Origin of the sequence: Leuconostoc sp. S50, from assembly GCF_016624925.1 — a bacterium.
Taxonomy (GTDB): domain Bacteria; phylum Bacillota; class Bacilli; order Lactobacillales; family Lactobacillaceae; genus Leuconostoc; species Leuconostoc pseudomesenteroides.
This window is the reverse complement of the sequence record NZ_JACVUE010000014.1, coordinates 1-47,956: the sequence shown is the minus strand read 5'-3', so window position 1 is coordinate 47,956 and position 47,956 is coordinate 1. Positions and strand designations below refer to the sequence as shown.

At 36.9% G+C, this 47,956-nt stretch carries 42 protein-coding genes, 1 pseudogene and 1 other annotated feature; of the genes and pseudogenes, 36 read left to right on the top strand and 7 right to left on the bottom strand.

Annotated elements, in window-relative coordinates; all coding sequences use genetic code 11:
- The 5 genes and pseudogenes from IAE53_RS10090 to IAE53_RS10070 form a co-directional block, all read left to right on the top strand.
- Positions 1-1,146: pseudogene (locus tag IAE53_RS10090) on the top strand (MSCRAMM family adhesin SdrC); the annotation flags it as partial.
- Positions 1,147-1,270: 124 nt separating this feature from the next.
- The gene (locus tag IAE53_RS10085; RefSeq protein WP_200136402.1) at positions 1,271-2,716 is read left to right on the top strand and encodes a glycosyltransferase; all 1,446 of its coding nucleotides are present in this window, start codon (positions 1,271-1,273) and stop codon (positions 2,714-2,716) included.
- Positions 2,713-3,546: a glycosyltransferase gene (locus IAE53_RS10080; protein ID WP_188353064.1), complete on the top strand. Its 834-nt coding sequence runs from the start codon at positions 2,713-2,715 to the stop codon at positions 3,544-3,546. Before IAE53_RS10085 ends, IAE53_RS10080 begins: the two co-directional genes overlap by 4 nt.
- 93 nt (positions 3,547-3,639) lie before the next feature.
- Positions 3,640-5,172 carry a helix-turn-helix domain-containing protein gene (locus IAE53_RS10075; protein ID WP_188353063.1) on the top strand — a complete coding sequence of 511 codons (1,533 nt, stop codon included), beginning with the start codon at positions 3,640-3,642 and terminating at the stop codon, positions 5,170-5,172.
- 78 nt (positions 5,173-5,250) lie between these two features.
- A complete protein-coding gene (locus IAE53_RS10070; protein WP_200136403.1) occupies positions 5,251-6,453 on the top strand; it encodes a helicase HerA domain-containing protein in 1,203 nt (400 codons plus the stop codon).
- Between the two features lie 77 nt (positions 6,454-6,530).
- On the opposite strand, the gene IAE53_RS10065 is transcribed toward IAE53_RS10070, so the two are convergent.
- Positions 6,531-7,211 (bottom strand): YjjG family noncanonical pyrimidine nucleotidase, encoded by a 681-nt coding sequence (locus tag IAE53_RS10065; RefSeq protein ID WP_188353061.1) that lies wholly within the window; start codon positions 7,209-7,211, stop codon positions 6,531-6,533.
- Between the two features lie 90 nt (positions 7,212-7,301).
- Between IAE53_RS10065 and IAE53_RS10060 the strand changes: the two genes are divergently transcribed.
- The 3 genes from IAE53_RS10060 (at position 7,302) to IAE53_RS10050 (ending at position 9,700) form a co-directional block, all read left to right on the top strand.
- Positions 7,302-7,976 (top strand): cyclic nucleotide-binding domain-containing protein, encoded by a 675-nt coding sequence (locus tag IAE53_RS10060; protein WP_168441490.1) that lies wholly within the window; start codon positions 7,302-7,304, stop codon positions 7,974-7,976.
- 29 nt (positions 7,977-8,005) lie between these two features.
- On the top strand, positions 8,006-8,548 hold the full coding sequence (locus tag IAE53_RS10055; RefSeq protein ID WP_168441489.1) for a GNAT family N-acetyltransferase: 543 nt from the start codon (positions 8,006-8,008) through the stop codon (positions 8,546-8,548).
- Between the two features lie 138 nt (positions 8,549-8,686).
- Positions 8,687-9,700 carry a zinc-binding dehydrogenase gene (locus IAE53_RS10050; protein WP_200136404.1) on the top strand — a complete coding sequence of 338 codons (1,014 nt, stop codon included), beginning with the start codon at positions 8,687-8,689 and terminating at the stop codon, positions 9,698-9,700.
- Positions 9,701-9,839: 139 nt separating this feature from the next.
- Here IAE53_RS10050 and IAE53_RS10045 read toward each other — a convergent pair whose 3' ends face one another.
- A complete protein-coding gene (locus tag IAE53_RS10045) occupies positions 9,840-11,174 on the bottom strand; it encodes an amino acid permease (RefSeq protein ID WP_200136405.1) in 1,335 nt (444 codons plus the stop codon).
- A 106-nt stretch (positions 11,175-11,280) separates the two neighbouring features.
- Here IAE53_RS10045 and IAE53_RS10040 point away from each other — a divergent pair, with 106 nt between their 5' ends.
- The 10 genes from IAE53_RS10040 to IAE53_RS09995 all read left to right on the top strand — a co-directional run bounded on the left by IAE53_RS10040 (position 11,281) and on the right by IAE53_RS09995 (position 22,427).
- On the top strand, positions 11,281-12,186 hold the full coding sequence (locus IAE53_RS10040; RefSeq protein WP_168441486.1) for a LysR family transcriptional regulator: 906 nt from the start codon (positions 11,281-11,283) through the stop codon (positions 12,184-12,186).
- A gap of 251 nt (positions 12,187-12,437) precedes the next feature.
- The gene (locus IAE53_RS10035) at positions 12,438-15,128 is read left to right on the top strand and encodes an HAD-IC family P-type ATPase (RefSeq protein ID WP_188353056.1); all 2,691 of its coding nucleotides are present in this window, start codon (positions 12,438-12,440) and stop codon (positions 15,126-15,128) included.
- A 401-nt stretch (positions 15,129-15,529) separates the two neighbouring features.
- The gene (gene trpB / locus IAE53_RS10030) at positions 15,530-16,717 is read left to right on the top strand and encodes a tryptophan synthase subunit beta (protein WP_168441485.1); all 1,188 of its coding nucleotides are present in this window, start codon (positions 15,530-15,532) and stop codon (positions 16,715-16,717) included.
- Positions 16,710-17,735, top strand: coding sequence for an anthranilate phosphoribosyltransferase (trpD, locus tag IAE53_RS10025; protein ID WP_168441484.1), 1,026 nt, complete (start codon positions 16,710-16,712; stop codon positions 17,733-17,735). The genes trpB and trpD overlap by 8 nt, the downstream gene beginning before the upstream one ends.
- Positions 17,732-18,520, top strand: a complete 789-nt coding sequence (gene trpC, locus IAE53_RS10020) for an indole-3-glycerol phosphate synthase TrpC (protein WP_168441483.1) — start codon at positions 17,732-17,734, stop codon at positions 18,518-18,520. Before trpD ends, trpC begins: the two co-directional genes overlap by 4 nt.
- Positions 18,517-19,092 (top strand): phosphoribosylanthranilate isomerase, encoded by a 576-nt coding sequence (locus IAE53_RS10015; RefSeq protein WP_200136406.1) that lies wholly within the window; start codon positions 18,517-18,519, stop codon positions 19,090-19,092. Before trpC ends, IAE53_RS10015 begins: the two co-directional genes overlap by 4 nt.
- Positions 19,089-19,874 carry a tryptophan synthase subunit alpha gene (gene trpA / locus IAE53_RS10010; RefSeq protein WP_168441481.1) on the top strand — a complete coding sequence of 262 codons (786 nt, stop codon included), beginning with the start codon at positions 19,089-19,091 and terminating at the stop codon, positions 19,872-19,874. Before IAE53_RS10015 ends, trpA begins: the two co-directional genes overlap by 4 nt.
- Complete coding sequence (gene trpE, locus IAE53_RS10005) at positions 19,852-21,216, top strand: anthranilate synthase component I (protein ID WP_168441480.1); 1,365 nt, start codon at positions 19,852-19,854, stop codon at positions 21,214-21,216. Before trpA ends, trpE begins: the two co-directional genes overlap by 23 nt.
- Positions 21,213-21,797, top strand: coding sequence for an aminodeoxychorismate/anthranilate synthase component II (locus IAE53_RS10000; protein WP_168441479.1), 585 nt, complete (start codon positions 21,213-21,215; stop codon positions 21,795-21,797). Before trpE ends, IAE53_RS10000 begins: the two co-directional genes overlap by 4 nt.
- Positions 21,798-21,890: 93 nt before the next feature.
- Positions 21,891-22,427, top strand: a complete 537-nt coding sequence (locus IAE53_RS09995) for a VOC family protein (RefSeq protein WP_233610738.1) — start codon at positions 21,891-21,893, stop codon at positions 22,425-22,427.
- A gap of 53 nt (positions 22,428-22,480) precedes the next feature.
- On the opposite strand, the gene IAE53_RS09990 is transcribed toward IAE53_RS09995, so the two are convergent.
- Positions 22,481-22,795 carry a SemiSWEET family transporter gene (locus tag IAE53_RS09990; protein ID WP_114667003.1) on the bottom strand — a complete coding sequence of 105 codons (315 nt, stop codon included), beginning with the start codon at positions 22,793-22,795 and terminating at the stop codon, positions 22,481-22,483.
- Between the two features lie 197 nt (positions 22,796-22,992).
- Positions 22,993-23,235: a binding site (T-box leader), on the top strand.
- A 207-nt stretch (positions 23,236-23,442) separates the two neighbouring features.
- On the opposite strand from IAE53_RS09990, the gene IAE53_RS09985 reads away from it, so the two are divergent.
- The 8 genes from IAE53_RS09985 to IAE53_RS09950 all read left to right on the top strand — a co-directional run bounded on the left by IAE53_RS09985 (position 23,443) and on the right by IAE53_RS09950 (position 34,014).
- Positions 23,443-24,342 (top strand): methylenetetrahydrofolate reductase, encoded by a 900-nt coding sequence (locus IAE53_RS09985; protein WP_168441477.1) that lies wholly within the window; start codon positions 23,443-23,445, stop codon positions 24,340-24,342.
- A 42-nt stretch (positions 24,343-24,384) separates the two neighbouring features.
- Positions 24,385-26,676: a 5-methyltetrahydropteroyltriglutamate--homocysteine S-methyltransferase gene (gene metE, locus IAE53_RS09980; RefSeq protein ID WP_168441476.1), complete on the top strand. Its 2,292-nt coding sequence runs from the start codon at positions 24,385-24,387 to the stop codon at positions 26,674-26,676.
- Positions 26,677-26,834: 158 nt separating this feature from the next.
- Positions 26,835-27,275, top strand: coding sequence for a MarR family winged helix-turn-helix transcriptional regulator (locus IAE53_RS09975; RefSeq protein WP_168441475.1), 441 nt, complete (start codon positions 26,835-26,837; stop codon positions 27,273-27,275).
- Positions 27,262-28,602: an MFS transporter gene (locus tag IAE53_RS09970; protein WP_368668233.1), complete on the top strand. Its 1,341-nt coding sequence runs from the start codon at positions 27,262-27,264 to the stop codon at positions 28,600-28,602. The genes IAE53_RS09975 and IAE53_RS09970 overlap by 14 nt, the downstream gene beginning before the upstream one ends.
- Before the next feature lie 343 nt (positions 28,603-28,945).
- Positions 28,946-29,377, top strand: coding sequence for a universal stress protein (locus IAE53_RS09965; RefSeq protein WP_200136407.1), 432 nt, complete (start codon positions 28,946-28,948; stop codon positions 29,375-29,377).
- Between the two features lie 181 nt (positions 29,378-29,558).
- Entirely contained in the window at positions 29,559-31,238 is a 1,680-nt protein-coding gene (gene dld, locus IAE53_RS09960; RefSeq protein ID WP_200136408.1) for a D-lactate dehydrogenase, read from the top strand.
- A gap of 399 nt (positions 31,239-31,637) precedes the next feature.
- On the top strand, positions 31,638-33,458 hold the full coding sequence (gene spxB, locus IAE53_RS09955) for a pyruvate oxidase (protein ID WP_200136409.1): 1,821 nt from the start codon (positions 31,638-31,640) through the stop codon (positions 33,456-33,458).
- 148 nt (positions 33,459-33,606) lie between these two features.
- Entirely contained in the window at positions 33,607-34,014 is a 408-nt protein-coding gene (locus IAE53_RS09950; RefSeq protein ID WP_200136410.1) for a GNAT family N-acetyltransferase, read from the top strand.
- Between the two features lie 62 nt (positions 34,015-34,076).
- On the opposite strand, the gene IAE53_RS09945 is transcribed toward IAE53_RS09950, so the two are convergent.
- Complete coding sequence (locus IAE53_RS09945) at positions 34,077-34,613, bottom strand: TetR/AcrR family transcriptional regulator (protein ID WP_200136411.1); 537 nt, start codon at positions 34,611-34,613, stop codon at positions 34,077-34,079.
- A 220-nt stretch (positions 34,614-34,833) separates the two neighbouring features.
- On the opposite strand from IAE53_RS09945, the gene IAE53_RS09940 reads away from it, so the two are divergent.
- Positions 34,834-38,436 carry an MMPL family transporter gene (locus IAE53_RS09940; RefSeq protein ID WP_368668234.1) on the top strand — a complete coding sequence of 1,201 codons (3,603 nt, stop codon included), beginning with the start codon at positions 34,834-34,836 and terminating at the stop codon, positions 38,434-38,436.
- 254 nt (positions 38,437-38,690) lie between these two features.
- On the opposite strand, the gene IAE53_RS09935 is transcribed toward IAE53_RS09940, so the two are convergent.
- Positions 38,691-39,062 carry a hypothetical protein gene (locus IAE53_RS09935; RefSeq protein ID WP_139968516.1) on the bottom strand — a complete coding sequence of 124 codons (372 nt, stop codon included), beginning with the start codon at positions 39,060-39,062 and terminating at the stop codon, positions 38,691-38,693.
- Positions 39,063-39,232: 170 nt separating this feature from the next.
- On the opposite strand from IAE53_RS09935, the gene IAE53_RS09930 reads away from it, so the two are divergent.
- From IAE53_RS09930 to IAE53_RS09890, 9 genes are all read left to right on the top strand, one after another.
- Positions 39,233-40,264 carry an acyltransferase gene (locus IAE53_RS09930; protein WP_148424338.1) on the top strand — a complete coding sequence of 344 codons (1,032 nt, stop codon included), beginning with the start codon at positions 39,233-39,235 and terminating at the stop codon, positions 40,262-40,264.
- Positions 40,265-40,268: 4 nt separating this feature from the next.
- Positions 40,269-41,489, top strand: a complete 1,221-nt coding sequence (locus tag IAE53_RS09925; RefSeq protein ID WP_187241114.1) for a glycosyltransferase family 2 protein — start codon at positions 40,269-40,271, stop codon at positions 41,487-41,489.
- Positions 41,490-41,783 (top strand): hypothetical protein, encoded by a 294-nt coding sequence (locus tag IAE53_RS09920; protein ID WP_147651591.1) that lies wholly within the window; start codon positions 41,490-41,492, stop codon positions 41,781-41,783.
- Between the two features lie 46 nt (positions 41,784-41,829).
- Positions 41,830-42,672 carry a polysaccharide deacetylase family protein gene (locus tag IAE53_RS09915; RefSeq protein ID WP_180922009.1) on the top strand — a complete coding sequence of 281 codons (843 nt, stop codon included), beginning with the start codon at positions 41,830-41,832 and terminating at the stop codon, positions 42,670-42,672.
- 399 nt (positions 42,673-43,071) lie between these two features.
- A complete protein-coding gene (locus tag IAE53_RS11645; protein WP_233610742.1) occupies positions 43,072-43,149 on the top strand; it encodes a putative holin-like toxin in 78 nt (25 codons plus the stop codon).
- Between the two features lie 222 nt (positions 43,150-43,371).
- Complete coding sequence (locus tag IAE53_RS09905) at positions 43,372-44,694, top strand: Y-family DNA polymerase (RefSeq protein ID WP_188353053.1); 1,323 nt, start codon at positions 43,372-43,374, stop codon at positions 44,692-44,694.
- A 72-nt stretch (positions 44,695-44,766) separates the two neighbouring features.
- Positions 44,767-45,384, top strand: coding sequence for an SAP domain-containing protein (locus IAE53_RS09900; RefSeq protein ID WP_188353154.1), 618 nt, complete (start codon positions 44,767-44,769; stop codon positions 45,382-45,384).
- 44 nt (positions 45,385-45,428) lie between these two features.
- Positions 45,429-45,797 carry a hypothetical protein gene (locus IAE53_RS09895; protein ID WP_139968599.1) on the top strand — a complete coding sequence of 123 codons (369 nt, stop codon included), beginning with the start codon at positions 45,429-45,431 and terminating at the stop codon, positions 45,795-45,797.
- Positions 45,794-46,048 carry a hypothetical protein gene (locus IAE53_RS09890; protein ID WP_147651586.1) on the top strand — a complete coding sequence of 85 codons (255 nt, stop codon included), beginning with the start codon at positions 45,794-45,796 and terminating at the stop codon, positions 46,046-46,048. Before IAE53_RS09895 ends, IAE53_RS09890 begins: the two co-directional genes overlap by 4 nt.
- A 392-nt stretch (positions 46,049-46,440) precedes the next feature.
- Here IAE53_RS09890 and IAE53_RS09885 read toward each other — a convergent pair whose 3' ends face one another.
- The gene (locus IAE53_RS09885; RefSeq protein WP_147651584.1) at positions 46,441-46,986 is read right to left on the bottom strand and encodes an alpha/beta hydrolase; all 546 of its coding nucleotides are present in this window, start codon (positions 46,984-46,986) and stop codon (positions 46,441-46,443) included.
- Between the two features lie 53 nt (positions 46,987-47,039).
- Positions 47,040-47,711 (bottom strand): type 1 glutamine amidotransferase, encoded by a 672-nt coding sequence (locus IAE53_RS09880; protein WP_147652042.1) that lies wholly within the window; start codon positions 47,709-47,711, stop codon positions 47,040-47,042.
- Positions 47,712-47,956 lie beyond the last annotated feature (245 nt).

Below are 47,956 nucleotides of genomic sequence, written 5' to 3'. Positions count from 1 at the left end.
AGCACATCAATTTCCGATAGTGATTCAACATCGAAGAGTGATTCTATCTCAACGAGTGCTGTAACATCAACGAGTGTTTCAGAATCCGACAGTGATTCATTATCGGACAGTCGTTCAATATCAACGATGAGTAGCACATCAATTTCCGATAGTGATTCATTATCGGACAGCCGTTCAACATCAGCGATGAGTAGTACGTCAATTTCCGATAGTGATTCAACATCGAAGAGTGACTCAGTTTCAACGAGTGCTGTAACATCAACTAGCGTATCCGAATCCGACAGTGATTCATTATCGGACAGCCGTTCAGCATCAGCGATGAGTAGCACATCAATTTCCGATAGTGAAGCAACCTCAACGAGTGACTCTGTCTCAAACAGCGAATCAACGTCAACGAGCATCTCCGAATCTGACAGTGATTCGTTGATTAAGAGTGAATCAATTTCGACACATGCGCCAACGTCAATTAGTGGTAGCTCCTTTACATCAACGAGTGTGTCTACTTCGACAAGTATTTCTGAGTCAATAAGTGTCTCGCAGAGAGCCAGCGAATCAGTGTCGGAAATCAGTTCAAGCTCTATGAGCGTATCAGTTTCTGATAGTCAGTCAATGGAATCCGTATCAAATAGTGATTCGACCGCCAACAGTGACTCAATATCAACGAGTGCCTCGGGTTACGCTAGTGAATCCATATCTGGCAGGATTAGTACCTCAATTTTCGAAAGTCGTTCGATTAGTGTAAGCACGTCAAATTCTGATCATTGGATACAGTCTGAAAGCCAGTCCGTTTCAGAAGTTTCTTCACAAGTTGCCAGTGAGTCAAACAGTATTTCAATTGCAAATAGCAATGCGGCATTTACATCAGGAAATACTTCTAACTCAGTTCAAGCACATCATCAACCGGAAAACAGTCGTTCAGAGTTGGCTCCACACAACAATCAGGTACCAAACTTAGACGTTAATGAAGCGAAAACAAAAGTGTCGGCCAATAATATTTCAGTAAAGCATCAGATAACGAGGGCAACTAGTTATCGTTTACTACCTGAAACTGCCATCACAAAAAATAGTGAGTTGTTAGCAATAATTTCAACGTTAGGGGCGTTAATCATTGCGATAGGAACAACAAAGAAAAATAGACGCAAGTAATTGATGCTATTTTTCACGGGGAAATGAAATTCTTCAAAAAAGGTAGAGAAATATCAAAATTTCTTTACCATACATAGTGAATTTATCAATATTTTGATTTAAGTAAAAAGAAAGCGTATACGGTATGAATTTATTTATTAATAAGGCAATTGGACACGGCAATAGTGGTGTTGAGCATGCACAATTTTACAGGGCAAGCTGTTTTAGAAAGTTAAATGTTCCATTTAAAATTGTTTTAACTGATTTATTGCCAGAGTTACATGTGCATATGCAAGAATGGCATTTGTCAGAAAATGAAGTCATTAGTTTGTATGACTATTTCTTGAGTGAAGATCCTAACAATTATTTGGAACATGGACAACATGTTTTAAATGACTATTCGGAAGATATTATTTCGGATTTTACACAAACACAACGGTACATTACTCGTCAGAGCACTGGTGAATTTCAAGAGCAAATTATTAAAACTAAAAAATATTCTGAATCCAGAAAACTATGGATTGTTGATGATGATCGAATTGTTTTATCGAATGGTGTACACAATATATCATGGCATTATGAATCTATTGGTTCACTCGGTACTGAGATGGTGTCTATTCACTTGAACAACTTTATGGGAAACAACTACTTTTTTGCCACATTTAGTGAATTATTGCTGTTTTTCTATCGACAATTGCAGAATCATTTTCATTCAAATTGTTATTTTCTAGATCGTGGGGTGGAAAATGAAGAGGTCTTATTCGAACTTAAGAGACAAGACTATGATTTGAAAATTGTTGAAATTGTTCATGCGGCCCATTTAGTCGAATATCAAGGTGTGCACCCACTTTGGAACAATTATTACCAATATATGTTTGATCATCTTGAATCAGTTGACATGATTATCACCGCAACGAAGTTACAGAGAGATGATATTCGGAAGCAAATTCCTAATCTAAATGCATTGCAAAAATCTCATATCGTCGCAATTCCTGTTGGGGGCGTGCCTTTTGTTTCTAAGGCCCGTCATTGGTCAGGAAAAACAGCTCGTTTTGTCACTGCATCTCGTTTACATGCTGAAAAACATATTGATCAAATTATTTTGGCTATTAAGCAATTGCGTGACAAGGGACTCAATGCAACGTTAGCTATTTATGGCGCAGGTGCGGAAGAAAGTAACCTTAAGCAATTGATTATAGAAAATCACCTGCAACGTTTTGTGACGATGGCAGGTTTGAGCCAAACAATGGTTAAGGATTTGGGAAAATATGATGCCTTTGTGTCAGCTTCCTATTCTGAAGGTTTTGGCTTGACTTATATTGAAGCTATTGCTAACGCATTACCTTGCGCGTCATATAATAATCTCTATGGTGCTCAAGAACTTATTAAAGACCAGTTTAACGGCTGTTTGGCAGATTTTGAGCGTTCAGATCAAGCAGTCAATCAAAATATTAACAAATTAGCTAACGCAATGCAGCAAGTATTTGATAATTATGACAAATTATCAAAAGGCGCGCAACACATCGCGGAGGAATATAAATTGCAAACTATTACCCAAAAGTGGGGTGGCTTGTTAGAGGAACTATCATGAAAATTGAAATTATTAATTCATTAAACTTTGCAAAGCTACCACGTGTTGCGCAACAAATTAATGATGTTAAAAAGGGAAAAAGCGATGAACTATGGCTTGCTACACCACACTCAGATGCCCACAAAATAATATCTGAGCTAGGGCTAAATCCAAGCCAAGTATTTGATATTTATACACAGTCATATTTCACACCAATAGATGAGACAAAAGGAATTTGGTGGACCGACTTAGATGTACCTGTTGGTGCACAGATTGTAGTCAATCAAAATTGGACCAAAAGTGTGACGTTGTTAGGACATGAAATTGCCAGAGTTAACTGGTATGAGGCATCACAACGCATAGTTTCCGACGTTGATTGGTTAGATAATAATCAACAGATTGATTATAAAGATGTTTATCGTCGTGATGGTTCACTTTTTTCACGACAATACTATAGTGAGAATAGCTTTTTACAGATAGATTTTTATAATAACAGCGGGTCTGATATTTGTGTGAGAGAGTGTTATTTTCAAGGAAAATGTAATTTTGTATTGGCAAACAATCAAAAATTTCAAAGTCCAGAATCCTATATTGCGGCTGTGGGCAATAGGCGTTCAGATACTGTATTTAATATTGCTGAAATGGGGCGAGAAATTCATTTTGCGCCTAAGCATACTCAGTTAAGCTTATTGGACTCAGTCTTAGATGATAATAGTCGGATATATGGCAATTTAGAAACGCTCTTAAAAAGTGATCAAGATAAAATTAGCAACGTTCTGGTATCAGCATCCAGCTATGAAATTTTGAAAAAAGCTGGGTTACCATTAAACAAGGTGTCGATTGCCAAATGAGACATAATGGTTATATTTTGTTATTATTATGATATAAAATGATATTATATACTATATTATTACCTAAAATGAGTAAATGATGAAAGATAACTTATGAGCATAAATAATTTTGAATGGCTATTGGATAGTATTGATGCGAAAGTAGTCCAATTAAATGATTTTTTAATATTTGAATTAGATGATAACCGCATTACTTTCAAGGACATATCACACCATTTTACGTGGTCAAAATATGTCACTAATCAAATAATCGAAAAGTTGTGCATTGATATCGAAAAAGTTTTTACACCATCAGAACGAGCACTTGTCATTGACGATGATCAGCAGGTTATCACTATTGATCGCAGTAAATATTTGGAGCCACATTATTTTAAATCAGTAATGATCGTAGAATCGCAAATGGCACAGTTTTTATTTGCGTTAATTTTAGGCAACTATCCGGGGAATAGTAAGTTTAAATGTCAATTCAATCTTGGTGATGGACAATTCAATGCGCTGGTAAGACGAACACGCTTGCAACTAGATAAGTATGATATTACAATCAAGAAAAATGCAACTTTAGACGGAAATGAAGCGAATATTCGATTACTTATGTTCGAATTTTTGCATCGTTATGAAAAATTTTTGAGGTTTGATGATCTAAAAAAATATCAAAAAGATGTGGATCTATTTTTAAATACACTTATTGGCTACTATCCAGATATTCGACCATACCAAACGCAGATGATTCTCAATGGCATTTATGTTGTGTTGATACGTTTACAAGATAATCATCACGTTGGAAACTGCTTGGACGATAGGTATCTCATTGATTTTAACAATTTGTTACCGTCCGCTAAAAAAATTTTTAAGGGGCTAAACGACATTTATCATCAATTGATGCCTGATCTCAGTTCAAAGCAAACGCGTGAAGAAGCCGCATACTATTGGGTCAATCTTGGTTTGCTCATCGGGGATTTTTCATCAATATCGAGATGGCAGGGGACATCACTGTATCATAAAATATTACCAACGAAAAAATTGTTAAGTCAACTCTACAATAGTAATTTTAATCAATCACTTTCGGACGAGGTGATAGACGAATTTTTTTCGATAATTTATCGCCCATCCGGCTTCTACCTACTCAATTCAGATGTTATTTTGAATGATGATGTTTCGGATGTCAATCAAAAATCATCCCAGGCGCACCAGTTTCCGATTGCCACTGCATTTGTACACAAACTCTTGCAAGAATTAGCGCATTACTTCGGTAAAGATGACAAGCAAGTCATATCAGTACTCTTCTCGGATTTTTTAGGAGCGTTCCTGTCAATTAGTAATGCAACTGTTTTGCCTCAAATTAACTTAGGCATTTCATTACCAGCACATCGTGGCATTGCAGTCGGATTGAAGTACGAGTTAGAGAATATTTTGCCACGCAATGTGTTTGTGCACAGAGGTATTTATAAAACAGATGATGTTGTGATTCAGCAAATCAATTATTCCAACTATCAAAATCAACTGGAAGTTGTCATAGATGGTGTGCCAAATAAAAATGAGATGATTTATATTCGGAGAATGGTTGAAAAATGTTATGTTGATAAGTTCATCAGCGATAATCCAACCAATAATTTATTTGAAGTATAGTTGATTCATGAAATAACATCCCCAAAAAATGGTATGATGATTATAATTTAGTTGTATCAATTTTCTGGGGGATAACAAGTGGAAACAAAATTTGAAACATTATTTTTTGATCGCGTTAATCAACAATATGAGCCGGTTAGATTGGACAGTTTGTTGGCGCAACATCTTTTGATTACTGGTGTAACCGGTAGTGGCAAGTCTACAACGGCACTAGCGATTATGATGGGCATGAAGACGTTTCACCAAAATCTAATCATTCTTGATCCAACGGGAGAATATCAATCAATTCCAGATTCAAGACGTGTTGTACTTGGAAGGGATAGTTTTTTGGATATTAATCATTTGAATGCCAATGAAATTGGCAAAATGTTAAATATCACTCATCCCCAATTATTGTCAAAATTACCACTTGCGATTGAAAGCTTGCAAATTTCACGTAATGTGTTAAAGTCGACGGCAGTTTATAAAAAAATTAATAGAACAAGGGACAGTCATCAATTTAATCTCAAACGTTTGAGCATTGCTAATAAGGACTTCGATCTCAATCTGATTGCTGATCAGTTAGTTGAAGAATTTGTCATCCCCAGAAATGATGATAAAGCCGATTTCACGTTGCTTGGGCAGCAATACGATCAAGACATGATACAGCGTGTTTGGTCTGACTTGGAGACATTACGTTTGGCGTTACGGGCAATGAAAGTAACCGAATTGCCGGAAGACAGTAATGATAATCATACTGTTCACTATGATGTCGGCTATTTAATTAATTTGTTTGTAATCCACCGAGCTTCAGAACAAAGCTTAATCATTGATTTATCTGAATACGCAAACGACATACATTTTAGCCAAACTTTAATAGATATTTTAACGCGTGAAGTGATGCTTAATCGACAGCGCTTTCCACAGCAATTTCCGGTTGTCATTTTTATTGATGAAGCACATCGGTATCTGCCCAAGGTAATCGCAGCGGACAATGGCATTTTTTCAATTTTACGTGAAGGCCGCAAAGTTGGTGTCGATTTGATGATGAGTACACAAAGTCCACTGGATTTATCCGCAAAACTAATCGGACAATTTGGGAGCCTAATTTGCCATCGTTTAGGTAGTCCAGAGGAAATTGACGCGCTGCCACCAGCAATACAGAATTCTCGCCTAGCGTTAATGGCATTGCCGGTTGGGGAAGCCTTTTTAAAAATTGCGAATTCATCTGATGTTAAGTTAGTTCAAATTAAACCGGCTAGTGTCGAGCATAATACAAAGAATATCTCATTTGACATTTAAAAACGGCTAGTGGTGGAACGCGCAAGACGTTCCGCTACTAGCTGTTTTTGATAGACGATAACTATTTTGGATTGCAATCACAATATTAAGTCTAAAATATCCTGATAGTCATTCGCGATGTAGGTGGGAGCTGATTTGCTGGTGGCTTGATTTTGATGCGGATTGTACCAGATACTTTTCATACCAACGGCATTAGCGCCAACAATATCGGCTGAAAGGCGATCACCAATCATCACAGTGTTGCTGATGTTTCGGTCAGGATTATTGTCTAAGATTGTTTCGAAAAATTGAGGCTCCGGTTTTCGGTAACCGATTTCTTCAGAAATAAAAATTTCATCAAAATAACTGTTGATTCCTGAACCAACTAATCGCTCATGTTGTGTTTTTGCAACACCGTTTGTCCCCACAATTAGTCTAAATCCATTTGATTTGAGTTGTTTTAATAGATTTGTGGCGCCAGGAATAACGTGAAAATTATGGTTAAGATGGTCACGATATATTTGCTCCAATTGTTGACCGTCGGACTTAATATTTAATTGATTTAGGGTATCAGAAAACCGGCGATTCAATAGTGGTTGTGCTGCATCACCAGATTCGATTTGCTGCCAAACAGCAGCATTGACTCGGCCATATATTTTGAAGGCTTCTTCTATATCGGGGGCACCGGCATTTTTTAAAATACTACGAACACCTTCATATTCACCACGTTGAAAATCTAGTAAGGTGTCATCTAAATCAAAAATGATGTTTTTAATCATGATTATTCTCCTAAATGATTGATGTTATTCTTAGTATAACCAATGTGATATAATCCAAATATGCTAAATCGCACATTAGGGAGGTGAATTATGATTACATCAACCATGATTGAACAGTACAATTTAAAAAATTTATCAAAGGACGTGTACAAAAATAGTGAAATTTATTATTTTAAGAATGGCGATATTATAACTAGTTCTGAAGAAAATCAAACACAAAAAAGGCTTCTATTATTACTTCAAGGACGAGCCAAGGTCATTTTTTTATCCAATGACGGTGAGAGCACACTGCTAGAATTTTTGAATAGAAATGATTGGATTGGTGAGTTAGAGTTAGTCGGAGTCACTACTAGCTACAAGCAGGTAGCATCTTTAGGAAGCAGCGTTTGTTTAGCAATTCCGCAAGCAATAGTAACTAAATATTTGATTAATGATGTTGCTTTTTTACAACAATTTAATCATTATTTGGCTAATAAAATTATCAAACGTACTGATTTGATGTTGACTGCTAAAGCGTATTCATTTAAGGAAAGATTAGCGACTTTTATGCTGAATGATGCCTATAACTCTGAATATAGTGAACCCCATCAACTGGTTATGGAATATTTAGGCATCAGTTATCGACATCTTTTGTACACCTATAACCAACTTGTAGACGAAGGATTCATTGATAAAATTGGTCGTAATAAGTATAGATTAAACATGCAACGTATAGAATCACTCATTATTACTCCAACAACAAGTGATCATGCCGAGTTGCAATAATTCAAAATGGTCATTTTAGTAGCAGAATTGTGACACAATATAAAACATACGAAAGGGATGCCATGTCAAATATAACAATTAGAAGCGCAAACATAATTGATGCTTTGCCTATAACTAACGTGCACATTAAATCATGGCAGGAGACGTACAGCAATATTTTTTCGAGTTATTTTTTAAATCACTTAAATTCGGAAACACGAAAGACTGGGTGGCAAGAAACGTTAGCTGACGAAGAAAAGCAGGTTTACGTTGCTGAAGTTGAAAATCAAATTGTTGGATTTTGTTCCATTGAGGTTAGAGAATATCATGAGGAAAATTGTGCTTTTTTAGCAACACTTTATTTACTGCAACAGTATCAAAAACAAAGGATTGGGGAGCAATTATTTTTAGTAGCAAAAAATAATGTACGCAGACTTGGGTACCAAGATATGTACGTCGAGGTATTAGCTGAAAATAATGCCTTGTCATTTTACCGTAAATATGGTGGCGAGATTGTTGACAGCTGTGATATTAATAGTGCGCATCAGGAAAAAATAAAAGCATATATACTAAAATTCTCGATTTTTGAGTAAAACCATGACAACATCAGGTGTCATGGTTTTTGGGGGTAGAAAAAGGGTTACTAGTTCAATTAATTGACAATAGCTAATGCTTGGTATATATTCTATTTGTAATTACGTAAGCGCTTACATAGAAAAGGAGAATTTTTGATGAAAGCAATCGTTATTTCTGGCAAAGAAACTATTGATTTGAAAGACTTACCCACACCCGAAAAGAAGTCGGGAGAAGTCATATTTAGTCCCAAATACATTGGCATTTGTGGCTCGGATCTTCACTATTTAGCTGCCGGTTCGGTGGGGCAGTCAGTTATTCGCGAACCGCTGATTCCAGGACATGAAATCAGTGGGGTACTTGATGAATTAGTTACGATCGATGGTAAGACTATTCCAGCGGGGACCAATATAACAGTTCATCCAGCGACATTTGGTGACAAACAGGACCAGCTTGCAGAACGTCCTGAAATTTGGCCAAATGGGCGGTACTTAGGATCGGCGCAATATATGCCACATACACAAGGCGGGATGGTTGAAAAAATGGCTATTCGTCCAGATCAAATTCGTATCGTGCCAAATAACTTGTCATTAAAATCAGCTGCTTTGGCAGAGCCATTGGCTGTTGGGTTGCATGCTATCAAGTTGGCGGAGGGTGTGAAGGATAAACGCGTCTTGGTTTCAGGTGCTGGTCCGATTGGTTTGTTAGCTGCCGGGGGCGCAGTTGCATTAGGTGCTAGTAATGTCACCATATCTGATGTTTTAAACGCGCCGTTAAAACGTGCTGAAGCTTTAGGAGTGAATCACACGATTAATGTTGCGACAGATAATTTACCAGATAATGAATTTGATTTAATTTTAGAATGTTCGGGCGCTGCACCCGCCATCAGCGCTGCTTTCAAAGCAGCGGCTTTAGGTGCAACGATTATGCAGGTTGGCATGATGATTGATCAAAATATTTCGGTGAACATTTCCGCAATTAATGGGAAAGAATTAACCTATAAAGGTAGTTTTCGTTTTAATGACGAGATTGATTTAGCGCTTGATATTTTGTCTCAGAATCCTGCAATTCAGACTGTTGTGACGCAAATATTTCCAGCGAGCGACTTCAGGGAAGCATTTGCGATTGCCAAGGATAGTAACCAATCAGCAAAAGTTTTAATCGAAATGTAAGAAGCAAAAAGGTGTTCGCCGCAAAGAAAAGAATTGTGGCGAACACCTTTTGTGTATGGTAAATTATGTGTTCGTAACCGAGACAACAATCACGCCATAAGTGAATATCGTCAACGATACGGTTGTAACTGTTTGAAAATTATTTTTTTATTTTGACAAAACTAATTGTGAAAAGTATCAGGAACCAGCAAACTGCCAATAAAGTTGTTAACATGGTTGCCTTTGAAAATAATAAAATAAAAAATACAAACAACAAAAACAATATGGTGAGATAACTTGAGAATATGCCACCCGGCATTAGAAATTTTTTGCCACCATTCAAAAAATCCTGAGAGTGTCGGTACTTGATGTGGGTAAGTAAAAGAAAAATATAGATAATAATAAATGTCGCTGACGCAGTGGCTGTGACTAATCCAAAAGCATCTTTTGGGAAAATCATGTTAACTAAAATGACAGAAGCAACTAAAATTGCTGATACGGTGATACCGCGCATTGGAATGAAATGTTGATTCAGTCGATTAAAAAAACTTTGTTTTGGTGATAAAGAAAAAATCATACGGCCAGTTGTGAACAAAGCACTATTCAGAGACGAAGCAGCGGCTGTCAAAATGACAAAATTAATGATTCCGGCTGCTGCAGGAATACCTATTCCTGAAAAAACTTGAACAAAGGGTGACATGCTTGCAGTGTAATTGGTCCATGGTTGAATTGTCATAATAGCGAGTAAAGCACCCACGTAGAAAATGAGAATTCGAATAATGATGGTGTTGATAGATTTTGGTATTGTTTTAAGCGGGTTTTTCGTCTCTGCGGCCGTTATGCCAACAAATTCAACACCTAAAAATGCGAAAAATGCCATCTGAAAAGCCGACAATATGCTGTTACCATGATTAGCTACTAAGCCATGCACCCATAAAGTTGATAATTTAGTTGTGCCTACTTCACTATGAATATGAAAAACAACCATAAATATGCCAATACCAATCATTGATAAAATGGCAATTATTTTTATCAGAGCAAACCAAAATTCTGTTTCACCGAAAGCCTTAACTGCGAAAATATTCATGCTATACAAAATGCCAAGAAATATCAATTCCCACAACCAAGCTGGTGATTGTGGTAACCAAAATTGCATGTACTTGCCAATCGCTGTTAATTCTGCCATGGCAATAATGATCCAACCTAACCAGTAGGTCCATCCCATAACGAATCCCACGCGATTACCCAAATATTTTTTCATAAAACCAATAAAAACCGTTTGATTTTGATCGGATAGCAAGAGTTCACCCAGTGCCCGCATCATTGAAAAAATAAAAAAACCGGTGATCATATAGATTAAGATAATAGATGGTCCAGCTTTTTGAATTGAATCACCAGCGCCCAAAAATAGACCAGTGCCGATTGTACCGCCCAGGGCAATCATGTTGATATGACGACCAGATAATGTACGTGATAATTTGTTAGTTTGTGCCAATTTATTTTCCCCCAATCACTATGTTATATATTAAAGTATCTTGTATAATTAATAAAATTAAACTTTTTCAATTTTACATGAAAAAAAGTATTCTAAGGAGTGTATCATGTCAACCTTTTCTTATCACGTCTTTGTTTCGGTAGTGCGTTATGGGTCTTTTTTTCACGCCTCACAACTGTTAAATGTAACACCGAGCGCCGTTAGTCACTCTATCAATCAACTGGAAGAGCAGTTAGGGTTTCCGCTTTTTTTGAGGAGCCGTTCGGGCATGACTTTGACCTCTGAAGGTAGTCAAGTGCTGCCATACATTCAGCAATTACTGTCGGATGAGGCGACGCTAATGCAAATTAGTGATGACATTAAAGGACTACAATCAGGTTCAATCAAAATTGGCGCTTTTAGTAGTGTCTGCATTAATTGGTTACCTCACATTTTAGGCGTGTTTTCCAAAAAATACCCAGAAATAGATATTTCAATTGTGCAAGGTAGTTTTGAAGAAATTACGCAATATATCAAATCTGGGGAATTGGACGTCGGCTTTACAACGTTGCCCGTCAGTGAAAATCTTGACGTCATACCACTCTTAGAAGATCCAATTTATTGTGTGACACCAGAAGGGTTTGTACCAAAGAATGGCCAAACTATGACAGAACAAGATATCGTGAATCACAAGTTTATTTTACAGAAAGTTGATTATGACAGAGACACAAAGCTAATTTTAGATTATTATCGTGTCGAGCCAAATGCCATCAATTTTTCAATTGATGATCAGTCGATTATTGCAATGGTTGAAGCAGGTATTGGGTTGGGTATATTACCAAAATTGGCATTGCAAAAGAATCCTGGAAACATAGCAATAATTCCCTTTGAAAAGCCAGCCAGCCGAAAAATTGTGTTAGTCACCAACAAAAGTAAAGTAGCCTCACCATCAGTGATTGAACTCGTGACTGAAATCAAACACTTTATTGAAAAAACGTACAACACTAAGGTAACTCCGAGTGATGAAAAGTAGATGTATTTTTGTTGGTGCTAGTTTGCGAGTACGCAATACAAAACTTGTGATCGACGTGCATTAAATTTGCAATAAAAAAAATGACATGATAAAATTTAAAGACAATTAACAGTTCGTTCATTTTGATTTCACACCCTTGCGGGAGTAGCGGCGCATATGCGTGGGAAACTGACTAACTAGGCATTTGATACCTAGCGGCCAACCTTAAACAGCAAGACGCAAAGATTTTTTCTCTTAAAGGAGTGTGTCAAATGAACACGAAAACAAATGAATCGGACGACGTTCCGTTATCGCGCACGTCGAAATTTCATCATCAGGAATGGACAGAAATTGTTGATGATTTGCAGGCCAATTATCCTGATGGTCTTGACAGTGACGACGTTACACAGCTAATTCAAAAATATGGTTACAATGAGGTTGCTGTTAAATCAGTACCGAAGTGGCTTATTTTTCTACGCCAGTTTAACAATGTGATTATTTATATTTTGTTAATTGCTGTTGGCTTGACACTTTTAATGGGTCACTATTCTGACGCAACAGTTATTGCCTTGGTTGTCTTTATTAACGCGATGATTGGTTATTTTCAAGAAGTTAACGCCAGTAACGCACTTGATAAAATAAAAAATATGTTGTCGGTTGAGGCAACTGTTATAAGAAATAGTGACCGTTTTGATGTTCCTGCTCGTGAATTGGTCTTGGGCGATTTAGTTTATTTGGAAGCTGGCGACAACGTCCCAGCTGATCTGCGTCTTATTGACGTTGATAATTTACGTATTCAGGAATCTTCGTTGACAGGGGAAGCAGACTCTGTTTTAAAAAATGAACAAATTTTAGCAGCATCTGTACCTCTAGCTGAGCGTAGTAATATGGCTTATGCTTCGACGGCTGTCACTAATGGTAGTGCAACTGGTATTGTTGTTGCAACAGGCGTTGATACACAAATTGGTCAAATTTCTCAGAGTGTGGCTGATGTTTCAGGTAACAAGTCACCATTGACCAAAGAGTTAGATGCCCTAGGGCGTGGCATTTCATGGCTCATCATTGCCGTAGCTGCAGTTATGTTTGTATTGGGGTGGGCGCTTAATATTTATGATTTGCCAACTTTAGTAATGGCGATTATCGCAATGATTGTTGGTTCAATGCCTGAGGGACTGCCGGCGGCAACCTCAATTATTTTGGCGACAGGCGTGCAAAAGTTAACTAAAAAGCATGCAATTGTTAAGACATTACCAGCAGCTGAAACGCTTGGTGCCGTTGATATTATTGCTTCTGACAAAACAGGTACACTGACCAAAAATGAAATGACTATCCAAGATATTGTCATTGATGAAAAACATTATACGGTCACTGGAACAGGCTATGCACCAGAGGGCGATATTCAAATCGATGGGCGAGTGGTTGATGCTAAAAAAATCAGCAAGCTAGAGATGTTTCTGACTATGGGTCAGCAGGCTAATGATACTTTCCTTACGGAAGAAAATGGTGCGTGGGAAATTAATGGTGAGCCAACCGATGCAGCATTTTTATCCGCGTACTATAAAGCTTTTGGTCCAAAAGAACCAAAATTAAATGAAATTGACCGTATTCCTTTTGATTCAGATTATCGTTATATGGCACGCTTATCTGAAAATCAACAGCAGCATCGCTTTATTGCAATTAAAGGATCCCCTGACAAATTATTTGATTTAGCAGAGAATAGTACGACATTCCGAAGAAAATATTGGTCTGATTTAGCAGCAAAATTTGCGCAATCTGGTAAAAGAGTCATTGCCGTCGGTTATGCTGATGTTGCAGATGATGTTAATGAAGTGACACACGAAAGCTTAAAAGCTAGTGGTATCACGTTCTTGGGGTTAGCCGCAATTATTGATCCGCCACGGCCAGAAGTTATTGATGCTATAAAGGATATGCGTCAAGCAGGTATTCACGTTAAAATGATTACTGGTGACAGCCCTGACACAGCTAAAGCAATTGGGCAGCAGTTAGGATTGGCTAACAATATTCAAACCATTACAGGATCTGAAGTTGAAGCAATGACTGATGACATGTTGGCTAGTGTCGTGACAAAGTATGATGTTTTTGCTAGAACAACGCCACAAGATAAATTGCGCATTGTTGCGGCATATCAGGCAAATGGACTAGTGACAGCCATGACGGGTGATGGCGTTAACGATGCACCCGCATTAAAGCGGGCTGACATTGGTGTTGCGATGGGTGTCAAAGGCACCGATGTTGCCAAAGATTCAGCAGACATGGTTTTGGCTAATGATGATTTTTCAACCATTAAAACAGCGATTGCTCAGGGGCGCCGTTTGTACGACAACATTCGTAAAACGATCTTGTATCTATTGCCAACAAGTTTTGCTGAGGGATTGATTGTTGTGTTCAGCATTTTGTTACAACAACCAATGCCGTTAACAGCCACGCAACTTCTATGGATTAACATGGTTTCTGCGCTGACATTACAGTTGGCCTTTATATTTGAACCCGCGGAACCCGGTTTAATGTCCCGTCCGCCACGTAAAACATCAGATAAATTAATGAGTCGATATGATGTATTTCAAATGGTATATGTTAGTGTTATTATTGCTGCCGTTGCACTCGCAGTATTTGAATACTTAGACAGTATGACTGGTTTTGCCGTGGCCAGTACTATGGCGGTTAACGTTATTATTTTTGGAAAGATTTTTTATCTGTTTAATATTCGTACCGCTGCGCCAGCACTTAGCCGATCATTTTGGACAAACCCTATGGCATTTGGCGCGATTGGCGCGATGATTTTCTTACAAATTATTTTCACTTATGTCCCTTTCATGCAAGGTGTTTTCTCAACGTCAGATCTTTCATGGCAACATTGGGTTATTATTTTGATAACAGGTTTGATTGTTTTGGTCGTGACAGAATTGGACAAATATCGACGTATGCTTAGAAGTAAAGCATGACAAAAATATGGAACATTATAAAAGTGTTGCATAATTCTAATAAAAGATTTACAATGTATTTAATCTAAAAAACGTCATAAACCGTTGAGATGGAGATCAAACCATGTGTGCACGTACAGGGAGCCCTTGTTACTGGAAGTAGGGCCGAACGCAACATGGCAAATGGACCATTGAGGGTTGGTTGAACAAGAGAAATCTTTAGTACTGCCAAACGTGAGATCTACGTCAGTGATCAGGTTATTGTTAGATAACTGTTGAGACGCGTTTTAATTCGAGTGGTTTTTTAAGTACCATTTGATTTGGACGAAATCAGGTGGCACCGCGGGAAACCGTCCTGAAATTTTTGCAAAAGCAAATTTTTCAGGGCGGTTTTTTGTTTGCTTAAAGAAAAGAGGAAAAGAATGACAAAAAAAGGATACTACGGTGAATATGGTGGACAATTTGTTCCGGAATTATTAATGCCTGCAATTAATGAGGTCACAGAAGCCTTTAATAAATATAAAGAGGATCCAATTTTTAATCACGAATTGAAAGACTTATTTGACAACTATGCAAATCGACCATCTATGTTGTATTATGCAAGAAATATGTCTAAAGATTTGGGCGGTGCACAAATTTATTTAAAAAGAGAAGATTTAAATCACACGGGCGCACACAAAATCAACAATGTTTTAGGTCAAGCATTAATTGCAAAACGAATGGGTAAAACGAGATTAATTGCTGAAACAGGTGCTGGACAACATGGGGTGGCAACAGCCACAGCTGCTGCTTTGTTTGGTATGGAAGCTGAAATATTTATGGGTAAAGAAGATACCGAACGACAAGCATTAAATGTATATCGTATGGAATTGCTTGGCGCTAAAGTTCATGCCGTTACAACGGGAACACAAGTTTTAAAAGATGCAGTCAATGCTACATTTCAAGATTGGACTAAAAGAATTGATGATACATTTTACGTACTCGGTTCGGCCGTTGGACCACATCCATTTCCAGAAATGGTCAAATATTTCCAGTCAATTATTAGTGAGGAAGCTAGAAGCCAATTCTTAGAGCAGACGGGGCGATTACCAGATGCAGTTCTCGCCGCAGTTGGCGGAGGATCGAATGCGATTGGGGCATTTGCCAAATTTATTGATGATCCGGAGGTTGAATTAATAGGTATTGAAGCTGCTGGTAAAGGTGTTAATACTCAGCAAACAGCAGCGACAATGGCACTTGGAACAACTGGGATTTTTCATGGTATGAAATCACAATTTTTGCAGTCTGCTGATGGTCAAATTGATCCTGTATATAGCATTTCAGCGGGATTAGATTACCCAGGGATTGGACCGGAACACGCTTATTTAAAAGATATTAATCGGGCAAAATACGTGCCAATTACAGATGAGGAAGCAGTAGAGGCATTTGAATATATTGCCAAAAAGGAGGGTATTATTGCGGCAATTGAGAGTGCGCACGCTGTGGCGTATGCAATGAAAATCGCGCCAAAAATGAGAAAAGATCAACAAATTATGGTTAATTTGAGTGGACGTGGTGATAAAGATGTTGCTGCTATTGCGCGATACAAGGGAGTGGACATTCATGAGTAATATTCAAAAAGCGTTGTCAAAATTAATTAAATCGCAAGACTTGAGTTCTGAAGATGCGTTTCAGGTTATGAATGATATTATGGACGGAAAAGTTTCTGATCCAGAAATTTCTGCCTATTTAATGGGATTAGCAATCAAGAAAGAATCAGTTTCTGAAATTGTTGGTTCTGCAAAAGCCATGATAGCACATGCAACTAAAATTGAGCCGGCTTTTGACGCAATCGATATTGTTGGTACTGGTGGTGATTTGTCGGGCACATTTAATATTTCGACAACTGCCAGTTTCATAGTCGCTGCAGCTGGTGTGCCAGTTGTGAAACATGGTAATCGTGCTGCCAGTTCTAAGTCAGGGACAGCCGATGCCTTAGAGGCATTGAATGTTGCAATTGATTTGAAACCTCAACAGGCCACTGATGTTCTATCTCACGCCGGGCAAACTTTTTTATTTGCTCGTTCATATCATCCAGCTATGAAGTATGTGGGTGCAATTCGAAAGTCCCTAGGTTTTCGTACAATATTTAATATTCTAGGACCACTGACAAATCCCGCACGACCCCAAACAATGTTGATTGGGGTATATTCAAAAAAACTCTTAGTTCCGTTGGCAAAAGTTTTTTCCGAGTTAGGTGTCAAAAAAGCGATATTAGTTCATGGGCAGGACGGATTGGATGAAGTCACTTTAACGACGAAAACAGATTTGGTCGTATTAGCTGATGGTCAAATAAAAGAAAAAACTTTTAACCCGACAGAGTATGGCTTTGATTTTGTATCAATTCAAACTTTGCGTGGTGGTACACCTGTTGAAAATGCTCAAATTACTCGCAATATTTTATCTGGCATTATCTCGGGACCAATGAAAGACGTCGTGATTTTAAATGCTGCGTTAGCATTATTGATAGCTCAAAAAGCAGCAACAATTGACGAGGCAATTCAATTGGCTGAACACATATTGGATAGTGGAAAAGCATTAAGACAATTAGAATTACTACAACAAACGACTAAGGCGGCCACTACATGATATTAGATAATTTAGTTAGTGCTTCACGACAAAATATGTTAAAGCGACAAACAAAAAAAACACTTGTTGATTTGAAAAAAGAGGTTAAGAGTCTACCAAATTCCAATACGTTTTCTTTTGAAAATAATTTGTATAGTGACAAAATTTCTGTAATCGCCGAAATTAAACAAGCCTCACCCTCAAAGGGACAAATTGTGTCTCCTGAAGCGTTCGATTATCAACAAATTGCTGATGAATACGAAAAAGCCGGTGTGGATGCAATCAGTGTTTTGACTGAAGAAACTTACTTTAAAGGTTCTCTTGATATTTTGAAAAATGTCGCAGCGAAAAATAATATACCAACACTTCGCAAAGATTTTATCATTGATCCTTATATGATTTATGAAGCTAAAGCGGCAGGGGCGCAAATTATTTTGTTAATTGTTGCAATTCTAACTGATGACGAATTAGGGTCATATCTGTCTTTAGCAAATAAATTAGGGCTTTCCGCTATTGTTGAGGCACATAATGATGAAGAAATTAAACGAGCAGTAAACGCAAAGGCACGAATTATTGGTGTTAATAACCGAAATTTAAAAAACTTTACTGTAGATTTTAATAATACAATTCGTTTACGCCAGTTAGTGCCTGCTGATGTACTCTTTATTTCTGAGTCAGGAATCAAAACCCGGACAGATGTCGAGGTTTTGGAACAGAATGGCGTGAATGGTATTTTAGTTGGTGAAACTTTCATGCGTGCTACGAATAAAATAGCAAAGATTAATCAATTAAGAGGTGATGAATGACACGAATTAAGTTATGTGGCAACTTTCGTTTACAAGATGTTGATTATTTAAATGAAGTTAAACCAGATTTAGCTGGTATTATCCTGGTTCCAAATCGGCATCGTTCGGTAACTTTTGAATTAGCCCAAAAAATGCGAAATACGTTGAATATAGATATCCCCTTAGTGGGCGTATTTTCTAACCAAAACACCAGTGAAATTCTCGCGTACAAGGATATTATTCAAGTAGCTCAGCTCCATGGTCAAGAAACTGAGCAACAGGTTGATGAAATTCAAAGTTCGGGTCTGTCAGTTATTAAGGTTATGAAGCCAGACTTTCAATTTAAAACATGCGCGAAAAACCGTATGATTGATGAAGGCGCAGGCACAGGGAAAATATTTGATTGGCGCAAATTTAAACCTGATGACCCTTTAGATTTTCTGGCTGGCGGTTTAACAACGCATAATTTACAGAGAGCAATCTCTTTATTGAATCCCAAAACAGTTGATATTAGTTCAGGATCAGAGGTTAATGGTATAAAAAACTTAGAAAAGATGCGAGAGTTGGTGCGTATAGCAAGGAGTAATAAATGAATGACATTATACAAGCGTTAAAACATAAAAATGCTTTTATTGGATTTACCGTAGCCGGATATCCTGATTTTGAAAAAAGTGCTAAATATATAGTTGATATGGCAAATGCTGGAGCGGATTTAATTGAAGTTGGCATAGCTTTCAGTGATCCTAGCGCCGATGGGCCAACAATAATGAATGCTGATCAAAAAGTACTTGCAAAGGGCACAACAACAGAGGACGTGTTCAGATTAATGACTGAGGTTCGTAAGCATACCAATGTACCTTTGGTGTTCTTGACATATACCAATCCTGTTTTTAAATATGGTTATGAAAAATTTTTGAGTAAGATGAAGTCTTTGAATATTCAGGGCATTATTATGCCAGATATGCCTTTAGAAGAACAAGAGGTATTTCTAAATATTGCGCAACAATACGGACGTGCATTTATTCAACTTGTGACATTACAATCCGGTAATCGATTGGCTAAAATTGTGTCACATGCTTCCGGATTTATCTATGTCGTTAGTTCTTTAGGAATAACTGGGTCACAAAATGAATTGTCTAACGAAGCAGACAAAATTGTCACTAGCATAAAGGAATTGACAGATATTCCAGTTGCGGTGGGATTTGGTATTACTACCTATGATCAAGCTAAATTATTTTCCTCTGCAGATGCGATTATAGTTGGTTCAGCACTTGTTAGGATAATCGAAGAGCATCCTGATGATGCCACGATATACTTAATTGAATTTATTCAAAAAATGAAAGGAGCACGCAATGCGACAAATCAAAACGATTGATGCAGACACTTTAACCGTTATTAGCGCCTATTTTCGTTTGCGCGGTGAACACAGCTTTCTACTAGAGTCAGTACCGACTGATAGTGAAAAATCTCGTTATTCAATTATTGCAGTTGATCCGGTACATGAGTTTAGCACGGTGGGTCATTCAGTGACAATTGATGGGCAAACGACTGAGCATAATGATCCATTAATGGCTTTACAAGATTTGGTGGTTACGGAAGATGAATGCCTGGACGAATTGCCTTTTCAAGGAGGCGCTATTGGTTACGTAGGATTTGATATGATAGCCACGTATGAAAAATTAAACAATCTGCCTGAAAACGATTTAGGTATGCCAGATAGTCATTTGTTTCTATATGAAACGTTTATTATTTTTGACCATCAGTTGGAAAAAATTCAAATCGTCGTTGATAACGTTTATTCAGGCCGTGGCAATTTAAATGAAATCAGTATGGCTATCGAAAATAAGTTAAAACTACCAATCGCTGATGAACTCGTACCTGTGCAATTACACGATTTAAAACCAAAATCAAACTTAACGCCAGATCAGTTCGAAGCGATTGTTAACCATACAAAAGAGCTAATTCAAGACGGTGATATGTTTCAAATGGTGCCCTCTCAAAGATTTAGCTTTGCGTTTGATGATAAGCCGTTTGATTTTTATAGGCAATTACGACGCACTAATCCATCGCCATACATGTACTATATGGATTATGGTGACTATCAAATCATTGGTTCATCTCCTGAAAGTTTGGTCACGGTCCGTGGTGAAACAGTAACGACTAATCCGATTGCTGGGACTAGAAAAAGAGGACAAACGGTTGAGGAAGATATTGCAATTGCCCAAGAGCTAAAAAATAATGAAAAAGAACTGGCTGAACATCGTATGTTAGTTGACCTTGGTCGTAATGACCTTGGAAAAGTATCTCAATTTGGTAGTGTACAAGTGACCACACTGCTTGAAATTCAAAAGTATCGTTACATTATGCATTTGGTCTCTGAGGTTAGTGGTAAATTAAATGAACATACGCCTGCAATTTCTGCGTTGAAAGCGACTCTACCAGCTGGAACAGTCAGCGGAGCACCTAAAGTACGGGCACTACAGCGCATTTATGAAATGGAATCTGTCAGTCGCGGTGTTTATGCGGGGGCAATTGGGTATTTATCTCGCGACAACCAAATGGATTTTGCAATAGCAATCCGCACAATGATTGTTAAAAATAAAAAAGGATATGTTCAAGCAGGTGCTGGCATTGTGTATGACTCTGTGGCAGAAAATGAATATCAAGAAACATTGAATAAAGCTAAGGCATTACTAAGCGTGGGAGTGAACAGATGATTTTATTAGTAGATAATTATGACTCGTTTACCTATAATCTAGCACAAATTATTGGCACTAAAACTTCATTAGTTGTCCTGAGAAATGATGATGAACGACTTTATACGATTGCTAACCGTGCCAATGGGATTATTTTTTCCCCAGGTCCTGGACAACCCAATCAGGCTGGTGAGATGGAAAACATGATTCGTCACTTTGCTGATAAAAAACCAATGTTAGGTATATGTTTAGGCCATCAGGCTATCGGAGAAGTTTTTGGTGGCAAAGTGAAAAAAGCTAGTGTCATCAAACATGGTAAAACCTCAAATATGGTCACTGTCCATCATTCGGACTTATATGGTGGGAAAATATTGAAAGTCATGCGATATCATTCGTTAGTCTTGGATGCACATCATGTCCCAGAACATTTTATCGTTACTGGACTATCGACAGACGATAACGAAATAATGGCGATTCAACACGAATCATTACCGATATTCGGACTACAATTCCATCCTGAGTCAATTGGAACACCTCAAGGAAACCAGATGATTGAAAATTTTATTGAAATTGTTCATAACAATAAAATAATTGACCGGTAAACAAATAGCATTACAACCTATCACCAAAGTGATAGAATACCTTTAATGTCTAGTACCACTATTTCAGTATCATTCGTTTACGGAGGTTATCTATTGCAAAACGATAAAAATATATTGGGTATTAATCACATAGGGATAACAGTGCCAAGTATTGATGAAGCGACCCAATTTTTCAAGGCTGCTTTCAATGCTAAAATAGCTTATGATGGTTTATCTCATGATGACCAACCTAGAACAGGTGAAACAACAGCACGTCAACTGGGTATTGATGAGACAACCAAAATTGTCAGACAAAGGATGTTGGTTATTGGGCAACAAGGACCAGGTCTTGAATTGTTTGAAATGCAAGCGAATAGTCAAAGTAAACCCGTTGGCTTACAAGATCTTGGTATCAATCATATTTCAATATTTGTAGCTGATATTGAAAATGCCTTAAATAAGGCCCAACAAGCGGGTGCTAGGCCACTATCAGAAATTCATGGTAATTCAAAATATGAGGATACAAAAGGCAACGGCAGTGTATACGTTCTTGCGCCTTGGGGTACTTTAATTGAGTTACAGTCCATTCCAAATGGTCATTATTATCCAGATGACAGTGAGCGTAAAGTATGGACGCCGAAAAATCATTAATATTTTCGGAATTAAAACGCTACTTTTTCATTTTTTTGAAAAAGTAGCGTTTTTTAATGAATGTAAATTGTGATGACAGTTACTAAGCCAAAAAAGATGCCGGGGACATTAGCAATAATTACTGGCCAGTCTTTATAGGTTTTGTTCCAACCATAACCGGTCCACAAAGACGCGTTAATCATGGCTACAAAGGGTTGCAAAAAACCAACTGGATGTCCTGAAAAATTACTCATGATTTGAGGAATATAGGATATATACATTGCTATGCACATCAATGTTGCTAATCGACTGAGTAGTTTGAGTCGTTTAATTCTGTCAGATGAAATTGCCTCGTCACCTTCTGGATATTTTGATGTATCAATTCGCATGTAAACTCCTTTTTTTCTGTTAGATATAAATAATATAATACCATTCTTGAAAAATATTGCAAAAGACGGCACTATTTTCTTTAACTTGCATGACGTTTTCTGAAAATAATAATCGTAAGTGAAACGGATTATTCAAGAAAATTAGTCAAATATGGTATTGCAATAAAATGATAATAAGAGTATAGTGATTACAAATAGATGAGACATTGAAGAGATAAGTAAACTTACTGTGTGATTAAAGAGAACCAACGTTTGGTGAAAGTTGGTATTACAACGAAGTTGAAAATGGTCTTGGAGTCGTAAGTAGTATGAGCTCTTAGTAAATGCTACTCGGGTGCGCCCGTTAACGCGTCAGGGTATCTCATCAGATGTACCTGTTAAGTGTCAAGCAGTAATGCTTGGCAGAATTTGGGTGGTAACGCGATTCAATCGTCCCATAATCTTTGCCTGTTAGGTGAAGATTATGGGATTTTTTTTAATTTCTAATCAATACTAGGTAAATCAATATGCGAGTTAATTTTCAAAAAATATATTACTTACATGCTAACAAAATGACAACGGCTGTTTATCTGAATGGTAGTGGGGCAGTGGATGCAGTCATGTCTTTTTAATTGAACAGACAGTTAGTTTAATTAAAAGGAAAAATTATGACGAAAATTAATCAAATTTACAAAACAAAACCTGTTCCGGTTTTATCGTTTGAAGTTTATCCACCGCACCAGGAAGAAAGTGTGACCTCACTTTTTCAAACACTAGAGGAATTGAATCCAAGACAAGCGGGAGTTGACTTTATTAGTGTTACATACGGTGCCGGGGGCAGTGCAAATCATGAACGCACACAACAAATTGCCAGCTACATCCAAAATCACTTTGGTGTAACGGCGCTTCACCATTTAACTGGCATTAACCAAACACCAGCAACTTTGCATCAGAATTTGAGTGAGATGAAAGCCGCTGGAATTGAAAATATTTTGGCGGTTCGGGGCGACTTGCCGTCATCGGATTATGATAATAGTTGCTATCCATTTGCAAAAGATCTCATTACGGATATAAAAAAAGAAAACGATTTTAGCATTGGTGCTGCAGTTTATCCCGAGGGACATGTTGATAATCCAATTACTGGAATCAGTGTCGGTGGTGTGAGAGAAAAAATTAGTGCAGGCAGTCAATTTCTCATTTCACAATTGTTTTTTGATAATCATGCTTTTTACAAAATGCAAGAAGAGCTAAAAAATAATTACATTCAGATTCCAGTATCAGCGGGCATTTTGCCTATTATTAGTCAAAAACAGGTTGAAAAGCTAACTTACATGATTGGTTCCTCTTTACCAGCCAAACTAGCTAAAATCGTGCATAAATATCAAGACAATCCAGAGGCACTTCGACAAGCTGGCATGGCTTATGCTATGGAACAGATTTATGATTTATTAGATCATGGGGTAGATGGCATTCACCTTTATGCAATGAATCAAGCAGACATTTTGACAACGATGTTACCAAAAATAAACGACTATATTCAGTGCAAAAATAAAAGATACGCTGTTTAAAAAATCACATTTAGTAAACAATACAAAATACAGGAGTAAGACATGAGCAATATTGTAAAATCTTCAAATTTAGGCTATCCCCGCTTAGGTGAACATAGAGAATGGAAAAAGTTATTAGAAGCCTATTGGCGTGGTGAAATTGATGATCAAAAATTCCATGAAACTGCTAAGTCATTAAGACTTAATAATTTAAAAAAGCAACGCGCATTTGGATTAGATATCATTCCGGTTGCTGACAACTCAGATTATGATCATGTTTTGGACACTATCGCGGCATTTAATCTCATTCCAACACGTTTTGGTAGTTATGACCGTCCGCTAACGCTATCAGAATATTATGCTGTTGCTCGTGGTAATAAGGAAAATGTGGCGGCGGATATGACAAAATGGTTTAATATTAACTACCATTACACTGTTCCCGAATTTGACAATACTAAACCACGCCTTTTAGATAATCGTTGGTTACGCTATTGGCAAGAGGCAAAAGAAGAATTAAATATCAACGGTAAACCAGTTATTCTGGGGCCAGTCACGCTAATAAAGCTTGGTAAACTTAACGGTGAATATGTATCATCACCAGAAGATATCAATCGACTTTTGGATCAAATATTACCACTTTATGGTCAGGTTTTTCAAGAACTACAGGAAGCAGGTGTTCAGTGGGTTCAATTGGACGAACCGAGTTTGGTCAAAATTGACGACGATTCAGCTATTGCGCCTTATCAGCGTGTGACAGCTTATTTACACGAGATTGCACCCAAGCTAAATATTGAATTACAAACGTACTTTGATTCACTCGACACTTATCAAGCTGTGGTGGATTTGCCAGTACAGGCGATTGGTCTGGACTTTGTGCATGGCAATGACGAGAATTTAAAAAGCATTCAACAGTATGGTTTCCCTGAGAATAAGATATTAGCCGCAGGTATAGTCGATGGTCACAATATATGGACAGCTAATTTGCAAGAAAAACTTGACTTAGCGAAAACATTGCAATCTTTGGCGCCAAATTTGTGGTTACAACCCAGCAATTCTTTGCTCCACGTCCCAATCACAAAAAAATACGAAACAGCAGCAAGCGCCGCGTTATTTGGCGGTTTAGCATTTGCTGATGAAAAGCTTCAGGAATTAGTCACACTTACAAATGCTTTAAATGGCAACCAAGATGTTGATACTTTTGAGGACAACAAACGTGCTTTGAAAGTGCTAAAAGATTCAGAGGCTCGTAACAATGTCAATGTTCAAGCGGCAATAAAGAATTTATCCAAACAACGATTTGAACGTCAATCACAATATGCTATCCGTTCAAAAAAACAAGATGATATTTTAAATTTGCCGCTTTTACCCACGACAACTATTGGCTCATTTCCCCAAACTGCCGTTGTGCGGGCAAAGCGTGCCGCATGGCGTAAAAAGGAAATATCTGATTTGGAGTATCAAGACTTTGTTAAAGCAGAAACAAAACGTTGGATCGAACTACAAGAAAAACTTGGGCTAGATGTCTTGGTGCATGGTGAATTTGAACGGACCGATATGGTGGAATACTTTGGTCAAAAGTTAGCTGGCTTTTTTGCCACGCAAAACGGATGGGTGCAGTCTTATGGCTCACGAGGTGTTAGACCACCAGTTATTTATGGGGATGTTGATTATTTAGAACCAATTACGGTTGCTGAATCGACTTTTGCACAAGAACAAACAGATAAACCGGTGAAGGGCATGATTACTGCACCCTTGACCATTGTTAATTGGTCATTTGTAAGAGATGATGTGCCACGCGCGACAGTTCAGAATCAAATTGCTTTGGCGTTGAGACAGGAAGTCATTAATTTGGAAAGGGCTGGCATTAAGATTATTCAAGTCGATGAACCCGCATTACGTGAGGGATTACCGCTAAAAAAACGTCATTGGCAAGATTATTTGAATGAAGCTGTTTATTCATTTAAAATTACGACAACAGGTGTTCAAGATGAAACACAGATTCATACACACATGTGTTATTCAGACTTTGAAGATATTATCGACACAATATCAAACTTAGATGCTGATGTGATTTCGATTGAAACATCACGTTCACACGGCGAAATCATTGCTGCTTTTGAAAATGCTAAATATGACAAACAGATTGGTTTGGGTGTTTATGATATTCATTCACCAAGGATTCCCACAACGACTGAAATTGAAGAAAACATTCGACGAGGATTAAAAGTAATTGATGCGAAACAATTCTGGGTTAATCCGGACTGTGGCTTGAAGACAAGAACTGAGGAACAAACAGTCGACGCACTACGACATTTGAAAGTAGCGCGAGATGTTGTACTCGCAGAACTGAGTTAATCAATTATTATTTAGTAATGAACAATTAAAAGAAAAACCTTTTACCACACAATTCAAGGTAAACGGTTTTTAAATAACCCCAAATTATAATTTGCAAAATAATATTTCTTTTGCTATATTTAATTAGTTAGCTAACTATCTAAAAAGGAAATCTATTTATGACTGAAAATATGGGAAAACTGTTAAAAGAGGCTTATTATGCTCTGAATAATGCTCTGGATAGCGTGGCGCGGCGGTATGATTTGACTGCAGCACAAATGGCAATGATTGATTTCTTGAGATTATCATCTGGTAAAAAAACAGTTAATCAAAGAGAAATTGAGCAAGAATTTAATATCAAAAGTTCAACTGTTACGCTATTAATTGACCGTATGGTAGCCAAAAATTTTATTGTACGCCGTGAATCAGCAAAAGATAAGCGAGTAAAAGAAATTTTTTTGACGACAAAGGGATTTGATATTAGTGATGTGATTAAAACTATCATCCAAAGTCATGATAGTTATGTACTTAATGGCTATTCAGACGGGGAAAGAGATGTCATTGTGTCATTTTTAAAGCATGTATCAAAAATAAGTTGGGATGGTCATGATGATCAATAACAAAAATAAATTAAGCATTATTGCGGTTGCTATTTTAGCGGCCGGCGGTATTATGGTGGAAACCGCGATGAATGTTACTTTTCCGGAACTAACAGCAATTTTTCACACATCTTTGAATAATATTCAATGGATAACGACTGCCTATTTGTTGGCCGTAACCGTAACAATGACAATAAGCGCCTATTTAACGAAAAGATTTGGCGTGAGGTTGATGTGGATTTTGGCTAATTTGCTTTTTGTTATTGGTTCTTTATTCGCTGGTTTGGCAACTAATTTAGGTATTTTACTATTAGGAAGAGTTTTAGAAGGCATTTCCGCAGGAATTGCGATGCCTTTAATGTTCAACTTAATCCTGATGCTAATACCAAGGCATAAAATAGGTGTTTGGATGGGAATTGGATCGATGGTCATTAGTTTAGCACCCTCATTTGGACCTAGTTATGGTGGTGCTTTAATTAGCAGTTTGGGTTGGCGTTCTATTTTCATCACACTACTAATTATTCCGGTGGTGTCCTTATGCCTTGGATGGTTTACGATACCTAAAAAAACTGCGAATCATCAAACGCCGTCATTCGACCTGATTGCTTTTATCCTACTCAGCATAGCTTTAATCTCAGGTATTTTGACGATTAATCAATTTGAGAGCGGTATGATTAACCCTGTAACGCTAAGCATTACAGCTATCACACTTTTACTCTTTATTTATCGTTCTCTGAGAAGTGAAAAAACATTTTTAAACATCAGGTTATTTAAACTAAAATCTTTTACATTATTACTGATTCCTGTGACGTTATATATGTTTGCTAATTTGGGCCTTGGTTTGTTAATTCCAAACTACTTGCAGACAATTCATCATACGTCAAGTCTATTAGCAGGATTTTCGTTACTCCCTGGCACTTTAGTAGGGGCATTTTTGTCGCCATTATTTGGGTCATTATATGATAAAATTGGCCCCAAAAAATTACTTATCACGGGTAATTCTATTTTTACGCTGTCCGTATTGTTTATGTATTTCGTCACGAACAACCTGAATTTATTAATGGTTATTCTTTCCTATACTATTTTCACGATCGGTCGGAGTATGGCTTTTAGTACGGGTATGACAGCTGCAATCGCAGATGTTCAAATTAATGATCAAAACGATGCAAATGCTATTTTGCAAGCCAGCCAAATGTTTATGGGCGCTGCTGGGACCACGGTAGCTGCTTTGTTTGGTTCTTGGAAAATTGAGCAAGGCATGCGAAACTTTTTGCTCATGATAATAATGATTGCTATGATAATATTTATTATGTTTTTCCTACAGCAGAAAAAAAGTAGAACTGCGTAACTCAGAATGTCAATGATTAGTTTATTAATCATATCATTAAAACACTGGCTATGATAGTGTAAACGCTTCCATTATTATATAAATAATTGTATAATGGTGATAGAGAAAGTTAATATCAGAATTTTGTTGATAACTTTCGACTCAATTTCTAATTTAATTAACAACTTGCTCGTTGTTTGTACTGAAAGATTAATCGTCATGCTTCGTGCATAAAGTTAATTGATTGATGACAAAGATGGTACTATTTGACTGTTTTGGTTGGATCATCATCCCCGAGTGGGTTGTTTTAAATTAGTCACAACGACATGAAACCACTGCAAACCAAGGTAGAAAGGAGAAACAAATGATGAAGACAATCGTTGTTGCTACTGATGGTAGTGACGCGGCCATGCATGCAGTAGCATATAGTGCGAGTTTAGCCAAAAAATATGGTGCAAAAGTAGAAGTAATTAGTGTCATTCAGTATTCTACTGTTGCCTATCACGACGGCAGCCAAGTTTTTTATGCATCGATGACTGACAGTTTGACTAAGTTAGCCAATGAAAATGTTGCGAAGGCAGCCGGTGTTTTGGCAGAAAGTGATGTTTTGTATGATACGCACGTTTTTAAGGGTGATGCGCGATTTATACTTGTTAATGAAGTCATGGAAAAATTCAAACCTGATTTGATTGTAATGGGTAAAACAGGTACGACTTTGTTAACTCGAATGTTTATTGGTTCGACGGCGCGCTATGTTTCAGAACGGGCAGACGCTGATGTATTGTTGGTCAAATAATTTCGTATATCAATAGGTGAGTATCAGAATTTTAAAGGTTTTGATACTTTTTTTATTTGCAAGGATACGCTTTGAAATGAGATTTAATTGTTTTATTAACCAAAATATCAAAAAAAGCGTATCATTAAAAGCGTAATGATTAAAACGTTTTTTACAAACGTTATAGAGGGGAGAAGTTAATATGGACTTAGTCGAAGAACTAGTCAATGTTGTTGGTAAAAAAAATGTTATTACTAACAAAGCAAAATCTTTACGTTTTAGGAAAGGGTACCGCTCAGGTAAGGGCGATGCAGTTGCAGTAGTATTTCCAACCACTTTAATGGCAATGTGGCGCGTGCTTAATGTTTTGCATGACAACAATATTATCATTATTATGCAAGCAGCCAACACTAGTTTGACTGAGGGTTCCGTACCAGCCCCGGGTTATGACCGTTCTGCTGTTGTTGTGAACGGCATGAAAATTAAAGATTTACAGTTAATCAATAATGGGGAACAGGTACTTGCATTCCCCGGTACGACACTGTTTCACTTAGAAAATGAATTGCGACCACTTAAACGTGAACCACATTCAGTCATTGGCTCATCTAATTTGGGTGCATCGGTCATTGGTGGTATTAACAACAATTCTGGTGGTGCTTTGATCAGAAGAGGTCCAGCTTATACAGAGCTATCATTGTATGTTTGGATTGATGAACATGACGAAATGCACTTAGTTAACCATTTAGGCATTGATTTGGGCAAAACGCCCGAAGAGATTATTACTAATTTGCAGAACCGCAATTTTGATTTGAATCAAGTACCAGCTACTGAACATCATGGTTCAATGTTCCATCATGAACAGGTTGTGCGTGACGTTGAATCTGATAAGCCTATTCGATACAATGCAAATCCTAAAGAATTGTATGAAGTATCTGGATCGTCCGGACACGTTGCGGCATTGGCTGTCCGCTTAGATACATTCCCAATGGATAAAAAAACACAAATGTTTTACATTGGAACGAATAATCCCGATGAGTTGGAAGATATTCGTCGCCATATTATGACGACATTCAAAGAATTGCCTGTTTCTGGTGAATATATGCATAAAAATGCTTATAAATTGGCCAAGAAATATGGTAAAGACTCGCTAATTGTGATTGAGAAAATTGGAACGGGTCATTTGCCCCAAATGTTTGCGCTAAAAGCTTGGGGCGAACGCTTTTTGAAGCACATTCCGTTTTTCAAGCCTTATTTCCCAGATCGCTTGCTTCAAACATTAAGTAATTTATTTCCTAATCAAATGCCAAAACGAATAGATGATTATTACGAAAAATACGACCATTACCTACAATTGAAAATGGCTGGTAATGGTATCGAAGAAGCGCGAGAATATCTCAAATCTTATTTTGACAAGGCCAGTGGCGACTACTTTGAAGCCGACGCCAATGAGACCAGTAAGGCGGCAACTCACCGCTACGTAACAGCTGGTGTTGCGATTCGTTATCAAGAACTGAAACAGGATAGCATTGACATTTTGCCACTAGATATTGCGTTGGCAAGTAATGATTATAAATGGTTCGAGCATTTGCCTAAAGAAATTGAAGACAAAATAGAACACAAAATTTATTATGGTCACTTACTTGATCACGTCATGCACCAAGATTATATTCTAAAACCTGGCGTCGATGCGCATGAACTTAAAAAAGAGATGCTTAAAATTTTGGATGAGCGTCACGCTGTTTATCCAGCCGAACACAATGTTGGTCATCTATATTTGGCAGCGCCGGCCTTAATCAAGCACTATAAGAAAAATGATCCAACTAATAGTTTCAACCCAGGCGTTGGTAAACAAACAATGTCTAAATATTGGGGCGAATACTAAAATAAAAAGTTTGTTAAAAAATAACCGTTATCGTCGTTTGTCGATTCATCGGTTATTTTTTTATTAGTGACTATGCAATGTGAATGTTTTACTTTTAGCTAAAACACATTTTAGAATAATTTAGATATTTTTGGTTTGACAATCTGTTCTGTCGTGCTAGCCTATATGAACATATTTGCTTAGACAAATCATTATTAGTAAAATCTATTTAAAAAGCTAATCTGTTAAACTTTGTGAAACTATAATCATAAAACAAGCTGAAACATTTGATACCAAAGCAATGAGCACAAGTGAATAAATCATGAAAACGCTTGATATTAATTGTAAATTCGTATATAATTTTATTTATCAAAATGAAAGCGCTTACAATGCTTTCATGTTTAGGAGGAAAATAGTAGCATGTCAGATAATAAAATTTCGGCCGGATTAGCAGCCTTAAAAGTTATGTCAGGATGGGGCGTTCACACGATGTACGGTATTCCATCAGGTACTTTGAGCGGGCTGATGAATGCGATGGGTGATCCAGAAAATAAAATCAAATTTCTGCAGGTCAAACATGAAGAAGTTGGCGCTATGGCAGCTGTTATGCAATGGAAGTTCGGTGGTAACTTGGGTGTTGCTGTTGGTTCAGGTGGACCCGGGGCAACGCATTTAATAAATGGTCTTTATGACGCGGCAATGGATAATATTCCAGTGTTGGCTATTTTAGGTTCCAAACCAGTACGTGAGTTAAATATGGATTCGTTTCAAGAATTAAATCAGAATCCAATGTATGACAATATAGCTGTTTATAATCGTCGTGTCGCAACCGCAGAACAGTTGCCACATCTTGTTGATGATGCTATTCGGACGGCAATTGCCAAACGTGGGGTAGCTGTACTAGAAGTACCAGCTGATTTTGGCTTTACCGAAATTGATGCTGATTCACTTTATTCGACCCCACTTTATTCGTCTGGCTTAACTTATAAAGAATATAAGTCCGCACCAGTTGATGAATCCGATATTACTGCTGCTGTCGACATTCTTAACCAAGCTAAGCGTCCAGTGATTTATGCTGGTATTGGTACGATGGGTCATGGGGCAGCAGTCCAAGCGCTATCTCGTAAGATGAAAGCACCAATTATTACAACAGGTAAAAACTTTGAAACATTTGATTGGGATTTTGAAGGTTTCACTGGCTCCACTTTCCGTGTTGGTTGGAAGCCAGCTAACGAAGCCATCCTGGAAGCTGATACTGTCTTGTTTGTTGGTACAAATTTCCCGTTCTCAGAAGTTGAAGGCACTTTTCGTAACGTAAATAAGTTTATACAAATTGACAATAATCCGGCAATGTTGGGTAAGCGTCATCAAAATGACGTCGCTATTCTAGGGGATGCGGGTGAAGCGATCGCAGCCATTTTAGATAAAGTCTCACCCGTAAACGATTCACCTTGGTGGCAGGCAAACGTGGCTAATGTCAAAAATTGGCGTGGCTATATGGATAAACTTGAGCAAAAAACGGAAGGTGATTTGCAGGCCTATCAAGTTTATAATGCAATCAATAAATACGCAGCAGAAGATGCTATTTTCTCAATTGATGTCGGTAATGTTACGCAAATGTCCGTGCGTCATTTGCATATGACAGACAAAAATATGTGGCGGACATCACCGTTGTTTGCCACAATGGGGATTGGGTTGCCAGGTGGGATTGGTGCCAAAAACACTTATCCGGACCGTCAAGTGTGGAATTTGATGGGAGACGGGGCGTTTTCAATGACCTATCCAGATGTTGTTACCAACGTGCGCTATAAGTTACCAGTCATTAACGTTGTATTTACTAATACAGAATACGGATTTATCAAAAATAAGTATGAAGACACGAATACGTACAATTTTGGTGTTGATTTCACAGATGTTGATTATGCTAAAATTGCCGAAGCGCAAGGTGCTGTTGGCTTGACTGTTAGTCGAATTGAAGATATTGATCGGGTAATGAAAGAAGCACTTGATTATTACAATCAAGGTCGCGTCGTTGTGGTCGATGCAAAAATCACCAAAGATCGTCCTATTCCTGTTGAAACCCTAAAGTTAGACACTAATTTGTATAGCGAATCAGTTGTTGAGGCCTACAAGGAAAAATATGAAGCGCAGGATTTAGTGCCATTCCGTGAGTACTTAGAAGCACAAGGTATGACGTCGAGATATATTAAAGACAATAACGACAATAAGTATAGTTTTTAATCTTAAAAAGTAATTTCGCCCGCGAAGTTGCTTTTTTATTTTGTCAAAGCATCACACTGTGATAGTATGAAAAAAAGGAGGATTAAAATGCTACTTTATCAAAAAAACGTCTAATTAAATGATTACTATCTTTAATTAGGAGCAAAAAATGATCAATTATCAAATCAATCAAACAATCGCAGAAAATGATTTAACCAAATTGTACAATAGTGTCGGTTGGTTTGCCTATACTAACACTCGTGTAAATCTTATGGCTGCTGTTGCAAATTCATTAATGGTTGTCAGTGCGTGGGCAGATAATCAATTAGTCGGATTAGTTCGCGTTGTGGGGGATGGAGAGACAATTATTTTTATACAAGATATTCTAGTTGACCCAAAATTTCAAAGTCAACAGGTTGGCACAGAATTAATGAATCGTGTTTTGAGTCAGTATCCAGCAGTTAGTCAAAAAGTGTTATTGACGGAAGAAGCGCCTGATGTCAGGCATTTTTATGAAAAGTTTGGTTTTAGGTCTGCTGATCAAGGAACGCTTGTCGCTTTTTACAAAAATTTTTAACGTAATGCAACAGAAAAGCAACAATGATTTTTAAATCATTGTTGCTTTTTGATTCCAAATGGCTAACACCATTTATCTAAGTAGGTTACGAGTGTTTTGGGTGATTCGCGCATACCATTTTTGATCCAATGCCGAATCATACCAACAATGCCATTCAGCGTGTACTCATAGAAAAATTGTCTTTCACTGTCAGATAAGTCATCATGTTTTGGTACTAGTTGTTCAAAAAAATTCTGTTTTGTTGTCGAGAGCGTGTGCAGCAAGAAATCTTGATCTTCACTTAAAATGTAGTTGAAGACTTTATTATTTTTTTTCACCAATTCAAATATTGCCTCTAACAATACTTCTACGGGATCGCTTTGCTTATCATTTTTTAAGATGTCAAATAATTCATTCGCCGTTTCTTTTTCCATATAGTGCATACAATCTGCAACATCGACAAAATGCGCATAAAATGTACCACGGTTAATATCTGCTATTTTACAAATATCGGTTACTGAAATACTATTGAATTTTTTTTCACTCATGAGATGTATCAAAGCATCCTGTATATTTTGTCGTGTTTGTTGTGCACGGCGATTATTTTTTGTACCGACCATTTTATTTTCCTGATATTTTGAATTAATTTGTTTCAAAATTATTATATCAAATAAGTTGATACTTTTATGGTGGTGGTTTTTTATTTAGAAATGAACGTTTGACAATCTTCCTAGGCTTTTAAATAATCTTTGTAATAGAAATTCGTTATGATATACTTTAAACACACACTGTGTCTGTTTAATAACATAGTGTGCGAATAATTGCTGGAGGAAATATCGCGTGAAAGGTAGTAAAAAGTCATTTATCATACAAGCTGCGATTTGGTTAGTCATTATGGTTTCAGCTATCATGTTGTTGCCAAATACCAGTCAGCTCATTAAAGACAAAGGGGATACAAGTTTACCGAGCACTGTCAAAAGTGAAGTGGCACAAAAAATTCAAGACAATTGGGGTAAGGGTCAAGATAATACACGCCAAGTCATTGTTGTTTTCAATAATGGTGATAAAAAAATTACCACTAACCAAGCAAAAAATATTGCAAAAACAGTGGCGAATTTTAACAATAATAAATCAGCCTATCACATCAAATCTATTTTAGCCCCAGAAGATGGCTCAGAAGCAAGAGCTCAGCTGGTCTCTAAAGACAAAACAACCGAATTAGTGCAACTCACCGTTGGTAAACAACAATCTGTCAGTCAAATGACAAAAACGATTACACAACAAGCACAAACCGATGGTGTCAAAACCTATGTGACAGGCAGTGACATTCTAGAAGATGATTTTTCTGAAGAAATTGAAAAAGGTCTGCAGAAAACTGAATGGATAACTGTTATATTTATTTTCTTGGTCTTAATGATTGTTTTCAGATCAGTTATCACACCGTTGGTGTCCTTACTATCAGTCGGTGTTTCATTTATTACAGCTCTGAGTGTTGTGATGAACCTTGTTGATAAATTTAACTTTCCATTGTCAAATTTCACACAAGTGTTCATGGTTGTTGTCTTATTTGGTATCGGAACGGATTATAACATTCTGTTGTTTGATCAATTTAAAGCAGAACTTCAAGCTGGTTATGATAAGCTAGAAGCGACAAAAAGGGCGTTAAAAACGGCTGGCCGAACAATTTTGTTTAGTGGCATTTCGGTTTTGATTGGCTTTGCAACACTAGCATTGGCTAAATTTTCAATTTATCAGTCGGCTGTTGGTGTATCAATTGCTGTTGCAGTGCTTTTACTCGTACTTTTAACGCTAAATCCATTTTTTATGGCAGTTTTTGGCAAATACTTATTTTGGCCAAGTAAAAAATTTTCTGAAAGTGCTGATAGTAAGTTGTGGCACGGTATTGCAAAAAAATCGATTCAATACCCTTTGTCGGCTTTATTGGCTGTTGTCATCATGGCCATTCCACTATTTGCTACCTATAACACGCAACTCAATTACGATACGTTAACCGAATTGGGGGACAATGTTGCAGCTAAGAAGGGCTTCAAAGTTGTTCAGAAACACTTTTCTGAAGGAACTGCTGAGCCCTCTACACTTTACATCAAATCAAATAATCGATTAGATAATGCGGATAGTTTACAAACGATTGATGGTTTAGTTGAAAAATTGAAAAAAACAAATGGGGTAAAAACAGTTACCTCTGCCACACAACCTGGTGGTTCAAAAATAAAGGAATTATATGTACGCAATCAATTAGGAACTGTCACCGACGGCTTGCAAAGTGCTATTGACGGATCGAAAAGTTTGGGTACTAGCCTACAAGAAGCAAGTACTCAACTTGCTAACAGCGATGTTAATGAAGGCGTAGATGGTGCAAAGCAATTAGTTGATGGTTCTAATACATTAAAAAATGGTAGTGCGCAGCTGTATCAAGGCACCAGTGATTTAAATGATGGTATTGGCATGATGAGTGCTGGAACCTCTGATTTAGCTGAAGGTCTTTCTGCACTAAATTCACATCAGTCTGACATTCAATCTGGTGTCACGACTTTAAACACAAGTGTCAGTCAACTGCATAACGGATCTGCACAAATTACTAGTGGATTACAGCAGCTAGAGTCGGCGATTATTTCGCAGGCTGGTAACAACAAAGTAGCACAACAAAAACAAATTGCTGATTTGAAGTCCAGTCTTCAGTCGGTGAATGCGGCAATGGCTTCATTACTAAAACAAACTGGCAATCAAGAAAGTATGTCAGACATAAGCGAAACATCAAGCCTTTTGGCACAAAGCAGTGATAATATCAAAAAAGATGCGGATGAATTGAGTAGTTTGTTGTCTTCTGATTCAGTTGGTAGCGATCCGATTACAGTGTTGTCTGATTCAGATATTAATACGATTATTAATACAGTTAATGCGCAATCAGCACTTAGCGAAACACAACAAGCTGCATTGAAATCGACGCTACAAAATCAGTCGAAATCAATCAACGCACAAATTAGCAGTGCACAGAATGCAAATGCTAAAAAAATTGCAACAGCTAGTTCCGTCGCCAAAAAAATGGCAGATGATACGACTAGTTTTCAAAAAGTTGGGGATACACTCACTTCAGAATTAAGTCGTCTGAATTCACTCGAGGAACAGATCAATAATTTGGGCAAATTAGCATCAAATGCCATTCAAGCCAACGAAGCTTCAATGTCTGCTCTTGATCAATTAAACGACGCTATTGACGGGACACAAAAAATATTAACTGCCTTACAAGGCAACAAGAGTCAGCCGGGTCTTGTTAATGGTTCCCAGCAACTAACCAATGGTTTGTCTCAATTACAGGCCGGCGTATCAAATATGCACACTAGCTTACAAAGTTACACGACAGGTGTTTCCAGCGCAGCTTCTGGTGCGGTGACGGTTAATAATTCTATGTCTGATCTCAAGGCAGGCAGTCAAAGCCTGACGGATAATCAAAGTCAACTTACTGCTGGCATTAGTGATTTGAGTAACGGTCAGCTAACGATGTATCAATCTTTGGCAGCAACGGCCGGTCAAGTACAGGTTTTGCAGTCAGGATTACATGAAGGAAGTCAAGGCGCAACACAAATTGGTAATGGCTTGTCTTCAGCTAACGATTATTTAATTGGTTTGAAAAATTCTTCAGCAGCTAAGACTTATTATGTTCCAAAAAATATACTTAATGGAAAGGAATATCAATCTGCACTTGACGCCTATATGTCGGAGAACAAAAAATCAACCAGCTTGAATATAGTTTTAGATAGCAATCCAAGTTCTGAAAAAGCTATGAAAAAAGTGTCTCAATTACAAACGCAGGTGGAAAATGCACTCAAAGGTACTGGATTATCTGATGCAGTAGCTGCAATTGGTGGTCAAACTGCTAAGACTAACGATACAAGATCAATAGCTTCAGCAGACTTTATTCGGACTGGAATCATAATGGTTGTTGGAATTATGATTGCGTTGATATTTATTACCCGCTCTTTGCTTCAGCCGTTATACATTATGGCTACTTTGCTTGTGTCCTATGTGATGGCGCTGAGTTTGACACAAATTGTGAGTCACTTCTTCCTCAAAGAGGATATGCTGTCTTGGACGACGCCATTTTTTGCATTTATAATGCTACTCGCATTAGGTGTAGACTACAGTATCTTTTTGATGATGAAGTATCGTGACTTACAGCAGTCAGTTCCGTCTGCAAGAGATAGAATTCTCAAAGCGACAGGTATTATTGGTGTTGTTGTGCTATCAGCAGCGCTCATCTTAGGTGGGACGTTTGCAGCGTTAATACCATCGGGAGTATTGACACTAATTCAAGTAGCCATTACAGTGATATTTGGATTAATTATATTAGTTATTGTGTTACCGATGGTAATACCAAGTATGATTTCGTTAACTTACCCAATTAAAAGTATGAAACGGCATTAACAGTTATGTCACAAAGGGTCTTTAGATTAGTGCAAGCTAATGTGGAGACCTTTTTAGTATGACAAACATTGCTTTGGTGTGGTGAAGTGTTGTTCTGCTTGCGATAAAAAAGCCAACAATCAAATTGATGTTGGCGTCCTTTGAAAATATTTGTAGTTTTTAAATCGTCTTACCAACATAAAAACGCTTGTTGATTTCATAGAAATCAAACGTTTCTAAATGATTATTGGCGAGATGGTGAATTGGTTTTTGAATTATAGATTCTCATATAACAAGTATTTGTCTATTTTGACAAAACTACTGATTAATTCATGTTCCACGTCTGTTAGCGATGTTGTTGGAAAATTTGCAACTAGAGAACAAAGGTATTGATAATTTGAACTATTCTTTTCTGAAAAGTATTTATCACCAAATTTACCTTGGATTGTGTCAAACACCTGTTGTACTTCACTTGTTTGTGTGCAACTGAAAAAATTTTTTAAATAAATAAGTTGGGATTTATCTGAATTATCAATGATTGATTTAGCCGTATTTATGGTTACAAAAAGCCATTGATTTAAATCAATTATATGATGAGGGTGACGGTTTAATTCAATTGTTAGCTTTTCAAAGTAATCAGGTTCCATAGCTAATATTATAACTCTTTTTTACTTTGAGTAATCTCAATTAGCAAACTTATGCACCAAAAGATTATTATTTTTTTTATTTTGAATCAATAATATGAGAATGTTTTTGCTACTTTTTATACCTATAATGGAAAGTATTGTTTTTGTGAGCGTAATTTTAGGAGAATAACTTGAGAAAACGGCTATATCAAATTGACGTGATTAAAGTTTTTGCCATATTTTCAGTGGTTTCTGTACATTTTTTGTTGAATTCTGGATTTTATGATATTAGTGTCACAGGATGGATGCCAACAATTGATGTGATTCTGAGGACTATATTTATTACAGCGGTCCCGTTGTTTATTATGGCTACAGGTTTCTTGATGGGAGACAAGGTTCTTTCCAGCAGTTACATCGTTAAAATTTGGCGAACACTTTTGCTGTATGTCATTGTGTCAATAATTGATTGGATAGGGCATACCTTAATTCTTGGCAGTAAAATATCGTTCTCAGATGCATTGTATGGTATGTTAGATTTTTCAACTGATAGTTATGCGTGGTATGTAGAAATGTATATTGGCTTGTACCTGCTGATACCTGTGCTAAATGCCGCTTGGCATTATCAATCTAACGAACAGTATCATCTTTATATTTTGATAATTTCTGTAATCTTGTTTTTTTTACCTTCATTATTTAACGTTTTTGGAAAAATCATGCCTGATTGGTGGACCGCGGCTTATCCGATAGGGTACTACTATTTTGGTGTCTACTTTAAAACATATTTTTCTAAAATTCAAAAAATACCGCTCAAACAATTATTATTCTGGTCAGTAACGATATTTAGTGTTATATCTCTGATTGCTGTAAATAATAATTACGGCAAAATTTTTAAATGGACATCAGAAAATGATTATATGGGGTATCAGCCCTTTATAGTTGCAATCATACTGTTTCTCTTGTTTCTTCGTTTGCCATTTAAGCGAGAAAAACAGCGGAAATATAAAATATTAACAAAAATATCTGGCATGACACTCACGATATACTTGTTTTCAGATCTCACAGACAGCATAATTTACCATGATTTCAAATTGATGGTTCCTAGTACTAATAATCGTTTGGTGTGGGGACCGTTAATTGTGATATGTTCATTTATTTCGGCCACAATATTGTCTTTTATTGTAGAAAAAATTTTGTCAAAGTTGTCCAATACTAGGAAAGCATAACATTATGATAATCGTTTCAAACATTTTACAGTTCTATACGACTTACTATCCAATCATAATGACTTTAATTTGGATTCTAGGTTCTTGGATATCTGGTAACCAGTCTCACACTTCTGATTCAAAATATGATTCGTTGCTTAACGCAAGTGTGACAATTTTATTGCCAACTTTTAATGAAGAGCACACTGTCATTGACACATTAAAATCGCTAGTAGCATTAAATTATACGAATTATACTATTATTGTTGTTGATGATAAGAGCAACGATTGTACTGTCTCGGTTGTTAAAAAGTGGTTATTGCGTAATACACCCGAAGTGTCAATTAAATTATTAGAATTACCAAGTAACATGGGTAAAGCTCAAGCTTTGAATGAAGCAATGAGCTACGTTGAATCAGAATATGTGCTGGTCACAGATGCTGACGCGCTAATGAATCCGAATGCATTGAATCAAATGTTGAAAAAATTTGATAGAGAGAATGTTGGTGCTGTGACAGGAAAGCCGGTAGTCCGTAATCGAACAACGATATTAGGCAGATTACAAACGTTAGAATACGTTGGCATTATAGATCGTATAAAGCGTGCACAAGATAGTTTATTTGGTGGCATAATGACCGTCGCAGGTGTTATCGCATTATATCGTAGTGAAGCATTAAGCGATGTTGGCGGATTCGATAAGACGGTCGTTACAGAAGATATTGATATGACATGGCGCTTACGTCGCAAAAAATGGCTGATACATTACACGCCATTAGCATTAACGTACATTCTTGTACCCGAGACGTTTAGTGGCTACTTTAAACAACGCATCAGATGGTCGGTAGGTGGTCTAGAAGTTTTTTTAAAAAATGCAAAGTGGGTCTATCACAATGAAGATGTCAAACAAAAATTTTTGCTGTTTGATATGTTATTTAGCCACATTTGGGCTTGGTTAGCTTTGATTACTTTTTTTCAATATATTATCGTGACCATAGGTACCCAGACTTTTTCGTTGCCAGGCGTGATTATATTAATTTACATTGCGCTATTTTCTATTATGATTTGTCAAGGCATTATTCAAGACAAAAGACATTCTCAATTGTCTTTTCACGATGTTTTTGAAATCCCGTTTTATAGCACTTTTTATTGGACGACGGCGTTGATTACTGCCATTGCCTCTCAAATCATTGTATGTACTTTACACAGACGAAAAGGATCATGGACAAGTCCAGATCGAGGCAGATAAATGAATAAAAAAATAATTATTCGACATAAACATTTTTCAGGTAACATTTTAGCAGGTATTTTAACACTCTTTGCGTGGATAATTGTCCTTACTATCGTTATTTTGGCGTTTGTCGCGCAACTTCATGTCTACTCAGATAGTTTTGTTGTTTTGAATTTATTACTTGGCATAAATACGAGTGGGGTTAACCATGGGATGCAAATTATTATGGTTTGTTTAATAATTACTTCGTTTCCAGCGATAGCAGCGTTTTTAAGTCAGTATCAGGTGAAAATCAATGATGAAAAGGTATAGATTAATAATTCTGTTATTTATATTGGTAATGTTATTCATTTCTTTTATGATGATATATTTCGGTGTTCAGCAGGGTAATAAACAGCAACAAATTGAACGAAAAGTAGATTACACTTATAAAAATTTCGCTAAAACTAATAGCAACGTTAAGGATGGTGTTCTAGTATTGGCCTACCATCGAATTCTCAAGAAAAATGCTGCTGTTGAATTTGCACAAGATGTATCCAAAAATCCTCAGTTACAGCAATATAATGTTGATCAAACAACATTTATGCATCAAATGAAATGGCTGAAATCACATCATATCAGTGTGTGGTCAATGGATGAGTTCATTAAACACAGTCATGAAAATACAATTTCTGGAAAGCATGTCGTATTGACTTTCGATGATATTGATACTACATTACCACGAAACGCTGCGCCGACGTTGTATGATTTAAGATTACCATTTACAATATTTGTGATTACCGGTAGAGTCGGTAGTAATTTGGACGGGGAACAGTTAGCTACATGGCAAGAAATATCTAAGTTGTCTAATCATCCAGAAGTGACTGTTGGACTGCACACAAATGATTTACATTATCAAGAGGATAATAAACCAATTTTATCAACAACTTCTATATCTAAAAAGTCAATTATTTCTGATTATAAAAAGTCATATAACAAGATCAAAAATCAACTCGGTATCACACCGACAGTTTTTGCCTATCCCTATGGGAGTCAGAATGTTACACTAACTCAATATATGTATAGGCATGGTATGCAGGGAATTTTTTTACTGGAACCCGGCATTGTTAGCAATGATTTACCAAACATTTTACAAGGTGTCCCTCGCTTTGTCGTCACAAATACAAATTTTGATGAGTTGCAGTCGTGGTTGAAAAAATAAGTTTTGGCTTTGTCATGTTGATTGATTATTCAAGGATGTCTAGATTGCCAAAATAGAAGTACCTTTATATGCTGTATTGCTTATACTAATCAACGAATTTTTAGTACAAGCATAGCGAACATTGTCCTAAATAATGTTAGACAATATTTACTGCTCAGAAATAAGCTTTACAAGAGTGTACAAAGTATTTGCAAGCCTTATTTCGTTAGTCGTTTTTTAAATTTTACCAGCGATTAGGATTCAGACCAATTGTAATTTTCAGGTATGATATACTTGTTACAGCAGACAAGTTAAGATGGTGGCTATCCCGAATGGAGGTGGTGCTTATGGTGTAACAGCTAGAAGCCCAGATTCTAGGAAAGGAGATGCCTAGTGTCCGTATCGGATGCGCTACAACTAATGATTAGCTTTGGGAGGTTTACCCTAACACTAATTACTTTAGTTGTTGTGTTGATCAAAAACAGCACAAAAAAATGACCATTCTTAACTTTGACGAGTGAATGGTCATTAATTTGACTATAACTTAGCCACCGTCTGAAACGGGTTTGCTAGGAGTCGTAGTTCACGCTACGGCTCTTTTCTATGTCTTTATTATAGCATAGCTTTTGATTTTGTCACAAATTTAATGTTTTGTTCGCTTGCTTAATCGAACACTTGTTCGTATAATGAATTATACACAATTGTTTTTGGAGGTTGCTGATGGAAAACGCAATCGCAACTGAATATGATTATACACAAGAAGAGCGACGGGTGATTTTTATGATTGATTCAAAAAGTTTCTACGCTAGTGTTGAGAACGTTGAACGTGGTTTTAATCCACTTAAAACTGATCTAGTTGTGATGTCTGAACAAGCTAACACGAATGGTGGTTTGGTCCTGGCGGCATCCCCAACAGCGAAAAAGGATTTAGGGATTAGCAATGTGACGCGCCAACGTGATGTACCTGATGTACGTGGCTTATTTATTGCAGATCCTAGGATGAATAATTACATCGCTGAAAACCTAAAAATCAATAATATTTATCGTCAATATACCGATGATATTAATTTGCTGCCGTACTCGATTGATGAGTCTATTTTAGACGTGACCCACTCTTGGCGGTTGTTTGGTAAAACTCCTGAGGAAGTCGCTTTTAAAATTCAAAAGCAAGTTAGAGCGGAAACGGGTGTCTATTTAACAGTTGGCATTGGTGACACACCTGTACTCGCAAAAATAGCTTTAGACATTGAAGCTAAACACACTAGAAACCTGACGGGTATTTGGCACTATGAGGATGTGCCGAAAAAATTATGGCCAATTACCAAGTTAAATGACGTTTGGAGTATTGGTGCCCGGACAGCACACAAACTTGAAGTGATGGGTATCCATTCAATGTACGATTTAGCGCATCAGGACCCTTATCAATTTAGAGCAAAGATGGGATTAGTTGGTGAGCAATTGTTTGCCTTATCTTGGGGCATTGATCGTACAGATATGACTGAGGTGGTTGTGCCTAAAAGCAAATCATACAGTAATTCCCAGGTATTGCCGCGTGATTATAAACAAAAAGAAGAGATTGAAATTGTTGTCCGTGAAATGGCAGAGCAAGTTGCTACTAGAATTAGAGCACACAAGAAACAAACATGTTTAGTCAGTCTTTTTATTGGTTATTCCTTTGCAGAAAGCGAACGCCAAGGGTCTCATGGTTTTCGAAAGCAACAAAGGATTGATTCCACTAATGATACCCAAAAACTAATGGCTATTATGGTGGCTTTGTTTGAAAAGCATTGGCATGGTGAAGTGATTCGTCATATTGGGATTGATTATGGCGGCTTAATTCAAGACAATGGGATACAGCTTGACCTATTTGAACAACCAGAAAAATCAATTAAATCCAATAAGTTTGATCAAGTCGTTGATGAAATTCGAAAACGCTTTGGCACCACAGCCCTGATGCGGGCAATGTCGAAGGAAAAAGGAGGTACGGCGATTAACCGTGCCAGCCTGGTTGGTGGTCATAACGGAGGTAACAGCTATGAGTGACTGGGTAGTTTGTTTTCACATGATTGAATAAAGGAATATAAAAAAGTGCAAAGACCTGATTTTACCAAAGATATGACATTTTCGGAATTTAGTAAATTTTATTGGTACAAGACAGAATTACAAATAATTTGCCATGAGCATCATCTACCTAGTGTCGGAACTAAAGCAGAACTCAACAAGTATATCAAGCAATTTCTTGATGGCAAAGATTCATCTAAAATATCAATAACAAGAAATAGTAAGCGAACAGGGGATTTATTAGCAAATTTGACACCAGAAACAAAACTATTAGAATCCGGTTTTTGTTTCAATAATGAGGCGCGTCAGTTTTTTAAAGATTACTATGGCTTAGGTCACTTTAGCTTTAAAAAAGCAATGGCTGTTAAAATGAGAGAAGTAGAAATTAATCATAATACTAACGCTACGATCCAAGATTTAATGGATGTCTATGAACACCCGCCAATCTGTGAAACTAATAAAGAGGAACAGACCTATCAATGGAATAATTTTGTAAAAGATTTTATGGCCGATGATGAATCAAAAAAGTATAATCAACCTTTGAAAGTTGCAGCACTTCTATGGACTGATGTAAAACATTCAATCAATAACAAAGAATATAGTAGAGAACTTCTAAAACGAAACAAATCAATTATTAATCGGTACATAAAAATCAGTGATCACCTAAATTAATATTTTGAAATAAACACGGTAATTAGTGAGAAAGTGTGAAATAAATGAGTGATGCAGAATTTAGTAAGATGATTAACAATTACTTTCAAAACGACTATCGCGAACGTGGCAAGGTGAAGTGGAATGGCTATTTTCTGTCAGACCATACCTCAGCTTTAAAGCGTGAAGCACAAGCCAAAAATGCCATACCTGTTAAATTACCAATGATGTCCTTAACGGCTTGTCAAAATATCTTGCGTCATGCCTCAGCGAATTATGAATTTGTGACTGTACAACAAAATATTGAGGACACGGATGGCAACTTAGTGCCTAACCTAACAGGTATGGTCGATGGTTTTTCTGATTTAGGGGTGTATATTAATGAGTCCTATATTGCCTTTGAAAATATTAGAGCGGTGGTGAAAGAAGAATGAATCAAATTGATGCTATCATTGTAGATATTAAAAAGATGTTTGCTAAACAACCTAACACAATCTATGAGGTGAGCGTGGTTGATCAATTATATTCAAAGAAAGTCAACATTTTCTTTGAATACTATAAAATTGGCAAAGCAACACATTCACAGCAAATAGCTCGCTTAAACAGTGAGTACAGAAAACAGATACCTGAGATTGTTGCTAAAATTCGCAAAGAAACTGGGCTAACAGTTAACACTAATATTTAAACAAAGGAAGTTACAAATGATAATTGATGCGACAATAGTAGTGATAACTTTTGTAATGCGATCCATAGTAGTTCTCCTTGATTACGTACGCACCTGGCAGAAACTTTTTTCTGTCGGCTTGCCTGTGATTGGTGTGTTATTTCGTTTTGGCGAAGAACATGGGGACACAAGCAGCGCAGCGAATTTACGAAGCCCTTTTATTCTGTGCTAGTGCTTGTTGCACAATGTTTGACTCAAAGCGAAGTGGCACCCAAGGGCTTGGGAGGACAAGCGTAGCGTGTTTGATCCCGCTTGCGGGTCTGGGGCACACGGCAAAAAATATTTACCGCATTCGAAACCAAATTACGTACAGATCAAAAGGCAATATTTAAAGCTAAATTACTTTAAAAAAATTAATTTTCCCAATACGATTGAATATAAGTCAAAATTTCTGGAAACTTGACCATGCCATCTGATGCACGAAAATGAGCGCCGGTTGGAAAAAGAATAAACGGAATTTGAAGCTTTTCTGCCACTTCCTGGCTGTATTTAAAAGGTATAATTGGGTCATTCATACTGCTAATTATAATTGATTTATTTGAATCTAAGTTTAGGAGTTCAAGAGATGCATGGACAAAAAAATCATCAAACATTTCAAATCCGAGAACTTGTTGATCAAATGGAGAAACCAAAATAATGCCTTTAGGGACTCTTTTAGTCTTTATTAAATAACGAAGTAAGGTCACACATCCCAAACTATGACTAATAAAATAAGAGGATTCGACTTCAGTTATTTGGCTAACTAAAGCATTATCAAATTTTTGAACTTCTGCTACATCAGGTTTGTCGATAAAAATTTTGTTAATTTGAAATTTATTTTCAAGATTTCGACCAACCCAATCAAGCCAGTTTACTTTTGGTGAACCACCGTAACCATCAATTAAAAATAGGTTTTCCATTGTATTAAAACTCCTTCAAACGTATTCTAATCAATATTTTAGATGTATATAAATTACAAAGTTATAAAATCTAAAATTGCGTACATTATTTCTTTGTTAATTGAAGGAACTGGAAAATTTACTATTTCATCTGTTGTCTGCTTGAGTGCATTATTGACTAGACTATATGAATAATCATTGATTACGATTTCATTAACGTCAATTTGTTGAGGTTCAAGATGAAACTGTAACCCAACAACATTTTCGTTATAAAGATATCCTTGGTTTGATACTAGTTCACTACTGAAAAGCAGAGTTGCTTTTTTTGGTACTTCGAACATCTCTTCATGCCAATGCAACACTGGTAATTTGTCCGGAAGATTAGGAATTAAATCATTTTGTTTAATAACATTTGCCCATCCAACTTCTTTAAACGGGGACTTAGTGATTTTAGAACCGAGAACTTTAGCGATTTGCTGTGCACCGTAGCAAGCCCCAAAAATTGGCTTATTTTTTCTTAGGAGTTCTTTAATTAATTCTCTTTCTTTTTTGATCCACGGCAGTTCATCATTAGGGCTCATTGGCCCACCTAGAATAATCAGTAGGTCAGTTTCAGATGCTTTTGGCAAAACACCGCTAAAAAAATATGGATGATAAACAAAAAATTCGTGACCACGAGAAAAAGCCCAAGAGGCGATACTTCCTGGACCTTCATTTGGAGTGTGTTGAAGAACATTTATGCGCATAAAAAGCCTTTCCATCGACGGCAATGTTTACATAGGTATCGCCTGCACATCCCTATTCTTTTTTATTACTTTATATCACAATAGTCAGTTTGTCAAATTATAATTTGTTTTGGTTGTTGAAGGAGTACTTCAATGAGTAAAGTGGCTTTAAAAACAAGCTTATGTAGACCTTGATTGGTATAGTCAACATTTATTGCTCTTATACTAAAAAAATGGACTATTTTTATTCAGTCCGTAAAATGAAA

Excerpts from the sequence above, each read along its gene's own strand:
- IAE53_RS09925 (WP_187241114.1), top strand. The coding sequence starts at position 40,269 with ATGATAATCGTTTCAAACATTTTACAGTTCTATACGACTTACTATCCA.
- IAE53_RS09950 (WP_200136410.1), top strand. The coding sequence starts at position 33,607 with ATGATCAATTATCAAATCAATCAAACAATCGCAGAAAATGATTTAACC.
- IAE53_RS09880 (WP_147652042.1), bottom strand. The coding sequence starts at position 47,711 with ATGCGCATAAATGTTCTTCAACACACTCCAAATGAAGGTCCAGGAAGT.
- trpD (WP_168441484.1), top strand. The coding sequence starts at position 16,710 with ATGAGTAATATTCAAAAAGCGTTGTCAAAATTAATTAAATCGCAAGAC.
- IAE53_RS09975 (WP_168441475.1), top strand. The coding sequence starts at position 26,835 with ATGACTGAAAATATGGGAAAACTGTTAAAAGAGGCTTATTATGCTCTG.
- IAE53_RS10035 (WP_188353056.1), top strand. The coding sequence starts at position 12,438 with ATGAACACGAAAACAAATGAATCGGACGACGTTCCGTTATCGCGCACG.
- IAE53_RS10080 (WP_188353064.1), top strand. The coding sequence starts at position 2,713 with ATGAAAATTGAAATTATTAATTCATTAAACTTTGCAAAGCTACCACGT.
- IAE53_RS10040 (WP_168441486.1), top strand. The coding sequence starts at position 11,281 with ATGTCAACCTTTTCTTATCACGTCTTTGTTTCGGTAGTGCGTTATGGG.
- trpB (WP_168441485.1), top strand. The coding sequence starts at position 15,530 with ATGACAAAAAAAGGATACTACGGTGAATATGGTGGACAATTTGTTCCG.
- IAE53_RS09920 (WP_147651591.1), top strand. The coding sequence starts at position 41,490 with ATGAATAAAAAAATAATTATTCGACATAAACATTTTTCAGGTAACATT.
- IAE53_RS09965 (WP_200136407.1), top strand. The coding sequence starts at position 28,946 with ATGATGAAGACAATCGTTGTTGCTACTGATGGTAGTGACGCGGCCATG.
- trpE (WP_168441480.1), top strand. The coding sequence starts at position 19,852 with ATGCGACAAATCAAAACGATTGATGCAGACACTTTAACCGTTATTAGC.
- IAE53_RS09970 (WP_368668233.1), top strand. The coding sequence starts at position 27,262 with ATGATGATCAATAACAAAAATAAATTAAGCATTATTGCGGTTGCTATT.
- IAE53_RS09935 (WP_139968516.1), bottom strand. The coding sequence starts at position 39,062 with ATGGAACCTGATTACTTTGAAAAGCTAACAATTGAATTAAACCGTCAC.
- IAE53_RS10075 (WP_188353063.1), top strand. The coding sequence starts at position 3,640 with ATGAGCATAAATAATTTTGAATGGCTATTGGATAGTATTGATGCGAAA.
- IAE53_RS10060 (WP_168441490.1), top strand. The coding sequence starts at position 7,302 with ATGATTACATCAACCATGATTGAACAGTACAATTTAAAAAATTTATCA.
- IAE53_RS11645 (WP_233610742.1), top strand. The coding sequence starts at position 43,072 with ATGATTAGCTTTGGGAGGTTTACCCTAACACTAATTACTTTAGTTGTT.
- IAE53_RS10085 (WP_200136402.1), top strand. The coding sequence starts at position 1,271 with ATGAATTTATTTATTAATAAGGCAATTGGACACGGCAATAGTGGTGTT.
- spxB (WP_200136409.1), top strand. The coding sequence starts at position 31,638 with ATGTCAGATAATAAAATTTCGGCCGGATTAGCAGCCTTAAAAGTTATG.
- IAE53_RS10015 (WP_200136406.1), top strand. The coding sequence starts at position 18,517 with ATGACACGAATTAAGTTATGTGGCAACTTTCGTTTACAAGATGTTGAT.
- IAE53_RS10000 (WP_168441479.1), top strand. The coding sequence starts at position 21,213 with ATGATTTTATTAGTAGATAATTATGACTCGTTTACCTATAATCTAGCA.
- IAE53_RS09915 (WP_180922009.1), top strand. The coding sequence starts at position 41,830 with ATGATGATATATTTCGGTGTTCAGCAGGGTAATAAACAGCAACAAATT.
- IAE53_RS10050 (WP_200136404.1), top strand. The coding sequence starts at position 8,687 with ATGAAAGCAATCGTTATTTCTGGCAAAGAAACTATTGATTTGAAAGAC.
- IAE53_RS09900 (WP_188353154.1), top strand. The coding sequence starts at position 44,767 with ATGACATTTTCGGAATTTAGTAAATTTTATTGGTACAAGACAGAATTA.
- dld (WP_200136408.1), top strand. The coding sequence starts at position 29,559 with ATGGACTTAGTCGAAGAACTAGTCAATGTTGTTGGTAAAAAAAATGTT.
- IAE53_RS09895 (WP_139968599.1), top strand. The coding sequence starts at position 45,429 with ATGAGTGATGCAGAATTTAGTAAGATGATTAACAATTACTTTCAAAAC.
- IAE53_RS09990 (WP_114667003.1), bottom strand. The coding sequence starts at position 22,795 with ATGCGAATTGATACATCAAAATATCCAGAAGGTGACGAGGCAATTTCA.
- IAE53_RS10065 (WP_188353061.1), bottom strand. The coding sequence starts at position 7,211 with ATGATTAAAAACATCATTTTTGATTTAGATGACACCTTACTAGATTTT.
- trpC (WP_168441483.1), top strand. The coding sequence starts at position 17,732 with ATGATATTAGATAATTTAGTTAGTGCTTCACGACAAAATATGTTAAAG.
- metE (WP_168441476.1), top strand. The coding sequence starts at position 24,385 with ATGAGCAATATTGTAAAATCTTCAAATTTAGGCTATCCCCGCTTAGGT.
- IAE53_RS09890 (WP_147651586.1), top strand. The coding sequence starts at position 45,794 with ATGAATCAAATTGATGCTATCATTGTAGATATTAAAAAGATGTTTGCT.
- trpA (WP_168441481.1), top strand. The coding sequence starts at position 19,089 with ATGAATGACATTATACAAGCGTTAAAACATAAAAATGCTTTTATTGGA.
- IAE53_RS09945 (WP_200136411.1), bottom strand. The coding sequence starts at position 34,613 with ATGGTCGGTACAAAAAATAATCGCCGTGCACAACAAACACGACAAAAT.
- IAE53_RS09885 (WP_147651584.1), bottom strand. The coding sequence starts at position 46,986 with ATGGAAAACCTATTTTTAATTGATGGTTACGGTGGTTCACCAAAAGTA.
- IAE53_RS09905 (WP_188353053.1), top strand. The coding sequence starts at position 43,372 with ATGGAAAACGCAATCGCAACTGAATATGATTATACACAAGAAGAGCGA.
- IAE53_RS09985 (WP_168441477.1), top strand. The coding sequence starts at position 23,443 with ATGACGAAAATTAATCAAATTTACAAAACAAAACCTGTTCCGGTTTTA.